The following is a 54,039-nucleotide window of genomic DNA, read 5'->3' as shown; positions in this document are numbered from 1 at the left end:
CTGCGGGCTGGTGAACAATTCCTCGGCCGATCCGGTCTCGACCACGTCGCCCTGGTTCATCACCACCACCTTGTGCGACATCGCCCGCACCACCTTCAAATCGTGGCTGATGAACAGATAGGCCAGCCCGTAGCGCGCCTGCAGATCGCGCAGCAGCTCGACGATCTGCACCTGCACCGTCATGTCCAACGCCGAGGTCGGCTCGTCCAGCACCACCAGCTTGGGGCGCAGCACCATTGCGCGGGCGATGGCAATGCGCTGGCGCTGGCCGCCGGAGAACTCATGCGGGTAGCGGTCCATTGCGGCCGGATCCAGGCCGACCTCCCGCATCACCTCGGCCACCAGTTCGCGCGGCTTGCGGTGCTGATCGACCTTATGGATTTCCAGCCCCTCGGAAATGATCTGGGCGCAGGTCATCCGCGGGCTGAGCGAGCCGAAGGGGTCCTGGAACACGATCTGCATGTCCTTGCGCAGACGGCGCAAGTCGCGGGTGGACCATTTGCGCAGATCCTGGCCCTGAAAGGTCACCGCGCCCTCGGACGCGATCAGCCGCATGATGGCCAGCGCCAGCGTGGTCTTGCCGGAGCCGCTTTCACCGACAATGCCAAGGGTTTCGCCGGCCTGCACCGAGAGAGACATCGGGTTCACCGCCTTCACATGGCCCACTGTGCGTTTCAGCAGGCCCTTCTGGATCGGGAACCAGACTTTCAGGTTCTGCGCCGTCACCAGTTCTTTGGCGCCCGCGGGCACCGGCGGCGGCGTTCCCGACGGCTCAGCCGCCAGCAGTTTCCGGGTGTAGGGGTGCTGCGGGCTGGCAAAGATCTCTGCCGCCGGGCCTTCCTCGACAATTTCGCCGTCTTTCATCACGCAGACCCGGTCGGCAATGCGGCGCACGATGCCGAGGTCATGGGTGATGAACAGCAACCCCATGCCTTCGCTTTCCTTGAGATCCGCCAGAAGGTCGAGGATCTGCGCCTGGATGGTCACATCCAGCGCCGTTGTCGGCTCATCCGCGATCAGGATGTCGGGTTTGTTGGCCAGCGCCATGGCGATCATCACCCGCTGCCGCTGCCCCCCTGACAGCTGATGCGGATAGGCGTTGAGCCGGCTTTCCGCATCGCGGATGCCGACCTTTTCCATCAGCTCCAGAATGCGCGCCCGCGCCGCGCGGCCTGCCAGCCCCTGGTGCAGGGCGATGGATTCTTCCAGCTGCCGTTCGATGGTGTGCAGCGGGTTCAGCGAGGTCATCGGCTCCTGAAAGATGAAGCTGATGTCATTACCGCGCACATTCATCAGATGCTTCTCATCGGCGCCGACCATTTCGGTGCCGTCATAGGTGACCGAGCCTTCGACCCTGGCGCTGTCGCCCAGCAGCGAGACCGTGGAAAGCGCCGAGACGGATTTGCCGGAGCCGGATTCGCCCACCAGCGCCACGGTTTCGCCGCGGTCCACCGAGAAGGAGACGCCGCGCACGGCTTCGGTGATCCTGCCGTCCTGGCGGAAGGAGACGCGGAGGTCTTTGACTTCAAGAAGAGAACTCATGAAAACGTCTTTCTCGGGTCGAAGGCATCGCGCACGCCTTCGAAGATGAAGACCAAGAGCGACAGCATGATGGCGAAGGTGAAAAAGGCGGTGAAGGCAAGCCAGGGCGCCTCCAGGTTCTGCTTGGCCTGCAGCGTCAGCTCGCCCAGGGAGGGCGCCGAGGACGGCAGGCCGAAGCCGAGAAAATCGAGCGAGGCCAGCAGGCCGATAGTGCCGGTAATGATAAAGGGCAGCATGGTCAGCGTCGCCACCATTGCATTGGGCAGCATATGGCGGAACATGATTGTCATGTTGCCGACCCCCAGCGCCTTGGCGGCACGGACGTATTCCAGATTGCGGGCGCGCAGGAATTCCGCCCGCACAACGCTGACCAGCGAGGTCCAGCCGAACAGGATCATCAAAAACACCAGCAGCCAGAAACTGCGGCCCAGGATCGCAAACATGATGATGATCACATAAAGCGAGTTAACCGAGCTCCAGACCTCGATCAGCCGCTGGAAAATCAGGTCCGTGAGGCCGCCGAAATACCCCTGCACCGCGCCGGCCAGAATGCCCAGCAGGCTGGCGGCGCCGGTCACCATCAGGGTGAACAGGATCGACAGGCGGAAACCGTAGATCACCCGCGCCAGCACGTCGCGTTTGGTGTCGTCGGTGCCAAGGAGGTTCTGGCCATTGGGCGGCAGCGGCGCCGCGCCGGGACGGTCGACGGTGGTGTTGAAGCTGTAGGGGATCGGCGGCCAGAGGGTCCAGCCCTCCTCGAACCCCTCCCCAGCATAGGTGCCTGCGGCAATCTCCTCCAGGATCATTCCGGGCTCGTCAAAGCAATTCTCGATGCCACCGGAGCGGATCAGGCATTCCACCTCCGGGTCGCTGTAGATCGCCTCGGTCTGGAAGTCGCCGCCGAACCGGGTTTCCGGGTAGAAATTGAACACCGGCATGAAGAGTTCGCCGCGGTAGCTCACCAGGATCGGCTTGTCGTTGGCAATGAACTCGGCAAACAGCGAGAGTGTAAACAGCACGCCGAAGATCCACAGCGACCAAAAGGCGCGGCGGTTCTTGCAGAAATTGTGCCAGCGGCGCTGGTTCAGGGGGGAAAGCGCCATGTCTCAGCCCTCCCTCTTGTCAAAGTCGATGCGCGGGTCGACCAGCACATACATCAGGTCCGAAACGATACCGACCACCAGGAACATCAGGCCAAAGATGTACATGGTGCCGAACATCACCGGATAATCACGCGCCACCGCGGCCTCGAACCCCAAACGCCCCAAACCATCCAGCGAGAAGATCGTCTCGATGATCAGCGATTGGCCAAAGAAGACGCTGACAAACACCGCCGGAAAACCCGCAATCACGATCAGCATCGCATTACGGAATACATGGCCGTACAGCACCTTGCGTTCGCTGAGGCCCTTGGCACGGGCGGTCATCACATATTGCTTCTTGATTTCATCAAGGAAGGAATTCTTCGTCAAAAGCGTCAGGGTCGCAAAAGAGGCAATTGTGGAAGCCACCACCGGCAGGGTGATGTGCCAGAAATAGTCGCCGATCTTGCCAAACAGGCTGAGGTTTTCCCAATTGTCCGAGGTCAGCCCCCTGAGCGGAAAAACCTGCCAGTAGGAACCGCCGGCAAACAGCACCAGCAGCATGATGGCAAACAGGAAACCCGGGATCGCATAAGCCGCAATGATCACGCCGCTGGTCCAGGTGTCGAAGGGCGAGCCGTCGCGCATCGCCTTGCGGATGCCCATCGGGATCGAGATCAGATAGGCGATCAGCGTCGACCAAAGGCCCAGAGAGATTGAAACAGGCATTTTCTCCAGCACCAGATCGGTCACGTCGATCTTGCGGAAGTAACTCTCGCCGAAATCGAATTGCAGATAGTTGCCGACCATGATCACAAACCGTTCCAAGGGCGGCTTATCCAGGCCGAACTGCTGTTCCAGTTCCTTGATCAGCTCCGGCGGCAGCCCCTGGCGGCCGGCGTAGTTCTCATTGGCGCTGACAATTTCCGTTCCGGTGTCGCCGCCGCCGCCGGCAAAGCCTTCGAACACATCGCCGCCGCCTTCCAGCTGGGCGATGATCTGTTCCACGGGGCCGCCGGGCACAAATTGCACCAGCGCAAAGTTCACCAGCAGGATGCCGAACAGCGTCGGGATCACCAACAGCAGGCGTCGAAGAATATAGGCTGCCATGTCAGGTCCTTACCGCAGCGCACCGGCGGCTTTAAGCTCCGCCTCGCGGGCGGCGTCGATCCACCACAGATCCAGCAGGCCGGTGTCATAAGGCGGCAGATTTTCCGGATGGCGGTACATGTCCCAATAGGCAATCCAGTTCACGTCCAGATACCAGGTCGGCACCATGAACCGCTTGGCCCGAAGCACCCGGTCCAAGGCGCGGGCATTGGCGCGCAGCTCGTCCTGGGTGGTGGCCTTGACGATATTGCCGATCAGCGCATCCACTGCCGGATCGGCCAGCCCCGCCGGGTTGAACACCGAATACTCATGCGCCTCGGAGCCGAAGTACTGGTACAGGCCGGTCGAAGGCTCCAGCGACATCGGGTAGGCAGAGGAAATGATATCGAATTCCTTTTCCCGGCGGCGGCTGGTGTATTGGGCGTAGTCGACCCGGTTCAGCATCGCATCGACGCCCATGGTGCGCAGGTTGGTGACATAGGGCTGCACGATGCGTTCGATGGTCGGGCTGTCGGCGAGGAATTCGACCTTCAGCACCTCGCCTCGGGCATTGCGGCGCAGCCCGTCATCGCCAACGGCCCAGCCGGCCTCGTCCAGCAGCTTCATCGCCCGGCGCAGGTTCCTGCGGTCGCCGGGGCGGGACGCATTTGAGCTATGCGCCATCACCGGTTCCGAGGTCAGGATCGACGGGTCGATCTGATCGCCGAGCGCCTCCAGCACCTCTTTCTCGCGGCCCTCGGGCAGGCCTTTCGCCTGCAGCGGCGAATCCTGCCAGAAGGAGGAACGGTGGCGGAACAGCCCGTATTGCAGGCTTTCGTTGGTCCATTCGAAATTGAACCCCAGCTGCAGCGCCTCGCGGACGCGGATGTCCTGGAACTTGGGCTTCAGCAGGTTCATCACAAATCCGTTGGCGGCGGGCACATTGCCGTCGGGGATTTCACCCTTGATCACCTGGCCCTTGTCCACCGCGGCAAAGTCATACGCCGTGGCCCAGCTTTTTGAGTTGTTCTCGGGCCGCAGGGTGTAAACGCCGGCCTTGAACCCCTCCATCGCGGCGATCGCGTCGCCGAAATATTCGACCCGGATGCGGTCGTAGTTATGGCGGCCCACGTTCACGTTCAGATCCGTGCCCCAATAATCCGGATTACGCTTGTAGGTGATGCGCTGGTTCACCTCGGCGCTGTCCAGGACATAGGGGCCGGAGCCGATGCCGGGATCCAGCCGCGGTTCGTCCAGGCGGCGGTTTTCGGGATCTGCCTCGAACCACGCCTTGGAGAACACCGGCGTGCCCCCCACCTGGCTGATCATCGCCCGGCGCGGGAAATCAGGCGAGAAGTGGAATTTGACCCGGTGCGGGTCCAGCGCTTCGGCCTTGGGAATCCGCTTGCGCACCGCCTCGGCATAGGATTTCAGCCCCTGGTCCAGCAGGATATTGTGGGAAAACACCACATCATCAGCGGTGACCGGGGTGCCGTCGGAAAACCGCGCCTCGGGGCGCAGGTTGAAAATCACCCAGTCCTGGCTTTCAGGATACTCCAGGCTTTCGGCGATCAGCCCGTAGTAGGAGCCTGGCTCATCGTAGGATGCCACCAGCAGGCTTTCGAACTGGTCCGAAGACAGCGCCCCGGCGCGCCCGTTGCGGGTATAGGGGTTCATGCTGTCAAAGGTGCCGACGGCAGAAATCGACAATTCGCCGCCTTTGGGCGCTGCAGGATTCACATAATCGAAACGGGCAAAGCCTTCCGGATACTTCAGCGCCCCGAATTCGGCAAAGCCATGCGCCTTGATGAGCGCATCCTCCGCCCGCGCCAGCGTCGCTGCGGCCACCGTCAGGATAAGCCCCAGAAACAGCGCATGGGCCAGCGCCGCAGCCGCCTGCAGCGGGGTCATCCATTCTCTTGCGCGCACGCGCGCCGCAGCTCGAGCGGTGTTCATCTGCCATGACCTCCTTTGCCCGGAACTTCGGCCCGGATTTCCGCTGCCAAGCTAATGGCCGGGGGCGGTAACATTCAAGTTGAGATTAAGTGATATCTTCCGCTGTCTGGGCGCAAAGCAGCCGAAAGGCGCGCATTTGCAAGGCGCCGCTTGCCCGCAATAAAATTGCCTGCCAGCCTCGCATCACGATTGCGTTATGTAACGAGGGAGTTTCCGATGCTGAAGTCAATGAAATTTGCCGCCCTTGCGGTTGCCGGGGCCGCCGCGCTCAGCGCCTGCGCCCAGCAGGAAGAGGAAGTGGTGTACAGCAGCCCGGAAGAGGCCTATTGCCTGCAGACCGGCGGCAGCTACGTGCTGCGCAGCGGCAAGGCCGGCACCATCGGCGTCTGCATCCTGCCGGACGGCCGGGAACGCGATGCGCGGGCCTATTACCGGGAGAACAACCCGGCCTGAACCGGACCGGCGTCTGCCCGCATCAAAAAAGCCGCTGCAGTTCTGCAGCGGCTTCTTCAATCGGATAGCTTTGACAGCGTTCCGGATCAGCCGTCCAGGCTGTCCAGATAGGCAATAAGGTTCACCCGGTCTTTTTGCTTTTTCAGGCCGGAGAACGACATGGTGGTGCCCGACGCATAGGCCGACGGCTTGGTCAGGAAGGCGTCCAGCGCCTCCGCGGTCCAGCTGCCGTCCAGGCCGGTCAGGGCGCCGGAATAACCAAAGCCGGGGGCGGCTGCGATGTCGCGGCCGACAACGCCATAGAGATACGGGCCGGTCGAGTTGGCGCCGTCTTCCAGCTTGTGGCAAGCGGAGCATTTCTTGAATACCTTGGCGCCTTTGGCAACGTCGGCAGAGGCCATCAGCTCTTCGAAGCTGACTTCCGGCTCGTCGCTGGCTGCGGCATCGGCCGAGGCGACTTCGATCACATAGGACGCCTCACCGTGGCTGTCCATGTGATACAGTGCTTCTGCGCCCCATTTGCCCAGAAGGAGAACCAGGAACGCGCCGCAGACGCCTGCGGTCGCTTTGGTGAGGGTCATCGTGTCAAACATGATCGCGAGTCCATTTAGCTGTCTGCGGGGGTGTCTAAGGCTTCCCCTTCAAAGTGGCAAGGTATAGACAGCGCGACGAAACGCCCAATTCTTGAAGTTTTGCACGGGGAACACACCCATGAGCCGCAAAATCGCCATTCAGGGGGAGCTTGGCTCCTACAGCCACGAAGCCTGCCGCAGCGCCCGGCGCGATCTGGAGGTGCTGCCGTGCCGCACCTTCGAGGACGCCATTGCAGCGGTCAAAAGCGGTGCTGCCGAACAGGCGATGCTGCCGGTGGAGAACTCAACCTATGGCCGGGTGGCCGACATCCACCGGCTCTTGCCGCACAGCGGGCTGCACATCATCGACGAGGCCTTTGTGCGGGTGCATATCAATGTGCTGGGGGTGCCGGGCGCCAGTCTGGAGGACATCCGCGAGGCGAAATCGCATCTGGTGCTGCTGCCGCAATGCGGGACTTTTCTGCGCGAACACGGCATCACCGGCCGGGTCAGCCCCGACAACGCGCGGGCGGCGCGGGATGTGGCCGAGGCCGGCGACAAACACGTGGCGGCACTGGCCAGCGAGCTGGCGGGCGAGATCTACGGGCTGGACGTGCTGGCCCGCCACATCGAGGACAATGGCGACAACACCACCCGCTTTGTGATCATGTCGCCGGAGCCGGACTACCGCCGCCGCGGCGCCCACAGCATGATCACCAGCTTCGTGTTCCAGGTCCGCAACATCCCCGCCGCGCTGTACAAGGCGATGGGCGGTTTTGCCACCAATGGCATCAACATGACCAAGCTGGAAAGCTATATGGTGGACGGATCCTTCACCGCCACGCAGTTTTACGCGGATATCGAAGGCCACCCGGAAGATCCGAATGTGCAGCTGGCAATGGATGAGCTGAGCTATTTCACCACCAATGTGGAAATCCTCGGCGTCTACCCGGCCGACAACGGCCGCTATTGAGGCGCCGGTTTCCGGCCCGGAAGAACCGGTTGTTCCGGGCCGTTTCCATTGCCTGAAAACGGCACCCTCGTTCAATCTGCGCGGGGAGTGAAGTGAGAGGCTGGACATCGACCCAAGCGGGGCTCGTTGTGGCTGCTTCCTTCCGGACCTGACCAGGTTGGCGAGGCGCCTGCCCGCGCCAACCTCTCGAATCCCGATATAAGCGCCGCCGCCGGGATTGGCAAGTGCCCCGCCTGCCCGGCCAGCCCGGTCTTCGGTGTTTTAAAGCCGCAGCTCCAGTTCCAGAAAGCCGCCGCTGCTGTGGCCGCATGGCGTCGCCAGCCCGGCAGGCAGTTCCTCGAGGTATCCGGCGGCCCCCGGCCCGGTCACCGCAACCGCGCTGGTGCCCGGCATCGGCGCCAGCTGCCAGGGATAAGGCGCCTCTGCCAGCGGATCAGCGGGCAGCCGCCCGGCGATATAATCGCGGATCGCCTCGCGGATCCGCATCGGCGGCAGCGGCAGTTCTTCGGCCTTCTGCAGCATTCCGAAGCTGCCGCCGCCGCAGACCCGGTAGCTGTTGACCGCAACCGCGAAACGCTGGCCGGGCTCCACCGGCCGGCCGTTCCAGCACAGCTTCCGGATCCGCCGGGCATCGGGGTTGATCCTGACGCCCGCGGCCGAGAACCGGGGCGGCTGCGCCGGGTCGATCTGATAGCTCAGCCCGAAGATCACATCGAAATTATGCCCAGCCCGCTGCGGGTCGGCCAGCAGCTGCCCGGAACTGCCCGGCGCGATCTGGCTGAACAGCCCTGCCGACATTTCCAGCCAGTCCAGCAGCTGGGCGCCGGTCACCGCGACCACCCGCAATTCGTTGTGGAAGATCTGCAGATCCGCAATATTGCGGACACAGAGATCCCCGGCCGCAATGTCGGTATAAAAATGCGGCCCGGACCGGCCGCCGAACTTGCTGGGTGCGACAGCCGACAGCAACGGCAGGCTTTGGGCGCCGGCGCTGTCAAGCATCGACCGCACCGCAGCGGCCTGGGCGCTGCCGACCAGCGCCAGGCCGCGGTCCGGCGCGAAGAAGGTGAAATAGGAATGCATCGCCACCGGGCTGAAGCCCGCCGGCTGGCGCATCCGCTGCAAGGTGCGGGCGTGGTCTTCTGCCAGCGCGCCTGCAAAATCAGGTTCCTCAGGCACCAGCGGCTGGGCGGCGCCGGTCTGCCGGTGGCGGCCCACCGGCTGCAGGCTGGCAGTGCCGCCGCCGGGCCGCCAGCCCCCGCAGCGATGCTCCAGCTCCAGCCGCAGAACCCCCAGATGCGAGCCATGCGCACCCGGCATCACGACGGGCTTGGCAAAGGGATGCGCGGGATCCGGCAGCGTCAGATGCGTGTGGCCGCCGACAACGGCGTCAATTTCCGGCAGAGCCGCAAGCCGCTCCAGTTCATTTTCGCCGCGGCCCGCGCCGGCCTTGCTGTCAATGCCGGTATGGGCCAGCGCCAGCACCAGGTCGCAGCCCTGCGCCTTCAGCTGGCTGGCCTGGGCCGCGGCGGTTTCCACGATGCCGCCTGCAGCCAATTGTGCCTGCAGGGCCTCGCCGCACCAGGCCAAAGTCTGCGGCGGCAGCACCGAAAACAGCCCGATCCGGACCGGCGGCAGCCCGGGCTGCCCCGGGATCTTGCGTTCCAGCACCGCCGAGGGCGCAAACGGCAGCCGCAGGTCCGGCTGCCGCGCCGTCAGGCTGGCGCAGAGCACCGGGCATGTCACGTCTTTCAGAACGCGTGCCAGCGCCTCCAGGCCGAAATCGAAGTCATGATTGCCGAGACCGACTGCATCATATTTCAAAAACCGGAATGCGCGGGCCAATGGATGCGGGCCTTTGGTGCCCGGCACGATGTCCCCCAGCGGCGAGCCCTGAAAGCCATCGCCGTTATCGACCAGAAGGCAGGCCGCGCCCAGGCGGCCGGCCTCAGCCCGGGCGCGGTTGATCAAGGTGGCCGCGCGGGACAGGCCGATGGCCCCGCCGGGGCGGTCGGCATAATAATCATGGCTCAGCAGATTGCAGTGCAGGTCCGTAGTGGCAAGCACGTGCAGCTGCCCGGTGACCGTCCGGGTTTGCGAGGCCCGCGCCCCGCTTGTCATGTGCGAAATTCCGTTGCCACTGCCTGCCGTTGCTCCTGCCCGCACCCTTTGGTGCCATTCTTGTTTTGCGGCTATTTGAATCAGCGCGTTAACGATTTGCAAGGAACCCTTTTGGCTGCATATGATTTTTTCCCGCTCCCGGTGCGTCAACGGCGCGGGCGCCGCCTGCCCTGTGGCAGAAAAGCTGCAATTCCTGCCCGGCAGGTGTGGCGGCGCAGCGACAGGCAAGCACGGATCACTGCCAATTGCTGGCAACGCCTGCGGCACACTGTCATGGATAGCAGTATCTCAGCCCTTGACCGCAGGGAAGCCGCCGCCAGCCAGAGGAGAGACGCAATGAAACACGCAGAACACGTGACCTTCGGCCGCGGCGGGCTGGAGCGGGCGGCGCATCTGCGCACCGACACCGCTGCCCTGGAAACGGCCTGGAACAGCCCGGAGGCCCAGGTGCTGCTGATGTGGCGCGGCAAGCCGCTGACCCTCCGCATCGCAGAAGACGGCCTGCCCTGCGGGCTGGGCTGGACCGCTCCGGCGCACCCGCTGGCCGCCAGCCGCCGGGACGCGGCGATTTTCCTTGGCCTGGCCCCCGGCGGCGCGCCGTGTTTTGCCTGCGATATCAGTGACTGGCAGCCCGAAGACCTGGACAGCGGGGCCCTGAGCAGTTTTGCCGATGCCAGCGAGCAGCAGCACCCTGATCTGGCCGCGTCCCATGTCTTTGCCGAGCTGCGCCGGGTCATGACCCGCCTGACGCCGCTGGAGGCGGAACTGGCCGCCACCGCCAAGGCGCTGCTGGCCTGGCACCGCAGCCACCGGTTCTGCGCAGCCTGCGGCGCGCCCAGCGGCATGGCCCAGGCGGGCTGGCAGCGGATCTGCCCCGCTTGCAAGACACCGCATTTCCCGCGCACCGACCCGGTGGTGATCATGCTGATCACCCATGGCGATGCGGTGCTGATGGGCCGCTCTCCCGGCTGGCCCGAGGGGATGTATTCGCTGCTGGCGGGATTTGTCGAACCGGGTGAGACGCTGGAGGCGGCGGTGCGCCGCGAAACCTTTGAGGAAACCGGCGTGCAGGTCGGGCCGGTCCGCTATCTGTCCAGCCAGCCCTGGGCCTTTCCGATGTCGCTGATGTTCGGCTGCGCGGGCGAGGCGCTGAGCACGGAGATCACCATCGACCCGGTTGAAATCGAAGACGCGCTGTGGGTCAGCCGCCAGGACATGATGACGGTCTTTGCCGGCGAACACCCGGTTCTGAAACCGTCGCGGCAGGGGGCAATTGCGCATTTTCTGCTTAAGAACTGGCTTGCGGACACGCTGGACTAGAGCGCATATTGCGGCAAACAGCGCGGCAGCACGGCGGCGCAACTGAGGCAGGCAAGCATGGAATTTCAGAGCAAAGAAGATATCGAAGCCCCGATTGCCGAAGTTTTTGGCGCAATCTCCGATTTTGACCTGCTGGAGCGCTCGGCCCTGCGGCGCGGCATCGACGTGCAGCGGACCGGCGATTCCGCCCATCCGGAGAACGGCCTGGCCTGGGATATCGGCTTCCGGTTCCGCGGCAAGCATCGCGACATCCGGCTGACGCTGGCGTCTTATGCGCCGGCTGCCGGGCTGGCGCTGACCGGCAGCGGCAGCGGCCTGGACGGCCGCCTGGAGGTCGAGCTGCTGGCGCTGTCGCCGCGGCGGACCCGGATGTCGGCGCAGCTGAAACTGGCCCCCACCACCCTGACCGGCCGGCTGCTGGTGCAATCCCTGAAACTGGCCCGCAGCAACCTCACCCGCCGGTTCAAGCTGCGGCTGGCCGATTATGCCCGGATCACCGAGGAACGGCTGAACCGCACCGCCTGAGCCTATCGCCTGACCCTATTGCTTGCCCCCGCCGTTATGCGGAGCGCGCGCTATTGCGGCGGCAGCAGCCGCGGCCACAGGGCGGCATTGTCGCGGGCAAAGGCGCCCAGATGGCCGATCCTCTTCACACCCATCTCCTGCGGCAACAGCACCGTCCGGCGTTGCAGCACATTGCCAAAGACGCCCCCCAGGCGCCAAACGGCCGCCGGCGGCACAACGTCATCATCCGCCATCGCAAACAGATCCACCGGCACGCCGGTGCTTGCCCATCCGGGCAGCGGCAAGGCCGCGCCGGTTTCCGGCAGGTAGCTGCCCGGCGTGGTGCACCAGCGCCGCCACTGCCAGTAAACCCCGGCGGGCAAATCGGCCCCGAACCCCACCGCACGCCCGGGCAGATAGCCCAAGGCACGGACCAATGGCGGCACATGGCCGAACCAGAAAGCCAGCGCCAGCGCGCGGTAGGGCCAGGGATGATCGTGGTGATGCACCAAGCCGCCCGCAACCACGATCATGCGGGCGACGTCCTTCAGGCCATCCTGCAGGGGCATCAGCATCGCCCCCAGAGAATGGCCGATCACCCACAACGGCACGCCCGCATAGTGCCGTTGCAGTTCGGCCCGGGCAGCTGGCTGATCTTCCAGCGCCCATTGGGCCATTGTCGCGCCGGAATGGCGCGGATGGCCCCGCGCCGAGTCTCCGAAATCCCGGTAGTCATAGGTCAGGCAGGCCACCTGCTGCCCGGCTGCCAGCCAGCGCGCGAAATGCCGGTAAAAGCGCTGCGGCACCCCGGTTGCGCCATTCAGCACCACCGCGGCCCGCGCCCGCCCCGCCGGGTGGTACAGCCGCCCGGCCAGCATCGCATCGCCTGCGGCAATGCGCAGCTCCTCCACCCGGATATCCGCGGTGTGTTCTGCATGGCTGTCCAGCATGGCACCCTCCTAGACCGATTGGTCTATTCCATCACTGGACCAATCGGTCCAATGCTGTCAACCTGCCGGTATGACTGACGTGACGACACCCTCTGCCGCCCCGGACGCCCCTGCCCCCACCCGCGAACGGCTGCTGCGGGCGGCTGCGGGCCTGTTCCGCAACAAGGGCTACAGCGGCACCGGGCTGGCGGAACTGCTGGCAGCGGCCGGAGCGCCCAAGGGTTCGCTCTACCACCATTTTCCCAATGGCAAATCCGACCTTGCCCTGGCCGCAGCGGATTGGGCGTCAGGGCAGATGCTGCTGCTGATAGAGGCGTCTTTCACGCCGGCGCCAACCTTCCGGGAGGGGGCCAAGACGGTCTGCTACAAACTGGCCAAGCTGTTTGACCAGCAAGGCAAATGGAGCGGCTGCCCGGTCTCTGCCACCCTGTTCGAAGGGCCGGAGAACGAGGCGTTCCACCAGCATGCCGCGCATCTGTTCGAGGGCTGGATAGCCGAGACCGCCCGCCACGCCCGCCGCCTCGGCCTGCCCGAACCCGAGGCCCGCGCGGCGGCCGAGAACTTCTATATCCTGCTGCAGGGCGGCTGGCAGCTGGCCCGGGTGCGGCGGCAGTCGGATGTGATCCGGGGGCTGTATTTGCAGCTGCAGAAAAACGATTGACGACTCGCGGAAGAAACCGCTACCGCTTGTGGCGATGGTTCCCGTGCCACAGAATCTTGTGTCCGGGATGAAAAGGGAACACGGTGCGGCCTGCGCATAAACAGGCCAATTCCGCGGCTGCCCCCGCAACTGTAAGCGGCGAGCGACCCCGATAGAGCCACTGGCCCGACAAGAGGCCGGGAAGGATCGGGAGAGCGACGACCCGCAAGTCAGGAGACCTGCCATCAGACGTGTAACTCGAACCCGGGCGGGGTGTCCGGACAGGGTCTGATGGCTGCGGCGGCTGTGATCCGTCTTTCATCCGAACTCTTGTCCCCATGACCCCCGTGCCACGCGCGGAGGGCGCAGATATGATGTGGACGGACCAGACGCATTTCTATGCGGCAACAGATTGCAAGTATTTGGGGCGGCCCTGCCCCGCAGCGGAGCGGATGATCGCCAAGCTGGCCGAGGCGATGACCAAGGCCAAACCGCTGACCCAGGAGGATTTCGAGATCACCGGCACCACCGCGCTGGACGGCTGCCCGCGCAACTGCCCGGCGCAGTTTGCTGCCAGCCATGACCGGATCCGGCTGTATTGCGGCGTCGGGGAAGAGGCGCCGCGCGAGGGGCTGGACCGCTTCGCCGATGCCATCCTCAGCCGTGACGGCACCGGCTTTGCCGCCTCCAAACTGGACACCCGCCCCTGCGCGCTGATGGAGGCGCTGCCGAAAACCGCTGCGGCGCGGCAGGCGGAACAGATGCTGGCGCTGTGAAACCTGAGCTTTGAGGGCAGTGCCGGACCCCGGGCGGGCGGAAGCCTATGCGGTCTAACCTGCCGCCTGCCCCGCGCAGGCCCAGTGCAGCTGCTCATCCGTTTCCACCGCGCAGGGCCGCACCGCCCGCAGCCGGGCCAGCGCCTGCGCCGGATCCTCGCCGCCTTCGATCATCAGCCGCAGCACCGCCATACCGGACCGCCCGCAGCCGCCCCGGCAATGCACCAGCACCCGGCCGCCGCCCGCCAAAGCCTGCCGTGCGGAGGCGCTGGCGGCCGGCCATTTCGCTGCCACGCCCGGCGGCGGCGCCTGAAAATCCGGCACTGGCAAATGCAGCCAGCGGCAAGCCATGCTTTGAAGATCAATCCCCAGCCGCGGCACGCCTGCGGCTGCGTGCTCGACCTCCGTGGTCATCGAGATGACCAGCCCCGGTTTCCACTGATAGATCTGAATCAGGTCATTGCGGTAATCGCCGCCGCCGCCGGGCAGCGGGCATAGCGCCAGAATACCGCCGCCTGCTGACAGCGCGTGGATGGTCAGGCCTGCCGGCGCCGCGCCGTCCTGCGCCCCAGGTCCCGGGATGTCTTCAGATCGCATACCGCCTCCTTAGCCGTTGCGTTCCTGCATTTCCCCCCGCAGTCCTATGCGTCCGCAGCCTAGCGGCTAAGCGGGCAATCCCAAAGCGCTTTTGCTGTCCCGGGACAGCCCCATCGGCGGTGGACGAACGGGCTGCGCTTCAATACCCTGCGCGGAACGCGGACGCCCCGCATCCCGAATCCGGCACGAGACATCATGAACGATACCCCCAGCGGCACCCCCGGCGCATCCGGCCACTCCCAATACCAGGTTCTGGCCCGCAAGTACCGGCCCGAAACATTTGCCGATCTGGTGGGCCAGGACGCCATGGTGCGGACGCTGAAAAACGCCTTTGCCGCTGACCGGATTGCCCAGGCCTTCATCATGACCGGCATCCGCGGCACCGGTAAGACCACCACCGCGCGGATCATCGCCAAGGGCATGAACTGCATCGGCGCCGACGGCCAGGGCGGCCCGACCACCGATCCCTGCGGCCAATGCGAGCATTGCACCGCGATCATGGAAGGCCGCCATGTCGACGTGATGGAGATGGATGCCGCCTCGCGCACCGGTGTGAACGACATCCGCGAGATCATCGACTCGGTGCAGTACCGCGCCGCTTCGGCCCGCTACAAAATCTACATCATCGACGAAGTCCACATGCTGTCGACCAGCGCCTTCAACGCGCTGTTGAAGACGCTGGAGGAACCGCCTGCGCATGTGAAATTCATCTTCGCCACAACCGAGATCCGCAAGGTGCCGGTGACGGTGCTGTCGCGCTGCCAGCGCTTCGATTTGCGCCGGATCGAGCCGGAGGTGATGATTGCCCTGCTGCGCAAGATTGCCGGGGCCGAAAACGCCCGGATCGCCGAGGATGCGCTGGCGCTGATCACCCGCGCCGCCGAAGGCTCTGCCCGCGATGCGACCTCGCTGCTGGATCAGGCGATTTCCCATGGCGCCGGCGAGACCACTGCCGATCAGGTCCGCGCCATGCTGGGCCTTGCCGACCGCGGCCGGGTGCTGGACCTGATGGACATGATCCTGCGCGGCGATGCGGCGGCGGCGCTGACCGAACTCAGCGGCCAGTACGCCGAGGGCGCCGACCCGCTGGCGGTACTGCGCGATCTGGCCGAGATCACGCATTGGGTCTCGGTTGTGAAAATCACCCCCGACGCGGCTGAAGACCCCACCGTCAGCCCCGACGAGCGCGCCCGCGGTCAGGCAATGGCCGATCAGCTGCCAATGCGGGTGCTGACCCGGATGTGGCAAATGCTGCTGAAAGCACTGGAGGAGGTGGCCGCCGCCCCGAACGCGATGATGGCCGCCGAAATGGCGGTGATCCGTCTGACCCATGTGGCCGACCTGCCCTCGCCCGAAGAACTGATCCGCAAGCTGCAGGACACCCCGCCGCCGCCGCCGCCGAATAGCCCCGGCGGCGGCGCACCGATGCAGGGCATGGGGGCGCCCGCTTTGGGGGGCGGCGGCGGCAGCGCACCGGCTGGGTACGGCGGCCAGGGCGGACCCGCTGGCGGCGCGCCGGTGGCGCAAGGCGGCTCCGGCCCGGTTGCGGCCCTGGCGCCGCAGGTCAGTTCCGCGCTGGCCCGCTATCCGTCCTTTGAACATGTGGTCGAACTGATCCGCACCAACCGCGACGTGAAACTGCTGGTCGAGGTTGAGGGCGGCGTGCGCCTGGTCTCCTACCAGCCGGGACGGATCGAATTCACCCCCTCGTCACAGGCGCCGCGCGATCTGGCGGCCCGGCTTGGCTCGGCGTTGCAGAACTGGACCGGGGCGCGCTGGGTGGTCTCCATCGCACCGGACGGTGACGCGCCGACCATTGCCGAGCTCCGCGACGCCGCCGAGAACGCCCTGCGCGAGAAAGCCGCCGCGCATCCGCTGGTGCAGGCGGTGCTGGAAAGCTTCCCCAAAGCAAAGATCAAGCGCATCCGCACAGCGCAGGAGCTGGCCGCCGAAGTCGCCGCCGAGGCCCTGCCCGAGGTGGAAGACGAATGGGACCCGTTCGAAGACGGGTGAACTCTGATGAAGCCGCGGTGCGGGACGCGCCCGGGCCTGGAACTGGGCCTGGGAAGCCACCCGGCGTGCCCGAGGAATGGCACAGCATCCGCCTGAAACGCTGCAGCCTCGTCGGCCTGAAGGCGGCAATGCGCCCTCCCGGGCGAAGGGCCGGGCGGTATGGGGAAACACGCCGGACCCTCTGCAATCCAACGCTTCCCCCTTGTTTCACGCCCCCGCCCCCCGTATCTACGCTGCAAACCGGAATCTCAGGAGATACCCCATGCTCAAAGGCCTCGGCGGCCTTGGCGATATGGCCAAGATGATGAAATCGGCACAGGAACTGCAGGGCAAGATGGCCCAGATGCAGGAAGAGCTGCACAATGTGATGGTGACGGGCGAGGCCGGCGCCGGCCTGGTCAAGGCCACGGCGTCCGCCAAGGGCGACCTCAAGGGCCTGGATATCGACCCGTCGATCTTCAATGGCGATGACAAGGAAGTGGTCGAGGACCTGATCCTGGCCGCCATCAAGGACGCCCAGGCCAAGGCCGCGGAAAAGGCGCAGGAAGAGATGGCCAAGCTGACCGAAAGCATGGGTCTGCCCAAGGACATCAAGCTGCCGTTCTGAATGCTGCCAGCGATGCCAGACCAAAGGCGGCCCGCCATGGGCCGCCTTTTTCCTTGCGGCACAGCTTCCTTTCGTGCCTCTGCGCATTTCCAGCCGGAACGTCAGGCAGCACTGACCGCTGCACAGTGCCTCGACCCCGGTCAGCCGGGCATTACGCCCCGGTGCCCGCCGGCTCAACTTACTGGCGCAGACAGCTGCCTTCCTGTTTTCAAGGCGCACGCCCTGGCAGGTCCCGCGGCAAAACAAACCCTGAACATATTGCGGCCCTGCCCTTGCGCTTTGCTGCTGCAATCAGCCTATATGGCACAGCAGACAAAGGCCCGAGGCATGATCAGAAACTCCACCAGCGACATCGAAGACCTGATTGCCCTGATGGCCAAGCTGCCGGGGCTGGGCCCGCGCTCGGCCCGCCGTGCGGTGCTGCATCTGATCCGCAAGCGGGCGCTGCTGCTGACCCCCCTGGCCGATGTGATGACCGAGGTCGCCGCCACCGCGCGCGAGTGCCTCAACTGCGGCAACATCGGCACCCGCGAGATCTGCCCGCTTTGCACCGACCCGGAGCGCGCCAATGGCGAGCTGTGCGTGGTCGAGGATGTGGCCGACCTCTGGGCGATGGAGCGGGCGTTGGTGTTCAAGGGCCGTTACCATGTGCTGGGCGGCACCTTGTCGGCGCTGGATGCGGTGGGACCGGAGGATCTGCGCATTCCCCGGCTCGTGGACCGGGTGGCAACCGAAGGTGTCAGCGAAGTGATCCTGGCGCTCAACGCCACCATCGACGGCCAGACCACCGCGCATTACATCGCCGACCAGCTGCAGGGCCAGGTCAGGCTGACCTCGCTGGCCCAGGGCGTGCCGATCGGCGGCGAGCTGGACTATCTGGACGACGGCACGATCTCCGCAGCCCTCAGGGCGCGGAAGGAAATCTGACGGCGCGTCCGGACGTCGAAAATTCTTCAAAGAATTTTGGCCGGAAAATTCGAATTTTCCGGAGCCGCGCCCGCCAAGCGCGGGCGCGGCCTTCCCCGGCATTTCAGCCGTAGAAGCTTTTCAGCCCTTGAACCGCGCAGTCCAAAGCGCCGTCATCGACGTCTTTGTGCAGCACCATGCGGATCGCGCCGGAGCTGCCGCCGCCGATCACCGCGCCCCTGGCTGCCAGATGCGCGCGCAATGCGTCATTGCGCCCGTCCCCCGGCGTGAAGAACACCATGTTGGTGGCCTGCGATACCTCGCCCGCCCCCAGGCTGCGCAGCTCCCCGGCCAGTTCCCCGGCCCGCGCGTGATCCTCTGCCAGCCGCGCCACGTTGCGGTCCAATGCATAAAGCCCGGCCGCGGCCAGCACCCCGGCCTGGCGCATACCGCCGCCCAGCATCTTGCGCCACCGCCGCGCCCTGGCGATCAGATCCCCCGGCCCCGCCAGAACCGACCCCGCAGGCGCGCCCAGCCCTTTGGACAGGCAGACCGAGATCGTATCCATCAACCCGGCCAGCTCTGTTTCGGCACAGCCCAGCGCCACCGTGGCATTAAAGAACCGCGCCCCGTCCAGATGCACCGCCAGCCCGGCGCCGCGTCCCGCATCAGCCGTTGCCGCCATATCCGCCAGCGGCACTGCCAGACCGTTGTGGGTGTTCTCCAGCGACAGCAGGCGGCTGACGGCCAGATGGCTGTCATCCGCCTTGACCGCCCCGGCGACCGCGCCGGGGTCCAACGCGCCGTCTGCGCGCACCGGCACCGGGCACAGCGAAACCCCGCCCAGAACCGAGGCGCCGGCGGCCTCGTAGGCATAAACGTGATACTCCGCGCCCAGGATGATCTCTTCGCCGCGCCGGCAATGGGCCAGCAGCCCCGCCAGGTTGCTCATGGTGCCGGTGGGCAGGAACAGCGCCGCGTCCTTGCCCAGACGTTCGGCCAGCACCGCCTCCAGCCGGTTCACCTGCGGATCTTCGCCATAGACGTCATCGCCCAGCTCCGCCGCCTGGATTGCCTGCATCATCCCCGCATCCGGCCGCGTCAGCGTATCGCTGCGCAGATCACAGATTGCGGCCCCCTTGCCCGCCCCCGCCAGCCCAGCGTACCGGCTCATGCCGTCACCTGATCATAGGCCAGCGCCGCCACGACGTGGACGCGCCGGGTCTCGCCGCCGTTCAAGGCGGTGTGATAGCCGCGGGTATCGGTGAAATAGACCGAGCCATCGGCCGGCAGATGCGTGACGTGATGATTCACGATAAACAAGGCGCCGGGATTGGTGATTACCGGAATATGCAATCGCGGTTCCGGATCGCGGTGCCAGGAGTTGCAATTGTACAGCCCCTTGGACAGCACCCGTGTGCGCCCGATCGGAAAACGCTTGGCCAGTTCTGTATGCACATGCTCTAAATAGGTGCCTTTGAACTTGGGATTGAACTCGGAAAAATCCACTTCCGGCACCAGCTCCTCGCGCGGCTCCTCGACATAGCGGCCATCGGCGCGCAGCCAGTAGCGGCCCGAAAGATCATTGGCGGTCCATTCGGTCTGCCCGGGGCGCCGGGTCAGCGGCAGAGCGGCAAAGCCCTGGTCCTGCAAGCCGCCCATGAAGGCCTCGCGCTTCAGGCACTCCTCCAGCGCCGCCTGCAGCTTTTCGATGTCAAACTGCATCTCCAGCCGCTGGATGCCCGGCCCGGGCACAAACTCCGCCACCGAAGCCGACCCCGGCATGGTGCCCATAGCGCTGGTGACAGCCTGCACATCGGCGTCGTTGATCTGTGGCTTAAAACTCATATTGCGGGCTCCCATTCTGTGTGCTGATCGCGAGGAGTGATGCTTGGAATGCGATACTGGCAGGCCAGGAGCTGCGGAAACAGCCGGTCTTTCGCAATCCGTATTGCAAAAAATGCAACATGTGGCAGGCTGCGGGCGATGCGCCGCAAGATCCCGCCCACCTCTGCCCTCCTGTGTTTCGAGGCCGCCGCCCGTTCCGGCAGCTTTGCCCAGGGCGCCCGGCAGATGAACCTGTCGCAAAGCGCTTTCAGCCGCCAGATCCAGAGCCTGGAGGCGCTGACCGGCCAAACCCTGTTCAAGCGCGAACGCCAGCGGGTGCGGCTCAGCGGTGCCGGACGGATGCTGCTGGAGGAGCTGGCACCGCAATTGGAAGCGCTGGAGGCCACCTTTTACCGCCTGCGCACCCGCGACAACCCTTACGGCGCGCTGAATATCGGCACCTATCCGACGCTGGGCAGCCGCTGGCTGATGCCGCGCCTGGCAGCGCTGGCGCAGACGCAGCCGCGGCTGACGGTCAATACCATCACCTATCTGGACAATGCCCAGGTGGATCCCAGCCTGGTGGATCTGGCCATCGTGCAGGGCGATCCGCCCTGGCCGGGCTTTCGCGCGGATCTGCTGATGCCGGAAACGCTGATTGCCGTTGCCGCCCCCGGCCTGCTGGCGCGTCCGCTGCAAGCCGCCTCCGGCCTGCTCGACCTTCCGGCGCTGCAGCACAGCACCCGCCCGCTGAGCTGGCAGATCTGGTTCGACGACCTGGGCGCGCCCCTGCAGAGCCGCCCGGCCGGGCCGCTGTTCAGCCAGTTCGAAATGCTGATCGATGCGGTGAAATACGGCCATGGCGTTGCCATCCTGCCGGAGCTTCTGGTGCGCCGCGAACTGGCCGAGGGCACGCTGATCCAGGCCCATCCCCACCGCTGCACACCCGCCAGCGCCTACTACCTGCTGACACCGCAGGCCAAGGCAGGCACCAGCCGGATCGAACGGGTCCGCGACTGGCTGCTGGGTGGCGTCAGCCCCCGCAGCGCCGGCTGACCGGCTTTCGCCCGGAGTGAAAGGCAAGGTTTCTGCCCGGCGCCCCCCGCCGCGCGCCAGTGCGGCGCCGGGCCCAAGGCTGCCAAGGGGGCCCGTCAGGGGCACCTGCAGGCGCGGGAGTCTTCCGCCGGCGCCAAAGCCCCCGGGCTCAGGTGAAAACCGCCCTGTACAGCTTTTCCTTGGTAAACGGTTTGTCCAGCACCGGAACCTCGGACAGATCCGGAAACCCCGCCGCCACGGCGCTGATGGCAAAGCCGCTCATCATCACCGCCTTCAGCCCGGGCTGGATCTTGCGCAGGCCCGCCAGGGTCTCCCAGCCGCCGCGCCCCGGCATGCTCATGTCGATCACCGCGCCATCGAACGGCCCTGCCGTCTGCAACAGCGCCAGCGCCGCGTCATAGCCATCGGCCTGCAGCACTTTGCAGCCGCGCAGCTGCAATAGCCCGGCCACAGCCCGGCGCACGGTGTCCTCGTCATCCACCACCAGAACCTGCCGCACCGCCAGGCTGCGCTCCCGCACCGGCACAGCTGCCGCGGCCGCCGGTTCCGCGGCGCAGGCTGAAAAATAAAAGCGGAAGGCACTGCCCCCGCCCTCGCGGCTTTCCACCGCCAGGCCGCCCTGATGGCGGCTGATGATCCCCAGCGCCGCGGCCATCCCAAGCCCGCGCCCGCCGGGCTTGGTGGTAAAGAACGGGTCAAAGATCCGGGTCACGGTCCCGCGGCCCATGCCGCTGCCGGTATCGCGCACCTCCAGCAGCAGGCAGGCGCCGGCCGGCATGGTCCGGCCTTTCAGCAGTTTGCGCCGTTCTGCATCGCTCAGGCTGGTCCGCCGGGTGGTGACCGTGACAGTGCCCGCGCCCGGCCCGATCGCTTCTGCCGCGTTGAACACCAGGTTCTGCACAAGCTGGCTCACCTGCGACGGATCCATCCGGGCCGTCAGCGCCCCCTGTTCCAGGTCGAGCACCACCTGTTTGCCCATCTTGCGCGCATCCGGGACCAGCGCCATGGCCTGTTGCACGATCGCGTTCAGATCACAGACCCCCTGCTCCCGGCTGTCGCCGCCCTTGGCGTAGTTCAACAGCTGCCGGACCAGCAAGCCAGAGGCCTGCAGCCCCTGTTCGAGCTCCTGCAGATGCGCCTCTGCCGGATGCGCGGCATCCAGATGCGCCAGCGCCAGTTCGGCCCGGCCCTGCATCGAGGCCAGCAGATTGTTGAAATCATGCGCGATGGTGCCCGCCAGCAATCCCAGGCTCTCAGTCTTGCGCTTGATCAGCAGCGCCTCTTCCGCCTGGCTGCGGCGCCTTTCCGCCTTGCGGCGGCGCAGCTCCAGCCCGATCCGCGCGGCAAAGGACGCGCTCAGACCGCTGTCCAGCTTGCTCCGCCTGATTTCGCGGTCGTGCTGCAGCGCAAAATGCCCGATCTCCGTGCCCTCCGCATCGGTCAGCGCGATGCCCAGGTAAGAGTGCAGGTTCCGGCTGCGGTACTGCGCCTGCTCCGGAAACGCTTCCTGCAGCCCGTCCGGCACCAGGAATTCCTTCCGCCCTTTTAACAACGCGCAAGGGGTGCCGTCATAGGGCACAACCGTGTCTTCCATGCCCTTCATCTGCTGCCCGTCACAGCAGCAAGCCAGCATCCGGAAACACTCCGGCCTGTCGCCGCGGCATTCCGCAATGAAGGCCGAGCGCACCTTGAACGCGCCCTGCAGCTGCTCGGCCAGATGCCGGAAGGCCGCGCGCGGCGAGGTGCCGCCCGGCCCTTCAGCCAGCGCCGCCAGCGTGGCCAGTGTCTGCAGTGCGGCGGCCTCCGCCCCGAGCCGGGGCGCGAAGTGCTGCATCTCGGCCACGATCTGCTGCGCCAGCGCGCCGTCGATTTCGTGGCGCCAGGCGGCCTGGATCAGGCCGATCGCCGCGCCATCGGCGTTTTTCAGGGCGACCCCGGCATAGCTTTGGATGCCGTCCTCGCTCAACATCTTGTCATCCGGGTACAGCTCCTGCACCTGGCAGAGGAATACATGCGGGTTGCCGCTCAGCACCACATCATGGCACGGCGTCCCGCGGCTTTCGTATTCGAAATCCCCCAGCTGCAGCCCGTCGAACCAGCTAGCCAGCACCATGATGCGCTCGGTCTCCTTGACCTTCAGCTCACCCACGGTAACCAGATCGGCCGCATAGGCCTGCGCCAGCTGATCGACAAATTCCTGGCAGAACTCCAGGCCGCTCAAACAGGCCAGTGTCTCCAGATCCAAGCGGCTGCCTTCCCCAAGCGCCGCGGCCCCTGCTGCGTCCATTGCTTGTACTCCTGCCATCCCTTCACGGGCAGGCCTGCAAGACCGGACCGCTGGCAATACTCATTAACTCCCCGGTCTCTGCGAATGGGAAACCCGCCCCGAAACAAAAGGCATTTCCCGCACCCCGGGCTTTGCGGACAATCTGGAACACAACAAGCCGCAACATCATGCTGCGCAAAACGGAGGCAGATAGTCAACATATTGTAACGTAGAGTGTCGATTCTAACAGAAAAAGCCGCAGATCCAGAGCACCGGATCTGCGGCTTTTTAAGTAGTTCCTGCAACCGGCCCCGCCGGGCCGGGCCGGATCAGAGGCGGGGATCTTCGTCGTCGTCCTCGTCATCCCCGCCCGAGGGCAGGTTGAAGAAGCTGTCGGCGTCCGGGATTTCCTCTTCCTTCTTCTCGTCTTCACTGTTCAAGCCGCTGCCCAGGGTAAAGGTTTCCAGCCCCTCGATCGCGCTTGGGATCTTCGGCTCGGTGCCCATCTCCAGCGACTGTTCGGTCGAAACCAGCTTGCGGCGCTCATCATCGCTCATCACGCCGCCTTCGGCGGCTTTCTTGGCTGCGGCCTTCTGCACGACGGCATCCAGTTCGGACTGCCGGCACAGGCCCAGCGCCACCGGGTCGATCGGCTGCATGCTGGAGATGTTCCAATGGGTGCGCTCGCGGATCGACTGGATGGTCGGCTTGGTGGTGCCGACCAGCTTGGCGATCTGGCCATCGCTGAGCTCGGGGTGGAACTTGACCAGCCACAGGATCGAATTCGGACGGTCCTGGCGTTTGGACAGCGGGGTATAGCGCGGGCCGCGGCGCTTTTCCTCGCCGGCCGCGGCCGGGTTGAACTTGAGCTTCAGCTTGTGCAGCGGATTGGCCTGCGCCTTGTCGATCTCATCCTGGGTCAGCTGGTTGTTGGCCATCGGGTCGAACCCTTTGACGCCCACCGCCACTTCGCCGTCAGCGATGCCTTGGATTTCCAGCTCGTGCATGCCGACGAAATCGGCGATCTGCTTGAAGCTGATTGTGGTATTGTCCACCAGCCACACGGCGGTTGCCTTGGCCATCAACGGTTTTGCCATCCGCTCATCTCCTTAAAACACATCTTCCCCGCCGCCTGGATAAAGGCTGCCCCGCTTTCGGGGTCTGGTTTCCGTTGTCGGGGAACTTCAGGTCTATATAGTCGGCTTAAATGCATAAGGAAAGAGGCCAATGCGCAAGTTGTTGCTGGGGTTTGCGGCTGTATTGACCTGTTTTGCCGCCTTTGCAGCGGCAGAGGGCGAGCCGGCCGGGGAATTCGACTATTACGTGCTGGCGCTCAGCTGGTCGCCGAACTGGTGCGAACAGGAAGGCGATGCGCGCCGCGCGGAGCAATGCGATGCCCGCCATGATTATGGCTGGACCCTGCATGGGCTGTGGCCGCAGCATCACCGCGGCTGGCCCAGTTACTGCCATACCGCCGCCGCCCCGCCCAGCCGCCGCATGAGCCGGGACATGGCGGATATCATGGGCAGCCCTGGCCTGGCCTGGCACCAGTGGAAGAAGCACGGCACCTGCTCCGGCCTGACTGCCCGCCAGTATTACAGCCTGATGCGCGAGGCCTACACCCGCGTCACCCGCCCCGCCATCTTCCGCAGGCTGGAGACCCCCGTCACCCTGCCTGCTGCAGTGGTAGAGGAGGCTTTTCTGAAGGAAAATCCGGGACTGTCCCGCGACAGCCTGACCATCACCTGCCGGGACAGCGCCATCCAGGAGGCCCGCATCTGCCTGTCCAAATCGCTTGACCCGGTGCCCTGCGGACGCGATGTGATCAAGGATTGCACGTTGAAAGACGCCCGCCTTGCACCGGTCCGCTAAGGCGGAGACAGGTAAGGGGGCGCTGCCCCTCCCGGCCTGGCGGCCAATTCACCCCGGAGTGCTCCAGACCGGAAAGATCCGGCGCCCGTGCCTTTGCCGGACCGCGTGATCCGAACGGCCGCCCCGCCCCCTGTCCCCGTGCCGGCAACAGACCTGCCCCGCTGCGCGCGGCAATAAATGGCCTGTGACGCACACTTCGCGCGGTTTTGTGCTAGTATACAAATATGTGCCGCTCCCGGCCCTGCCTGAACGGCACTTCCGTTATCGTCAGCGAGGAGGAGTACGCGCATGGCAAAAACAATTGGGAACCCGCTCAGCTGGCTTCTGCAAGGGGCGGAGACAACCGGGCACCATATCGGCCAGACGGTCGAAGAGATGGGCAGCAGCGGCATCAAGGAACTGCCCAAGGCACGCAAGCTTACCATGGATGACATTATTCATTCGCTGGCTGCCGGCCTGGAGGATTTTGCCGCCTGCCGCAGCGATGCCATGTTCCTGGTGCTGTTTTATCCGCTGATCGGCATCACGCTGATCGTGATGAGCCTGTCGATGAATCTGTTGCCCCTGATCGTGCCGATGATCATGGGCTTTGCGATCCTTGGCCCGGTGGCCGCGGTTGGGCTTTATGAAATGTCTTCGCGCCGTGAAGCCGGGTTCGAGCCGCGCTGGATGGATGCCTTTGGCGTCATCCGTTCCCCCGCGTTTGGCGGTATTCTGGTGCTGGGTCTGTATCTGGCGGCGCTGTTCATTGTTTGGCTGGTGGCCGCTGACATGATCTACAGCCGCACCCTGGGGCCGGAACCGCCGGCCTCGCTGCTGGCCTTTGCCACGGAAGTGGTGACCACCCGCTCGGGCTGGATCATGGCCATAGCCGGCGGCATCGTGGGCGCGGTCTTTGCCTTTGCCGCGCTGGCGATGAGCCTGGTGTCCTTTCCGCTGCTGCTGGACCGCCATGTCGGCCTGCCGGTGGCGGTGGCCACCTCGATCAAGGTGCTGCGCAAGAACCCGGTGATCTGCATGACCTGGGGTATCATCGTCGGCTCCGCGCTGGTGATCGGTGCGATCCCGTTCCTGGCCGGGCTGATCATTGTGGTGCCGGTGCTGGGGCATGCGACCTGGCATCTGTACCGCCGCGCCGTGCAGTAACGTGCAGTAAAAGGAACCGCTTGGCAAAAAGGGCCGGCAGATCTGCCGGCCCTTTGGTGTGACACCGGTGAGTGTGTCAGCCCACCTTCAATACAATCTTGCCGATATGGCCGGAGCTTTCCATCCGCGCGTGCGCCGCGGCGGCCTCGCCCAGCGCAAACTCGCTGTCCATCACCGGTGCGACCTTGCCTGCCTCGATCAAGGGCCAGACCGCCTCGCGCAGGTCCTGGGCAATCTGCGCCTTGGCCAGATCGCTTTGCGGCCGCAGAGTCGAGCCGGTCAGGGTCAGCCGTTTGACCATCATCAGGGCGAAATTCAGCTCCACCTTCGGTCCCTGCAGAAAGGCGATCTGCACCAGGCGGCCGTCCTCGGCCATTGCCTTGACGTTGCGCGGAATGTAGTCGCCGCCGACCATGTCGAGCACCAGATCGGCGCCGCCCTCCTCCCGCAGCACCTTGACGAAATCCTCGTCGCGGTAGTTGATCGCGCGTTCGGCGCCCAGATCGAGGCAGGCCTGGCATTTCGCGTCCGACCCGGCCGTGGCAAACACCCGGGCCCCAAAGGCCTTGGCCAGCTGGATTGCGGTGGTGCCGATGCCGGACGAGCCGCCATGCACCAGGAACCGCTCCCCCGCCTTCAGCCCGCCGCGGGTGAAGACATTGGACCAGACGGTGAAGAAGGTTTCCGGCAGGCAGGCCGCCTGTTTCAGATCCAGGCCTTCGGGAACCGGAAGGCAATGCGCCGCAGGGGTTGCCACGTATTCCGCATAGCCGCCGCCGGGCAGCAGCGCGCAGACCTGATCGCCCACCGCGATGCCGCTGACGCCTGCACCCGCAGCCACCACTTCGCCCGAGGCTTCCAGCCCCGGCAGGTCGCTGGCGCCCTTGGGCGGGTCATAGGCACCGGCGCGCTGCAGCGCGTCGGGACGGTTCACGCCCGCATAAGCCACCTTGATCACCACCTCGCCATGGCCAGGCTGCGGCACCGGGCGCTGCGTCAGCTGCAGAACCTCCGGCCCGCCGGGTTTGCTGATTTCAACCGCGCGCATCATCTCTGTCATGGCAATTCGTCCTCCTGATCCTTGCCCCTTGCCTACCACCCGTCCGGGTGAGCGCAAACAGCAAAGGCGCCGCAGTCCGGCGCCTTTGCGGAGCACACCCGCCCAAAAGCTGGGTCCGGATCTGTTTCAGCGGCGCGGGTTCAGCGACCCAGGCAGATCATCACGGTCTTTCGGCGGCTTGATTTGCCCGGCCAGCCAGTTCGGCCCCGCCAGGAATGGTTTCAACAAGGGATTTTTCTGCAAACCCGCCTTCAGCTTCTCAAAATCCATCACATTGCCGATCCGGCGGTCGAGAAACTCCCAGGTCGCCTGATGCTCAAGACTGTCATCGCCCAGCCAGAACAGCACCGTGGCGGAATAGACCCCGGCGAGCGAGGCGCGCTTGGTGTACCAGTTCAGATCATCCGAGCCGTCGCCCAGCGTCTCCCAGATCAGATCGCAGGTGCCCCAGATCGCCTTGACCCCGTCGCCGGCATATTGCGGCAGTGTCAGCAGCGTGGTGCCGCGGCGCACCGCTTCCTTGTCCTCCACGGCTTCCAGCCGGAACCGCACCGCCGCTGCCACCTTGTCGCGGAACCTGAGGCCGGACAGATCCTCGGCCTCGAGCCGCGCCAGCATCCGCGAATCGCCGCGGGCGTGATAGGCCAGCGCCAGGTCCACCCCGCCGCGCGGGCAGACCGCATGGGCCAGCACCTCAGGCACATCCGCCTCCTGGCAGGCGGCACGGAATGTCACCTCGGACCAGCCGTCAAACGGCACGTGATTCAACGCTGCATCCAGCAGCTTTGCCTTGATATCGCCCTGCGCCTGATCCTGATTTCCAGTCATGCCGCTCTCCCGCTTTCAACGTCCCAATACCCTACTAGACAAAATAACCTGCCTTTGCTATACGGCCAGCTCCTGCAATTTCCTTGCAACTCAAACTTAGAAAGGTGGTGAAAACCACATGCAGGTTAGTGTTCGCGACAACAATGTCGATCAGGCGCTTCGTGCCCTGAAGAAAAAGCTGCAGCGTGAAGGCGTATTCCGCGAAATGAAGCTCAAGCAACATTTCGAGAAGCCGTCCGAGAAAAAAGCGCGCGAGAAAGCTGAAGCGATCCGCCGTGCCCGGAAACTGGCACGTAAGAAGCTCCAGCGCGAAGGTTTGCTGTAAGCGGCAGGCCGTCCAGCTTTGGACAGCACTTGGCCGGTCTTGCGACCAGCCGGAACTTAAGTTCAGACGACCCCCGCGGCCCCGCCCCGGGGGTTTGTCATTTTTGCCCCCATGAGAAAAACACCGCGTCTCGAGGGGAAGCACAAAAATACCTCAATTTTGCCCGAATTACATCTTTAAGGTGTATTTCCCTAAATTCTTCTGCTATACGAGTAGTACGGCAGGGCAAATCTGATGCGTTTCCCTAAACACTGCCCCGCCGGCCGGGATTGGAACACCCGGTTCATTGAAACCCGGAGCAGGCCGCGCCCCCCCCAAAAAAGACACGACACCGGCGCCTGTCTTGATCCCTGCAAACAAGGCATAGCCTCTGCGGGTTTTCAATATTGCCGGGCGCCGGCAGCTTCCCCCGACGGCGCCCGGCCCACCCTTTTCTGTGGCTGTTTCCGCGGCAAGCCCCCGCGTCCTGACGGCAGCCGCTTCCCCCCCCCGAATCCTGCACCGCCCTGCCCGATGCCCCGCAGCGGGATTGCGCCGGTGCCGCGCAGCCAGCTGCACAGGACAGCCCAAGGCGGCCGGGCGCGCAGGAATCCGCGTATCCGCCCCCCACGCTACGGCAGAGCCTTGCCGCATTTCCGCTGCTGCACCGTCCGGCCCTTCCGGCGCCTTAATTTTCCGTTAACCGAAGGCAGCACCGCCGCCCAGCCGGCACACTCACGGAGCAGTTACTGATGTCACAGGCAAGCCAACCCGAGCGGCAGATGCTCGACCTGATCAATGCCGAGCGCACGTCGCGCGGGCTTAACCCGGTCCAGCTCGAGCTGCGCCTGAACGATTCGGCAGAAGACCACAGCGAATGGATGCTGCAGCAGGATCTCTTCTCCCATACCGGCTCCGGCGGCTCCAGCGCCGGCGACCGGATGATGGATGCCGGCTTTCAGTTCTCGGGCGGCTGGACCTGGGCCGAGAATATTGCCTGGCAGAGCGAACGCGGCGCCGCCGGGCTGGCCGATGACGTCGTCAACCTGCACGAATCGCTGATGAACAGCCCTGGCCACCGCGCCAACATCCTCAGCGCCAGTGTCGAAGTGGTCGGCATCGGCATCGAGCAGGGCAATTTCAACGGCTGGGATGCGGTGATGGTCACCCAGAACTTCGCCAAGACCAGCGCAGAACTGCAACTGGACTCCGGATCAGGAGGCAGCGATGGCGGCGGCACAGGCACCGGTGCCACATCGGGAAATGATAACCTGACCCTTGGCAGCGCAGGCAGCCTGGACGGCCTCGGCGGCAATGACACGCTGACCGGCAGCAACGGCCGGGACCGCCTCGACGGCAGCGAAGGCCGGGATAAACTGAACGGCAAGTCAAGCGGCGACGAACTGAACGGCGGCTCCGGCAATGACACGCTGCGCGGCAACAACGGCGCGGATGAGCTGAACGGCGGCTCCGGCAGCGACAAGCTGTTCGGCGGCAGCGGCAAAGACACTCTGGATGGCGGCAGCGGCAACGACAAGCTGGCCGGCAAGGGCGGCGGCGACCTCTTCATCTTCAGCGGCGGCGACGACACCGTGACGGATTTCAACCCGGATGCCAGCGGTGAACGCATCGATCTGAGCGCCGCCACAGGCATCACCGGCTTCAGCGATCTGGTGAACAATCACACCAGCCAGACCAATGCCGGCCTGCTGATCAGCGACAGCGATGGCGACAGCCTGCTGCTCAGCGGCGTAACAGAGCAGGAGCTTCAGCAAAGCGACTTCCTGTTCTGATCCCGGCCGGGCAAACCTGGAACGGGCGCGCCGCGGCACGCCCGTCCGCTCGCCTAGTGTCTAAGACGGAACCTCAGTAGACTTTGGGCACATACAATTCGTCCGGCAGCACCTGGCGTTCATAGTCCGGGTTGTATTTGCGGTCCGGCAGCTCGACCTTCTCGCTCGGCACCTCTTCATAGGGGATCTTGGTCAGCAGATGCTCGATGCAGTTCAGCCGCTCGCGCTTCTTGTCGTTGCCCTCGACGATATACCATGGCGCTTCGGGGATGTTGGTGCGTTTGAACATCTCCTCCTTGGCCTTGGTGTACTGTTCCCAGCGGATCCGGCTTTCCAGATCCATCGGCGACAGTTTCCACTGCTTCATCGGATCGTGAATGCGCATCATGAACCGCAGCTGCTGTTCCTCGTCAGTGATCGAGAACCAGTATTTCAGCAGGATGATCCCCGACCGCACCAGCATCCGTTCAAATTCCGGAACGTCCTGGAAGAACTGGTCGACCTGGTCGTCGCTGGCAAAGCCCATCACCCGCTCGACGCCTGCACGGTTGTACCAGGACCGGTCAAACAGGACGATCTCGCCGCCCGCCGGCAGATGCGGCACATAACGCTGAAAATACCACTGGCTTTGCTCGCGGCGGTTCGGCGCCGGCAGCGCCACCACCCGCGCCACCCGCGGATCCAGCCGCTGGGTGATCCGCTTGATCACCCCGCCCTTGCCCGCTGCATCGCGGCCTTCAAACAGGATGCAAACCTTGGCGCCGGAGTTCTGCACCCAGTCCTGCACCTTGATCAGCTCTGCCTGCAGCCGCAAAAGATTGCGGAAGTAAATCTGCCGGTCGAGCATTTCCGGGTGTTGTTCGCGGTAAATCTTGCGGATTTCCTGGCTCAGCATCGGCTCCGAGAATTCAATCTCGATATCCTCGTCCAGCGTGTCCTGCAGCTCCGCTTCCAGCCAATCCAGGGATGCGCTTTCAAATTCGCGGGTCACGGGCAGGGTTCCTTCCTTGTCAGGTCGTGCAAACGCCGCCTTATACGGACGGCAAGTGACTGTTTGATGTCACTCCGCCGGGGCAGCAGACAGCAGCCGCCGCAGCAAAGGATCCGTCATGCGGCCCTGGCTGCACCTTCCCCCAAGGCAACCGGAATTTCCACCGGGGTTCAAGCGCAAAAGCCCCCGGTCCGGCTATAAGCATCAGCGCCGCATCAAACCGGCAGCGCCGTGGTCTTGAACACGGTGCGCAGTGCAAAACTCGACTGCATCTGCGCCACCCCCGGCAGCCGTGCCAGATGCTGGCGATGGATGCGGGCAAAATCCTCGGTGTTTTCCGCCACCACCTTGAGGATATAGTCCGCCGTGCCCGCCATCAGGTGGCACTCCAGCACATCCGGGATCCGCGACACCGCCTTTTCAAACGCGTCCAGCACCTCATCCGCCTGGGCCTGCAGGGTGATCTCGACAAACACCGTGGTCGGCACGTTCAGCTTACGCGCATCCAGCAGCGCAACATAATCGCGGATATACCCGTCCGCCTCCAGCCGCTGCACCCGCCGGTGGCAGGCGGAGGCCGACAGGTTCACCCGCTCCGACAGGTCGGCATTGGAAATCCGCCCCTGCTTTTGCAGCACCGATAGAATGCGACGATCTGTTTCGTCCAACGACATTTTTCGAAGATCCTTGCTGATTCTCGCCTGAATAGACGAAGATTATTCGAAAGCCCTATTTCATTTCCGCCTCAAAAAGCAGCACATATTGCGGCATCTGCGGCAAAATGACCGTATTGAATTTGGAGGAGAAACACACATGAAAATCGGCTGCCCCACCGAGATTAAACCGCAGGAATTCCGCGTCGGCATGACCCCGGACGCTGTCCGTGAAGCCGTCAGCAACGGCCACGATGTTGTCATCCAGAAAGGCGCCGGCACCGGGGCCGGCTTCACCGACGAGGATTATGCCGCCGCCGGTGCTGTCATCCTCGGCACCGCCGAGGAAATCTTTGCCACCGCCGACATGATCGTCAAGGTGAAGGAACCCCAGGCGGCCGAACGCAAGATGCTGCGGGAAGGCCAGCTGCTGTTCACCTATCTGCACCTGGCGCCCGACCCGGAGCAGACCCATGACCTGCTGGAATCGGGCTGCACCGCGATTGCCTATGAGACCGTGACCGACGACCGCGGCGGCCTGCCGCTGCTGGCGCCGATGTCCGAAGTGGCCGGCCGTCTGGCTCCGCAAGTGGGCGCCTACACCCTGCAGAAAGCCAACGGCGGCCGCGGCGTGCTGATGGGCGGCGTCCCCGGCGTGGCTCCGGCCAGGGTGGTGGTGATCGGCGGCGGCGTTGTCGGCACCCACGCCGCCAAGATCGCCGCGGGCATGGGCGCGGATGTCACCATCCTCGACCGCTCGCTGACCCGTCTGAAGTATCTCGATGACGTGTTCGGCCGCACCTTCAAAAACCAGTACTCCACCGCCGGCGCCACCGCCGAGCTGGTGCGCGAGGCCGACATGGTGATCGGCGCGGTGCTGATCCCGGGCGCCGCGGCACCCAAGCTGATCTCGCGCGCACAGCTCAGCGAAATGAAGCCCGGCGCGGTGCTGGTGGATGTTGCCATCGACCAGGGCGGCTGCTTCGAGACCTCCAAGGCAACCACCCACGCCGATCCGATCTATGAGGTCGACGGCATCATGCATTACTGTGTCGCCAACATGCCGGGCGCCGTGGCGCGCACCTCGACCCAGGCTCTGGGCAATGCCACCCTGCCCTTCCTGCTGAACCTGGCAAACAAGGGCTGGCGCCAGGCCTGCGAGGACGACCCGCACCTGCTGAACGGCCTGAACGTGCATGCAGGCCAGCTGACTTACTACGCGGTGGGCGAGGCCCTGGGCATCGACGTGCTGTCGCCGAAACTGGCGCTGAAGCAGTAACGGCCCCAGCCCGCAAAAAAATGCACCAAAGCCCCGCCAGACCCGGCGGGGCTTTTCCTTTTGCGCGGCCACTCCTGCCCCGCTGCTGGTGCCGGTGGAAGCAAGCGACGGCACCAGGCGCCGCTTGGCGCCGCCTGCAGCGCGATACCCTTGCAACAATCTTGCGCTGCCGGACGGCACCGGGCCGGCCTTCGGGGATTTACCTGTCCTACTGCCTCTCGGACGAGGCCATTCAGGACAGCGGTCAGCCGGAGGTTTCCGAGGACGCCGTGTCGCTGGACGCGGAAGCGTTCGATCTGATCTCCGGCAAGACGCGCCGTTTCCGGCCCCGCACTGACGCCGGGGCCGGAACATTCCCCGTTTACAGGCCGCAAGGCCGCTCCTAGCCTGATCCTGCGATCATAACGGCTGGGACGGAGAGGGAACGGATATGCTGGACGAATTCAAGGCCTTCATTGCCAAGGGCAATGTGATGGATATGGCGGTAGGGATCATCATCGGCGCCGCCTTTACTGCCATTGTGAAATCCATGGTCGATGACCTGATCAACCCGATCATAGGGCTGTTCACCGGCGGCGTGAATTTCACCAACAACTTTGTTGTGCTGGGCGGAGACGGCGCAGACTACGGCTCGCTGGAGGCCGCGCGCGAGGCCGGGGCTTCGGTTTTTGCCTATGGTTCCTTCCTGATGGCGGTGCTGAATTTCCTGATCATCGCCTGGGTGGTGTTCCTGCTGGTGAAATCGGTGAACCGCGTCCGCGACGCGATGGAGCACGAAGAAGACACCCCGGCAGAGGAAACGCCCGCCGGGCCGACCGAGCTTGACGTGCTGCTCGAAATCCGCGATTCGCTTAAAAAATAGCGCCGCAACAGCGGAATGCGACATTAGCAAAGGGGCGGGCTTCCGCTCCTTTCGCACGTTTTCAAAGGACTGATATTGATGGAACAACTGATTGAACAGGCCGGCGCCTACTGGCCGCTGCTGGTCAGCGGCACCAAGGCGCTGCTGGTTCTGATCCTTGGCTGGATCGCCACCGGCTGGATCAGCAGCGCGGTGCGCAACCGTATCAACCGGACCCCGCGGATCGATCCGACGCTGGGCAATTTCGCCGCCAGCCTGGTCCGCTGGGCACTGCTGGCGGTGGTTCTGGTGGCGGTTCTCAACATCTTCGGGATCGAGGCCACCAGCCTGGTCGCGATGCTGGGTGCCGCCACGCTGGCCATCGGCCTGGCGCTGCAGGGCACGCTCAGCGATCTGGCCGCGGGCTTCATGCTGATCCTGTTCCGTCCCTATAAAATCGGCCAGTATGTGGACATCGGCGGCACCTCCGGCACGGTGAAAGATCTGAACCTGTTCATCACCGAGCTGGCCACCCCGGACAATGTGCAGATCATCGTGCCCAACGGCCAGGCCTGGGGCTCGATCATCACCAATTTCTCGCATCATCCCACCCGCCGCGCCGACATGGTGTTCGGCATTGACTACGGCGATAGCGCTGAAGCCGCCAAGGCGATCATTCTCGAACAGGCCGGCGCCGATGCGCGGGTGCTGCAGGATCCGCCGCCCTGGGTCCGGGTGACCAATCTGGGAGACAGCTCGGTCGATTTGACAGTCCGGGTCTGGTGCAAGGCCGAGGATTACTGGGAAGTGAAATTTGCCCTGACGCAAGGCGTGAAAGAGGCTTTCGACGCCAAGGGCATTTCAATCCCCTATCCGCATTCTGTGGAAATCAGGAAAGAGGGCTGACACCCTCCCGCCCGTTTCCGGCCCTGACGGGCCTCCCCCCGTTGGGCCGGGCGCCCCGCCTCTGGCGGGGCGTGTCTGCGCTGCTGCCTAAGAGACCTGGCCCGCCGGTGCCGTCGGCGCGGCCTTTGCTGCGGCCAGTTGGGACCGCGCGGCCCCGGAGCGGTCCTGCAGCCTGTTCTCCGGCCCGGCAGGCGGCCAGCCGCTCAGAACAGTATCCCCTTCTGCACCGGCAAAGGCCCATTGCGCGGCCAGCAGCTGATAGCTCTTGACCTCCCAGCCGGAGGCATCGCGCTCGAAACGCAGCCGCCAGGTGCCCCGCACCTGGACTGGCAGGCGCAGATTCCGGGGATAGCTCATCGCCTCATCGCCGTTCATCGCGCTTCGCACCCCCTGCGCCCGCAGCTTCTTCATTTGCTCTATCAGCCCTGCCGCTTCGCGCTTCCGGCGTCCGGCAAACACCACCTCGATCTCGGAGCCGGGACTGACGATCCCCTTGACCACAAGATCGCCGCGGTTGTTGCCCGTGACCACCGGCACCAATTGCACCGGCACATTGCGCACTTCGCTCTTGAACAGGCCCGCGTCCTCGATCTGCGGTGTGACTTGCGTAGCTTTTCTGCGGCGGTTTGTCATGAGCATGTCCAGGCGCCGGCCCGGAGCCAGCGCAAAGCCTTGTTTTTGGAGGTCTTGCCTTGACTGATAGATTAGCCTGCAGCGCGTTAAGGAAGCGTTGAACGGCTGCATACCTTTGAAATCAAATCAAAAAAACCGGCCGGTCTGGGCTTTTCACTGGCAGCGGCGCGCAAAACGCGGCGCCGGGCCCACGCCTGCTATGCGCTGCCGGCGGCAACGTTTGCAGGCGCGGGAGGCGCCGGTCACTCCCTGCGGATGGACCGCTTCATCACCAGCGCCGGATTTCCCTTATAGGCAGACTCGCCCGCAGTCTCGTATCCCAGCTTGCGCGCAATCTTCTGCGACACCGCATGGGACGGGTCGAAAATGCAGGCGGTTTCCGGCCACGCCGTGGCCTCTTCCGCCCATTGATGAATCCGGCGCACCGCCTCGGTTGCGATGCCTTGGCCATGCATCTGCGGCGCCAGCGCCCAGCCCGCTTCAGGCACGCCGGCCAGCGGCGGCTGCATGGCGCGCTGAAAGTCGGCAAAGCCCGCCTCGCCGATGAACCGGCCGCTGCCGCGCAGGGTCACCGCCCAGTATCCGTAGCCCAGCGCCTGCCAGTGGCCGATGTAACGCAGCAGCCGCGCCCAGCTTTCCTCCGCCGTGGCCGGGGTGCCGGAAATGAAACGCACCACTTCCGGTTCCGCCCAAAGTGCGGCCACCGCGTCAAAATCCTGCGCCTGATGCGGGCGCAGGATCAGCCGGTCTGTTTCCAGAACCGGCGGCGTCATGCAGGCAGCTTGCCGGTCAGAACATAGGTCAGGATCCCGGCCACCTGGTGCGGCTCTTCCGCCACCGCCAGTGCAGCCGCATGCACCTCTTTCAGCGCGTGCTGATGCTCCGGCGGGCTGAGAACGATGATCGACTTGCCCAGCGCCGCGGCGTAGCCCGCGTCAAAGGCAGCATTCCACTGCTTGTATTTGTCGCCGAAGCGCACCACCACCACATCGGCATCCTCGATGCCCTTGCGGGTGCGGATCGCGTTGACCATCGCGCCTTTGTGGTCGTGCCAGTATTTATTCTCCTCAGCCCCCAGGATCGCCACCCCGCAATCATCGCTGGCGCCGTGATCAGTCACCGGCGCGCTGAAGCTGACCTCCAGCCCCTTGGCGCCTTCAATGATCTGCTCCCGCCAATCGGTGTGGATCTCGCCCGAGAGATAAACCTTCAATGCCACGTTCTTTCCTTTCCTGCGCCAGCCTGCGGGGCCGCGGCCAGGGCGGCCGTGACCTCTGCGTCGCTGGTTTGCGTAAAATCCCTGTAATGCGCGCCGACCGCCCAGAACTCGCTGGGGCTCAGCAGGCAGACCAGAGTATCTACCAGCCGGCGCAATTCGTCCACCGCTTCCGGCGGCGCCACCGGCACTGCCAGGATCACGTCTGCAGGCTTGCGCTCCTTGAGCCAGAAATGCGCCGCCATGAATGTGGCGCCGGTGGCGATGCCGTCATCCACCACGACGGCGGTGCGCCCTTCCAGCGCCACTGGCGGATGCCCTTGCAGGTAACGCGCCCGGCGGGCGGCGTTTTCCTCCCGCGCCTGGGCCACTTGCAGCGCAAAATCCTCGGGCTTCAGGCCTGCGGCCTGCAGCAGGGCACCGTTGAAGATGGGATTGCTGCCCTCGGCCAGGGCACCGGCTGCCAGTTCCGGGTTGGAGGGCATGCCGATCTTGCGGATCAGGATCAGGTCCAGCGGGGCCTGCAGTTTCTGCGCAACCGGCAGCGCAACAGGCACCCCGCCCCGCGGCAGCGCCAGCACCACGGGGTCCGTCATCGGCAGTTCAGCCAGTTGCACGGCCAGCTGAAGCCCGGCAGTCATCCGGTCCTCGAACATATCGGCCTCCGCCCTGTAACCTAGGGCTGCCGGGCGAAAGGCAAAGGCTCAGCGCCGCCGTGCCACCAAATAGCGGCCCGGAGTGTCCGCCGGGTAATTGCCGGTCTCAATGATGTCGAACCCGGTCCGCTGCACCGCCGCTTCCAGCGTGGGGATGTCGATGAACCCCACATAGCCGGGCGCATAGCCCGCCAGCCGCATCAGCGGGATCGCGGCCTGGAACATCCGGTACTTCCAGCTGCCCCGCATCTCTCCCAGACAGGGGGTTTTCGAGATGAACAGCCCACCGGGCGCCAGCCGCGCCGCCGCACCGTGCAGAACGGCCTCCAGATCCGGCAGCAGATGCAGCAGGTTATGCGCCAGGACCGCATCAAACGGGCCTTCCGGTGCCTGGCTGGCGCTGCAGCATTGAAAGTCCACATTGCTGGCGCCGGCGCCCCGCGCCCGCTCGCGGCCGACCTCCAGCATCGCCTCGGACAGATCGGTTGCGGTGATTCTGGACACGCTGCGGGCCAGTTCAATCGCGGTGGAGCCGGTGCCGCAGCCGAGTTCAAGCACGCTGTCTCCGGCTGTCAGATAGGAACGGGTCCGCTCCAAAGCATAGCGGTAGGCGTCTTCGTCCCGGATTGCTGACTTGGCGTATTTCGGGGCGATTTTGTTCCAAAACCGGGCGTCGGCTGTCATCGCGGATCTCCTTGGTTGGGAAGACCTTATTCATGCGCAGACCACAGATAAATTGCCGAAATCCGCAGGGTTGATATACGTATTTGCATGATTAGCCCTGATTGGAACCATATCCGCGCCTTCCTGGCCACGGCTGAGACCGGCTCGCTTTCCGCAGCGGCGCGCCGGCTGGGGCTGACCCAGCCAACCCTGTCACGCCAGGTTGCAGCCCTTGAAGGGGACCTGGGCGTTTTGCTGTTTGAGCGTCTGGGCCGCACCCTGGCCCTGACCGAGGCGGGGCATGAGCTGCTCTCCCACAGCCGCAAGATGGGCGCAGCCGCCGATGGTCTGTGCCTCGCCGCCACCGGCCAGGCGCAATCCATCGACGGCACGGTGCGGATCACCGCCTCGGATGTGATGTCCGCCCATGTGCTGCCGCCGGTGCTGCACCAGCTGCGCCAGCGCGCGCCGCGGCTCACCATTGACGTGGTGGCCGCCAATGACATCCGCGACCTGATGCGCCGCGAGGCCGATATCGCCATCCGCCATGTCCGCCCCGAGCAGCCCGAGCTGATCGCCCGGCTGGTGCAGGAGGCAACCGCCCATTTCTACGCCGCTGCCAGCTATCTGGCGCGGCGCGGCCGCCCTGTGTCGCCAGCAGATCTGGCGAACCATGATTTCGTGGGCTTTGCCGATGTGGAACGTTCCATCGCCTTCATGGCGCCGCTGGGCATTGCCCTGACGCCTGACAATTTCCGCATCAGGTCCACCAGCGGACTGGCCTCGTGGGAGCTGGTGAAACAGGGGTTCGGTATCTGCCCGATGATGGACGACGTGGCCGCAATCACCCCGGGGATCGAGCGGCTGGTGCCGGGGATGGATCCGATAGTCTTTCCTGTCTGGCTCACCACTCACCGCGAGCTGCACACCAGCCGCCGGATCCGGCTGGTGTTCGACCTGCTGGCGGAGTTTTTTGCTGCCAGATGACATTCAAAAGGCAGCGCCCCGCCGGGAGCGCTGCCTGATAGTTTTCCCAAAACTTCTGCCAAGACTTTTCAAAAGCCCTGGTCCAGCCTTAGCCCCGCAGGGTGCCGCCGGTTGCCTTGGTGACCTTGGCAATGATCTTCTCGCTCACCGCCTCGATATCCTTTTCCTTCAGCGTCTTGTCGCTAGGCTGCAGCCGTACGGTGATGGCCAGCGACTTCTTGCCCTCGCCCAGGGAACCGCCGATGAACTGGTCAAAGACGCGCACATCTTCGATCAGCGCCTTGTCGGCCCCGGCGGCGGCATTGACCAGGGTCAGCGCCTCAACCTCGGCATCGACAACAAAGGCAAAATCCCGCTCCACCGCTTGCAGGTCGCTGATGTCCAGCGCCGGGCGGCTTGCACCGGATTTGCGCGGCATCGGAATCTCCTCCGGCCAGATGGTAAAGGCCACAGCGGCGCCCTTGATCCCCATCTCTTTCAGCACCTTCGGGTGCAGCTCGCCGAACACGCCCAGGGTCTTTTTCGGGCCCAGGCAGATGCGACCATGGCGGCCCGGGTGCCACCAGCCGGCGCCGCCGCGCAGGATCTGCACCTTGGCGGGCGCGCCGATGGCAGCCAGCACCGCCTCGGCATCCGCCTTGGAATCATAAAGGTCCACCGCGCGCGAGGCGCCATGCACGTCCTTGGGCCCGGTGCGGCCCACCAAGAGACCCGCAATCTGGGTGACCTGCTCGCCCGGCTCGCTGCCGGTGAACGCGGGGCCCGCCTCGAACAGCGCCAGATCCAAAAGCCCGCGCGCCTGATTGCGCGCCGCGGCCAGCAACAGGCCCGGCAGCAGATCCGGGCGCATGTGCGACATCTCGGAGGAGATCGGGTTGGCCAGCATCGTGGCATCCTCGCCGCCGCCGAACAGCGCGGCGGAGGATTTGTCGATAAAGCTGTAGCTGACCACCTCGTTATAGCCGAGGCTGGCGCAGGTGCGGCGCGCCATCTGCTGGCGGCGCTGCTGCGGTGTCATCACCGGTTTCGGGATGCCATCGGTCAGCCGCGGCAGCGGCTTGCCCTTGAGCTTGGTCAGCGAGGCAATCCGCGCCACTTCTTCCACCAGATCAGCCTCGCCCTGCACATCCGGGCGCCAGCTGGGCACATGCGCCAGGTTGCCCTCCAGGCGGAAGCCCAGGCGGGTCAGGGTCTGGCGCTGGTCGCTTTCCGGGATCTCCATCCCCACCAGCGACTGCACCCGGCCGGAGTCCAGCTTGTAAGCGCGGGAATGATCCGGCACATCGCCTGCGATCACCACCTCTGACGGCTCGCCGCCGCAGATATCCAGAATCATCTGAGTGGCCCGGTGCAGCCCTTCAATGGTGTATTCCGGATCCACGCCGCGCTCAAACCGGTAGCGCGCGTCGGAGTTGATCTTGAGCGCCCGGCCCGTCATCGCGATCTGCACATGATCCCAGAAGGCGCTTTCCACGAACACATCCACGGTGTCCCCGGTGCAGCCGGTTTCTTCGCCGCCCATGATGCCGCCGATGCTTTCGGGGCCATTGGCGTCCGAGATCACCATCTGGCCTGCGCTGAAGGTGTATTCCTTTTCGTCCAATGCCTTCAGCGTCTCGCCGCCAGCCGCGCGGTGGACGCGCAGGTCGCCCTGCACCTTGGCCGCATCAAACACATGCAGCGGGCGGTTCTGGTCGAAGGTGAAGAAGTTGGTCACATCCACCAGCGCCGAAATCGGCCGCAGCCCGATCGCCGTCAGCCGGTCCTGCAGCCATTGCGGGCTGGGGCCGTTCTTCACGCCCTTGATCAGGCGGCCGGCAAACAACGGGCAGCCGTCCAGCGTATCTTTGTCGATGGTGACCTTGACCGGGCTTGCGAAATCGCCCGGCACCGCCTCGAACGCGCGGGTTTTCAGGGTGCCAAGGCCGCGCGCCGCCAGGTCGCGGGCAATGCCGTAGACCCCCAGCGCATCGGGGCGGTTCGGGGTGATCGCAATCTCGATGACCGGATCGACCTTGGCCGGGTCATTCTCGGCCAGCCAATCGACAAAGCTGTCGCCCACATTGCCCGAGGGCAGCTCGATAATGCCGTCATGCTCTTCCGACAGCTCCAGCTCGCGCTCCGACGCCATCATGCCAAAGCTTTCGACACCGCGGATCTTGCCGACACCGATGGTGATGTCGAGGCCGGGGATATACATGCCCGGCTTGCAGACCACCACGGTGATGCCTTCGCGGGCATTCGGCGCGCCGCAGATGATCTGCAATTCGCCCTCGTCGGTATCGACCTTGCAGACCCGCAGCTTGTCGGCATCGGGATGCTTTTCGGCATGGGTCACATAGCCAAGCTTGAAATCCTTCAGCGCGTCGGCCGGGTTGACGACGCCTTCAACCTCAAGACCCAGATCGGTCAGAGCCTCGGTGATCTCGTCCACCGAAGCATCGGTGTCGAGGTGGTCTTTCAGCCAGGAAAGCGTGAATTTCATCGGTCGGGGACCCCTTGGCAGACATGCAGTTTGCCCGAGGCAATGACAAAGATTGCGGCAAGGTTCAAGGGCGCGGGCGCAGCCGGCGTCAAGGATAGCAGGGAGTGAGGTGCAAAAGCCCGGATTGTGTCAAGTAGCAAGCCGCGCCATCGCCTGACCGCGGGCTGGCAAGCGAGCGCTGCAGTTGCGATCAATCACCGAGCATCGCGCCGGACCCGAGGGTGGGCGCAATCGCGCCCGCCCTGGGGGGCGGGTCGGGCGCGATGCGGGGCTGCGCCCCGCGGAACAGTGACTGGAAATACTCAGTTAGCCCTTAAGCCAGAATTTATGAGAAGCCAGGCAGTGGCCGCGGAAACCAAAATCGATGTGAGCAATCTAGGAACATTATCGACAAGCCAAGCGCCCCAACGATGCATTAATGGCCGGCCATGTGTTTCAACAAATCCCCAACCTTCTTGTGTCAAGCGCAGGGTTTCATCTTCGACTTGATAGCTTGACTTATTCAGTCCGGATTTCCATTCAACTTCCTTGTATTTTGATCTCTCAACCAGACCAAACCTCCAAGCAAGTATCATGTAGTCTTCGAACTCCTGTCCGGAAAACAGGTGAGAAGGAAATGGGGAAACTCGAAACCTTTTCGACTGAAAACTATGGATACTCCCCATAGCGGAGAGCAATCCATTGTACTTCATACCGTGAATGCCGGCCTCACCAACAATCGCCAAGGCTTCCGCCATAAAGCGAGTGTTGTAGCTAAAACTCACCTGCTCAAACCGCCATGCAGCGCCGGCATGTCGAGGCTCTGGAAGCCGTAGTGGCGCAGCCAGCGCAGGTCGCTGTCGAAGAAGGCGCGCAGATCCGGGATGCCGTATTTCAGCATCGCCAGACGGTCGATGCCGATGCCGAAGGCAAAGCCCTGATAGATCTCCGGGTCGATGCCGCCGGCCGCGATCACCTTGGGGTGGACCATGCCGGACCCGAGGATCTCCATCCAGTCGTCGCCCTCGCCGATCTTCAGCTGGCCGTTATCCCAGGAGCAGCGGATGTCGACCTCGGCCGAGGGTTCGGTGAAGGGGAAATGCGAGGCGCGGAAGCGCAGCTCGACGTCGTCCACCTCAAAGAAGGATTTGACGAATTCCTCCAGCACCCACTTGAGGTTCGCCATCGAAATGTCCTTGTCCAGTGCCAGGCCTTCGACCTGGTGGAACATCGGCGTGTGGGTCTGGTCGTAATCGGCACGGTAGACGCCGCCAGGGCAGATGATGCGCAGCGGCGCGCCCATCTTCTCCATCGAGCGGATCTGCACCGGCGAGGTATGGGTGCGCAGCACATGCGGCGGGCGGTCGTCGCCTTCCGCACGGTGCATATAAAACGTGTCCATCTCGGCCCGCGCGGGATGGTGGCCGGGGATGTTCAGCGCGTCGAAATTGTACCAGTCGGTGTCGATCCGCGGCCCTTCGGCAACGGAAAAGCCGAGTTCGGCAAAAATCGCGGTGATCTCTTCCTGGACCTGGCTGATCGGATGCAGGCTGCCCTGGCGCGCCGGGCGCGACGGCAGGGTGACGTCCAGCCACTCGGTGCGCAGGCGCTCATCCAGGGCGGCATCTTCCAGGCCGGATTTCTTGGCCGTCAGGGCCGAGTTGATCTCATCCTTCAGCGCATTCAGCGCCGGGCCCGCGGTCTGGCGCTCTTCCGGGGTCATCTTGCCCAGCTCGCGCATCTTCAGCGCCACTTCGCCCTTCTTGCCAACGGCGGCCAGGCGGATTGCCTCCAGCGCGGCCTCGTCCGCGGCGTCTGCAATCTGACCCAGATATTTGGCTTTAAGATCGTCCATCACGGCCCCTCGAATTCTGCTTGTGCCCTGCTACCACAAGAGCCGCTGAAAGCAAGAGGGCCAGGGCGGAAGCCGCAGGGCTGTGTCACCCCGCTGCGCCGCTCCGGATCGCCGCCCCTGAAATCATGCCGGTTTCATGGTATACTCCGCCTGCATCTTCACATCAGCAGAACCGGAGGGCAGCCATGGCACATGTGGATTGGTATATCGAGGGCCGCAGCTTCGGCAATTGCAACTGCAACTACGGCTGCCCCTGCCAGTTCGAGGATCTGCCCACCCACGGCAATTGCACCGGCTTCGAGGTGATCCATATCTACAACGGCCATTTCGGCGAAACCGACCTGACCGGCACCCGCGCTGCCCTTCTTTATGCCTGGCCCGGCCCGATTTTCGAGGGCAAAGGCGCCTTGCAGGCGATTATCGACGACCGCGCCACGGATGCCCAGCGCAAGGCGCTTTCAACTGTGCTATTGGGCGGCGAAACGGATGAGGAAGCCACCCACTGGTGGGTGTTCCGCGCGATGTGCGACACCGTGCATGAGACGCTGTTCCAGCGGATCGGCTATGAGGCCGACATCGAAAACCGCACCGCCAAGGTGGATATCCCAGGCCTGCTGCATGCCACCGGCCGCCCGATTCAGGCCCCGCATGGCGGCGGCGCGCACCGGGTGCAGATCGGCATCCCCGGCGGCATCGAGTTCACCCTGGCGGAAATCGGCAGCGGCTCCAGCAAATCCACGGCCGCCATCCCGCTGGATCTGGACGACACATACGGCCAATGGGCCGTCATCCGCCACGGCCCGCACGGGATTGCCGCCTAGCGCTCAATCCGCTTTTCCGGGCACACCTGCGGCCGCTTTTTCCAGCGCTTCCGGCCGCACGGCTGCAGGAACTGCTGCGATTTCGGGCAGCGGCTCTCTAAACTCTGCATCAATGCAGCGGCATCCAGACGTTGCCGCCAGGCCGTCAGTAGCTCAACTTCACCGCAGTGCCGCTGGCGGCCCGGCAGCCCCAGCTGAGCGGGCAGATGACGACGTCGCCGATTTCTGTTTCGATCACCGCGTCTGCCCCCAGCTTTGCCGCCTCAATACGCAGTTTCTGCTCCGCGTCCGCAACAGTCGGCGCCGGGTGGAAGGCGGTTGGCTTGCCCACTGACGTTTTCAGCGGGCCAAGCACCTGAAAATTTCCGCCATTGATGCTTGCACCACGCGCAAGCGTGATCTGGTCAACCGGGGTGGATGCGGCCTGCGCGGCCGCCTGCGACTGCCGTTCCAGCTGCGACGGATAACTGAATTCGTCGCCGCATGCAGCCAAGGCCAGCAAGGGCAACAAAAGGACAGTCTTGTTCATGGTGTAACTCCGAAGATTTCAAGCCCGGCAGCCTGGATCCGGAACCCGGCCTGTAAAAGCCAGTATGCGCAAGGATCGCACCAGCGCACGCACAGGAAAAGCCGCCCGCGCCCGTATCCCGCAAAAGCTGTGCGAATGCAATGGCCGGTTTGGCCTTACACCCGCCGCCGCATCATCGCCTGCAGCGCATAGCGGCTGGCATAGCCAAGATCGCGTGCAACCTGCTCCATCGCCGCGCCCCGCGCTTGCGCCCGCAAGGCAATCTGGCAGCGCAGCCGCTCCCGCCACTGGCCGAAGCTGCGGCCGGTCTGCCGCTGAAACGCCCGGGTGAAGGAACGGCGGCTCATCCCTGCCAGCGCCGCCCAATGGTCAATTGTCCGCGCACTTCCCGGATCCGCCATCAGCGCATCGCACACCCGGCGCAGCCGCGCGTCCGGCGGGTACGGCAGCGCCAGCGGCGTGTCTGGCGCCGCCCCCAGTTCGATCAGGATCAGCTGGCTCAGGTGATGCGCCCGGGGCGGCAGCGGCCAGGGATTGCCCATTGCGCACAGCGCCGCAATCAGCCCCGCCAGCAGCCCGGAGACCGTTACCGCACGGCAAGCCGCCATCGCCCCGGCGCCGGTTTCCGCCGGATCGATATACAAGGATTGCAGCTGCACCTCTCCCACCATCCGGATCTCGTGCAGCATGGCCGCAGGCACGATCAGACCTGTGCCCGCAGGCACCGCCCAGCTGGTGCCATCGGCCTTGGCCATCATCAGCCCGGCAACGGCATAGACCAGCTGATGGCGCGGGTGGTCATGCCAGGCGGAGACATAGCCATCCCGGTACGTCCGGGCATAAGATGCCACCCCATGCGGCAGCGTTTGCACCGCATCGGACGAGGACCAGCCCCGCCTCCGGATATCATCTGTTTGGCCCATTTGAGCAAAAACTGGCCCCAATGCGCCAAAAGGGCAAGCTACATTGCCTGCAAAAGGAGGCCCGGGCATGCAGAAAATCACCAGCACTGAAACCCTTGAACAGATCTACGGCGCCGCCGCGCCGCGGTCCCTGACCAAGGTCGCCACCCGGCTGACACCGCTGTACCGGGAGTGGATAGCTGCCTCCCGCTTTCTGGTGCTGTCCACCGTCGGCGCTGAGGGCACCGATGCCAGCCCGCGCGGCGATGACGGCCCGGTGGTGCATATCGCGGATCAGCGGACCCTCTGGCTGCCGGACTGGCGCGGCAACAACCGGCTCGATTCGCTGCGCAACATCGTGCGCGACAGCCGTGTCAGCCTGATGTTCATGGTGCATGGCAGCACCAATGTGGTGCGGGTCAATGGCTCCGCCTTCCTGACAGCGGACAGCTCCGCCCGCGCTGCGTTTGAGCGCAAGACCCTGCGGCCCGCGACGGTGGCGGTGATCACCCTCGAAGAACTGTACTTTCAATGCGCCAAGGCAATCCTGCGCTCCCGCCTGTGGGATGCGGACGCCGGGCGCCCTGCGCTGCCCACCGCGGGGCAGTTCCTGCAGGAGCAGGAGGCGGAGCTCGAGGCCGAAGCCTATGATGCGGGATACGCGGAATACGCCAAGTCCCGGATGTGGTGAGGGGCGGTTTTCCGCAGGTCAGCCCGGCCTTCCGCGCCGCGGCGGCGGGCATCCTCCGCCGATGCAGCCTGCGCTAGCCGCTGCGCCCCGGTTCCTTCGGGTTGCAGGAGAAAAGCGCGATCTTATTGCCTTGAGGGTCGCGCAGGTAGCCCACATAAAAGCGGGGGCCGTAAGAGGCGCGGAAACCAGGGCGACCCTCGTCGGAACCGCCTGCGGCAAGCGCGGCGGCATGAAGGTCGCGAACCTGCTTTTGATTGCGTGCCTCAAAGGCGACCATGGACCCGTTGCCGGCCGATGCCGGACGCCCATCGAAGGCTGGCTTGACGTAAAAATCCGGCAGAACGGGTGACTGGCCCGGCTCAGCAGGCAAGGCGTAGCTGAGCCCCTCAGGCCCCTCTTTCAATGCGTAGCCAAGGGCCGGCAGCAGCGCGGAGTAAAACCGCTTTGCACGCGCGATGTCATCTGCACCAACGGTGACATAGGCAATCATGCTTGGCGTCTCTTTCCAGACATTTGACCATTCAGCCGGGATTACTGCATGCCTGGGACGCCGGCACAAGATGCGCGCCCCTGCCAGCCGCCAGGGGCAAACCCCAGGCCCGCCCCGGCGCAGCAAAAAAGGCCGCCCCCGATGGAGCGGCCTTTCCTGAATTCCGATCGTCTGGCGGCTTAGGCGGCCAGCGCGTCCTGTGCCTGGCGCACGATGGCACCAAAGGCTTCGGGCTCATGCACGGCCAGGTCGGCCAGAACCTTACGGTCCACTTCGATGCCGGCCAGGGTCAGGCCGTTGATGAAGCGGGAATAGGTCAGCGCTTCGTCATGCGAACGGACAGCAGCGTTGATCCGCTGGATCCACAGCGCGCGGAAGTTGCGCTTGCGGTTCTTGCGGTCGCGGGTTGCATACTGGTTCGCCTTGTCGACGGCCTGACGGGCGACCTTGAAGGTATTCTTGCGGCGGCCGTAGTAACCTTTGGCTGCCTTGATGACCTTCTTGTGACGGGCGTGAGTGACGGTACCACCTTTAACGCGGGACATATCTCAATCTCCTCTTAGCGGTCGTAGGGCATGAAGCCCTTGACGATCTTTGCGTCGGGTGCCGACAGGGTGGTGGTGCCGCGGGCGTCGCGGATGAACTTGCGGGTCCGTTTGATCATGCCGTGGCGCTTGCCGGCCTGACCTGCCAGGACCTTGCCGGTCGCGGTCACCTTAAAGCGCTTTTTGGCGCTCGACTTTGTCTTCATCTTGGGCATTTCCGTCTCCTTCAATGCGGGTTCGCTAGACGCGCGACTCGGCATGCCTAAGAAAGGCCGGCCACGCGGAACAGAGCTGCCCAATACGCAATGCCTGCCGGATGGGCAAGCCGATTCTCTACAGAAGACGTCCCAGTACCCGGAAAAACGCATCCGGGATCTCGTCCACGCGGTAGCCGCCGGGCTTCATCAGCACCGCATAGGTGATCAGGCCGATGGCAATCAGAATGGCCGCCGCGGAGGCCCGCGGCGGCCGCTGTTCGCTGAAGGCCGACAGAACCGACGGCACCGAAAACCCGGCAATCGCCAGCCCCGCAATCAGCGGCAGATCAGTTCCCATAAACCCCGTCCCCCGTCACAACCTGACACAGGGAAATGGTAGGCCTAGGGGCGGCGCTTTCAAATCGGGCTGCCGCCCGGCAGGCAAGCAGCCTGCCGTTATTCCGGATCGGTGCTGTAAATCAATCGCTCATCGCAGGGGGCAATGCGCAGGATGTTGGTGGTGCCCGGCACGTTGAAGGGCACCCCGGCAGTGACCACGATCTGGTCCGTGTCGCCGGCGTAGCCGCCGGCGCGCGCCGCCCGCGCCGCGTTCACCACAGCGCCTTTGAAGCGGTCCAGCTCCGGCGTCATCACGCATTTGCACCCCCAGCTGAGGCACAGCCGCCGCGCCGTGGCGCTGACCGGAGTCATGGCGATGATCGGCACGCCGGGGCGTTCGCGCGCGGTCAGCAGCGCGGTGGTGCCGGACTGGGTGAAACAGCAGATCGCCTTGATCTCGGTCTTCTCGGCAATCTCGCGCGCCGCCGCCACAATGCCATCGGCCACGGTGGTGCCCTTGGCCGAACGCGAGGCGGCGATGATCTGGGTATAGGTGGGGTCTGCCTCGACCTCGATCGCGACCTTGTTCATGGTCTGCACGGCTTCGATCGGATACTGGCCGGCCGCGCTTTCGGCACTCAGCATGATCGCGTCGGTGCCTTCATAGATGGCGGTCGCCACGTCCGAGACTTCGGCGCGGGTCGGCATCGGGCTTTCGATCATGCTTTCCAGCATCTGGGTCGCCACGATCACCGGCTTGGCCGCTGCCCGGCACTTGCGCACCAGCCGCTTCTGGATCGGCGGCACCGCCGCCACCGGCAGCTCCACCCCAAGGTCGCCGCGCGCCACCATGATCCCGTCCGAGGCATCCAGGATGGCCTCGAAATCCTCCACCGCCTGCGGTTTTTCGATCTTTGACAGCACCGCGGCGCGGCCGTCGGCCAGCTGGCGGGCCTCAAACACGTCCTTGGCGCGCTGCACGAAGGACAGCGCCAGCCAGTCAACGCCAAGATCGCAGACAAACTCCAGATCCGCGCGGTCCTTCTCCGACAGCGCCGCCAGCGGCAGCACCACGTCGGGCACGTTCACGCCCTTGCGGTTCGAAATGGTGCCGCCGGTCTCCACCACGCAATCGGCGAAATCCGGACCGCAGTCCGCGACCGCCAGACGGATCTTGCCGTCATTGACCAAGAGATGCGCGCCCGGCTCCAGCGCCTGGAAAATCTCGGGATGCGGCAGGCACACCCGGTTCACGTCGCCCTCGGCCTCGTCCAGATCAAGACGGAACCTGGCGCCTTCCACCAGATCTTCGGCACCATTGGCAAAGACACCCACCCGCAGTTTCGGCCCCTGAAGGTCAGCCAGGATCGCGATCGGGCTGTCCAGATCCTGCTCCACCTGGCGGATGATCCGGTGCTTTTCGGCAATCTCCGGGTGGCTGCCGTGCGACATGTTCAGCCGGAACACGTCGGCGCCGGCTTCATGCAGGGCGCGGATGGTTTCATAGGTTTCCGAAGCCGGCCCCAGGGTGGCGACAATCTTCACATTGCGCGAGCGTTTCATAGGGGTCTTCTCCTCCGGACCTGAAATATGTTACCGCAAACAGCGTTCAGGGTGCTTATCCCCCAATTCCCATTCTGCCGCAACTCCCGTAAACAGCTTGCGGCAAAACATATCAGGCTCATGACATACACACCCTATTTTGTTCACGGTGCAGACCGCCCCGCCCGCTGGCTGATCACCTGCGACCATGCAACCAATCATGTGCCGGAGTTTGCCGGCGGCGGCGATCTGGGCCTGCCGCGTGCGGATATGGAGCGCCACATCGCATATGACGTCGGCGCCTACGAGGTGGCCAAGCTGCTGGGCGGGATGCTGGACGCGCCGGTGGTGGCCTCGAATTTCTCCCGCCTGGTGATCGACCCCAACCGCGGCGAGGATGACCCGACGCTTCTGATGAAGCTTTACGACGGCACCATCATCCCGGCCAACCGCCACGCCGGCGCGGCCGAGCTGACCGAGCGGCTGGAGAAGTGCTACCGCCCGTACCACCGCGCCCTGGCCCGGCTGGCCGAACGCCCCGGCACGGTGATCGTTTCGATCCACAGCTTCACCCGCCAGCTGCGCGGGCGGGAACCGCGTCCTTGGGAGATCGGCATCCTGTTTCCCGAAGGCGAGCGGTTTTCACCCTTCGTGATCGAAGAACTGAAGCGCGAGGATGCGTTCTGCACCGGCGTCAATCAGCCCTACACCGGCCACCTGCCCGGCGACGCGATCGAGACCCACGCCACCAAACCCGGACGCCCCAACACGCTGGTTGAGCTTAGAAACGACCTGATCGCCGAACACAGCGGCCAGCACGCCTGGGCCGGGCATCTGGCCCGCATCCTGCCCAGGGCGCTGGACGCCTCCGGCCTCTGATCCGGCCGGATAATCGATTTTTCCTGGCCGTTTCCGGCACCGGCAAACGGCTGCCGCCATTGCGCGCGCAGCCGCGCCTCCCCATATCTGTTAGGGAAACGCGGGCGATACCGGGAAAGGATCCCTCATGACACAGGACACCCTCTCTGCCTTCTTCGGCTGGCTGACCGTTCTGCATCTCGGCCTGTTCACGCTCTCTGCCGTTCTGATGCTGCTGATGCAGGACTGGGCGGCCAGTCTGCACGCCCGCATGTTCGGACTGGCGCCTGCGGATGTCAGCCTAACCATCTACCGCTGGCTTGGGACCTATAAGATCCTGATCCTGACAACGGCACTGGGGCCTTGGGCCGCGCTGCAGCTGATCTGATCCCCTGCCCGGTGCCATTGCCCGCCTCCGCCCCGGCTGCTAGGCCTTGCCGCAGACCCGCAGAACGAACCGAAGGAGTCCAGCCATGGACAAGCAAACCGAGATTGAAATCCAGGCCGCCGCCTTCCGCCGCTTGCAAAAGCACCTGATGGAAGACCGCACCGATGTGCAGAACATCGACCTGATGAACATGGCCGGTTTCTGCCGCAACTGCCTGGCGCGCTGGTACCAGGAGGCGGCCAACGAGCGCGGCATCGACATGGACAAGACCGCCGCGCGCGAGGCCTATTACGGCATGACCATGGCCGAGTGGAAAGCCGGCTACCAGACCGAGGCCGGTCCGGAGAAACAGGCGGAATTCGAGGTCTCGTTCAAGGAAAACGTGGCGGGCAAGCAATAGGCTGGTCAGCAGGCCTGTTCCGGCGCCTGCGGGCGGGGATGCGGTTTTGCAGCCGAAGAACGGCGGTGAATACCGCCGCCCCGCCCAACACACGGCTTACAGCCTTCGGAGTACCGGCTGCCGCCCCGGCAGAGCAGTGAAACCTAGCCGCGGAACCGGCCAAGCAACCGGGCCGCAAGCGAGCTTTTGATTGCACGCTCCGACGCCTGGCCATTGCCCGCGAACCAGCCGCGCTTGGCCGCCGCCTGCGCGATCTCCGGGTCAATCGACACTTCGGTTGTCAGGATCCTGCGCACGGATGCCAGGATCTCGGCCTCGCCGCCCGCGGCTGACGGGCCTTCCGCAACTGCTGCAAACTCCGGCTGAAAGGTCTGGTCCATGGGGCAACTCCCTAACGTGAAACTCTGGCAAACACCCGGTCATCCGGGCTCGCGTCCTATGTCTTCACCCTATCCTATTTCGTCCGGAACCGGCCCATTTTGTGTAAAATTAGTTAAAATCCTGCCGTGAAAGACCCTATGCGGGGACATTCCTGCGCCTCACGCGCAACTGTTGACTGACAGGCGTCAATGACGGCCAATTCTCATCGAAACATCGCGTAGTGACGGCCTCACGATGCTGCCGCGAAGCAGAAAGGCCGCCCCAACGGGACGGCCTTCATCATCAATCCGGGCATCATCAGCCCCGGCATCATCAATCGGGGCTGTGCGCCTCAAACCGCTTTCTTGCGGCTTTCCTCCAGGTAGATCTCGCGCAGGCGCTTGGCGATCGGGCCGGGGGTGCCATCGCCCAGGGCCACACCGTCGATCTCCACCACCGGCATCACAAAGGCGCTGGCAGAAGTGGTAAAGGCCTCATCCGCCGCCTTCGCCTCGTCGATGGTGAACAGGCGCTCCTCGATTTCCATCTGCGCTTCTTCCGCCAGGCGCAGAACAGCGGCGCGGGTGATCCCGTGCAGGATGTCATTGGACAGCGGCCGGGTCACGATCTTGCCGTTCTTCACATAGTAGGCGTTGTTCGAGGTGCCTTCGGTCACATAGCCGTCCTCGATCAGCCAGGCATCGTCGCAGCCCGCCTTCTTGGCCATCATCTTGCCCATCGACGGATACAGCAATTGCACCGTCTTGATGTCGCGGCGGCCCCAGCGGATGTCCTCGATCGAGATGATCTTGGCGCCCTTCGCGGCAGCCGGGCTGTCGGCCAGGCCGGGCTTGTTCTGGGTGAACAGCACCAGGCTCGGCGGGGTGTCTTCGGACGGGAACACGAAATCCCGGTCGCCGTCGGAGCCGCGGGAAACCTGCAGATACACCAGGCCTTCCTCAATGCCGTTCAGCTCCACCAGTTTGCGGTGGATTTCCAGCAGCTCCTCCTTGGAGCAGGGCGAGGCCATGTCCAGCTCTTTCAGCGAGCGGTCGAGACGCACGGCGTGGCCTTCAAAATCGATCAGCTTGCCATCCAGAACCGAAGTCACCTCATAAACCGCATCGGCAAACAGGAAGCCGCGGTCGAAGATCGAAACCTTGGCCTCACCCTCGGGCAGGTATTCGCCATTCACATAAACGGTACGGGTCATGTTATCTTCCTTATGTCTCCGGGCTCCGCCCGTTCCTCATTGAAAACGATCCCCCGGATCGTTTCCCAGGCTTTCGTCACCCCCACAGGGCAGCTTTCGGGGGGTGGACCCCTTCGGCATCAAACAACAATGGTTCCTCGCGGTCTTCGGCCAGAAGCAGCGGCCCGTCAAGATCCGTAACCGCCGCACCCTGCGCCACAAGCGTCGCCGGCGCCATCGCCAGCGAGGAACCGACCATGCAGCCGACCATCACCTGATAGCCCTCGGCCAAAGCCTGTTCACGCAATTTCAGCGCCTCGGTCAGACCGCCGGTCTTGTCCAGCTTGATGTTGACCACGTCGTATTTACCCTTGAGCTTCGGCAGGCTGGTGCGGTCATGGCAGCTCTCGTCGGCGCAGACCGGCACCGGGCGGTCCATGCCGATCAACGCGGCGTCTTCACCCGCAGGCAGCGGCTGTTCCACCAGTTCCACGCCCAGCCGCAGCAGATGCGGTGCCAGCTCGGCGTAAACTCCGGCCGACCAGCCCTCGTTGGCGTCAATGATGATCCTGGCATCGGGGGCGCCGGCGCGCACCGCTTCCAGCCGGGGCATGTCATCGGGGGTGCCCAGCTTGATCTTCAGCAGCGGGCGGAACGCATTTTCAGCCGCCTGCGCCTGCATCTTTTCAGGCGTGTCGAGCGACAGCGTATAGGCGGTGATTTCCGGCCCCGGCGCGTCCAGACCCGCCAGTTCCCAGACCCGTTTTCCGGCCTGCTTGGCCTCCAGATCCCACAACGCGCAGTCCACCGCGTTGCGGGCGGCGCCGGCGGGCAGCAGCGACTGCAGCTCTTCTCGGGTGAAATCAGCGGGCAGCCCCTCGATCTCGGCGGTCACGCTGTCCAGCGTTTCATTATAGCGGGCATAAGGCACGCATTCGCCCCAGCCGGTGGCGCCGTCCTTCTGCACCCGCACGGTCAGCACCTTGGCCTCGGTGCGCGAGCCGCGCGAGATAGTGAAGACCTGCGCCAGTTTGAAGACGTCCGGGGTGACGGTGATGTTCATGAAACTGCCCTTTCCACCGGTTCCCCGCAGCGCGCGGCGAACCTCAGCCGGATGCCCGGAAAACCCGGCTCCGGCGCTTTCATCTGTTCAAAAATACTCCCGCCGGAGGCAGCTGCTTACGCAGCAGGCACCTCCGGCGGGGCTGTTAGATCAGACCGCGGCCAGCGCATCCACCAGGCGGCCTGCACCGTGGCGGTACGGGTCGACGGCGGGCAGGCCCATCCGTTCTTCAACTTCTGCCAGATACTTGACCGCCTCGTCCTCGGTCAGGTGCTGGGTGTTCACCGAGATGCCGACAACCTTGCAGGCCGGGTTGGCGCGCTGT

General features: G+C 64.6%; 59 protein-coding genes, 1 other RNA gene and 1 riboswitch (2 of these 61 cut by a window edge). Of the genes, 24 read left to right on the top strand and 36 right to left on the bottom strand.

The window, feature by feature from the left end:
* The 4 genes in view from METH_RS02575 to METH_RS02560 are tightly spaced (at most 9 nt apart) and all read right to left on the bottom strand, a layout consistent with a single transcriptional unit that may run on beyond the window.
* Positions 1-1,542, bottom strand: the 5' portion of a protein-coding gene (locus METH_RS02575; protein ID WP_024088840.1) for an ABC transporter ATP-binding protein. It extends 39 nt beyond the left edge of the window; 1,542 of the gene's 1,581 nt are visible here — the first part of the coding sequence; its start codon is at positions 1,540-1,542; its stop codon lies off the left edge, out of view.
* Positions 1,539-2,645, bottom strand: coding sequence for an ABC transporter permease (locus tag METH_RS02570; RefSeq protein ID WP_024088839.1), 1,107 nt, complete (start codon positions 2,643-2,645; stop codon positions 1,539-1,541). Before METH_RS02570 ends, METH_RS02575 begins: the two co-directional genes overlap by 4 nt.
* Before the next feature lie 3 nt (positions 2,646-2,648).
* A complete protein-coding gene (locus tag METH_RS02565; RefSeq protein ID WP_024088838.1) occupies positions 2,649-3,734 on the bottom strand; it encodes a microcin C ABC transporter permease YejB in 1,086 nt (361 codons plus the stop codon).
* Between the two features lie 9 nt (positions 3,735-3,743).
* The gene (locus METH_RS02560; RefSeq protein WP_024088837.1) at positions 3,744-5,669 is read right to left on the bottom strand and encodes an extracellular solute-binding protein; all 1,926 of its coding nucleotides are present in this window, start codon (positions 5,667-5,669) and stop codon (positions 3,744-3,746) included.
* A gap of 216 nt (positions 5,670-5,885) precedes the next feature.
* On the opposite strand from METH_RS02560, the gene METH_RS02555 reads away from it, so the two are divergent.
* Positions 5,886-6,122, top strand: a complete 237-nt coding sequence (locus METH_RS02555; RefSeq protein WP_044008308.1) for a putative hemolysin — start codon at positions 5,886-5,888, stop codon at positions 6,120-6,122.
* 86 nt (positions 6,123-6,208) lie between these two features.
* Here METH_RS02555 and METH_RS02550 read toward each other — a convergent pair whose 3' ends face one another.
* The gene (locus tag METH_RS02550) at positions 6,209-6,715 is read right to left on the bottom strand and encodes a c-type cytochrome (RefSeq protein WP_024088835.1); all 507 of its coding nucleotides are present in this window, start codon (positions 6,713-6,715) and stop codon (positions 6,209-6,211) included.
* Between the two features lie 118 nt (positions 6,716-6,833).
* On the opposite strand from METH_RS02550, the gene METH_RS02545 reads away from it, so the two are divergent.
* Positions 6,834-7,667: a prephenate dehydratase gene (locus tag METH_RS02545; protein ID WP_024088834.1), complete on the top strand. Its 834-nt coding sequence runs from the start codon at positions 6,834-6,836 to the stop codon at positions 7,665-7,667.
* 90 nt (positions 7,668-7,757) lie between these two features.
* Here METH_RS02545 and ffs read toward each other — a convergent pair.
* Both ffs and METH_RS02540 read right to left on the bottom strand, forming a co-directional pair.
* Positions 7,758-7,856, bottom strand: an RNA gene (gene ffs, locus METH_RS22925) — signal recognition particle sRNA small type.
* A 72-nt stretch (positions 7,857-7,928) separates the two neighbouring features.
* Positions 7,929-9,788 carry a 5'-nucleotidase C-terminal domain-containing protein gene (locus tag METH_RS02540; protein WP_024088833.1) on the bottom strand — a complete coding sequence of 620 codons (1,860 nt, stop codon included), beginning with the start codon at positions 9,786-9,788 and terminating at the stop codon, positions 7,929-7,931.
* Between the two features lie 336 nt (positions 9,789-10,124).
* On the opposite strand from METH_RS02540, the gene nudC reads away from it, so the two are divergent.
* Both nudC and METH_RS02530 read left to right on the top strand, forming a co-directional pair.
* Entirely contained in the window at positions 10,125-11,108 is a 984-nt protein-coding gene (nudC, locus tag METH_RS02535; RefSeq protein ID WP_024088832.1) for an NAD(+) diphosphatase, read from the top strand.
* 57 nt (positions 11,109-11,165) lie between these two features.
* Positions 11,166-11,633, top strand: coding sequence for an SRPBCC family protein (locus METH_RS02530; protein WP_024088831.1), 468 nt, complete (start codon positions 11,166-11,168; stop codon positions 11,631-11,633).
* 50 nt (positions 11,634-11,683) lie between these two features.
* Here METH_RS02530 and METH_RS02525 read toward each other — a convergent pair whose 3' ends face one another.
* Positions 11,684-12,562, bottom strand: a complete 879-nt coding sequence (locus METH_RS02525) for an alpha/beta hydrolase family protein (RefSeq protein WP_024088830.1) — start codon at positions 12,560-12,562, stop codon at positions 11,684-11,686.
* 70 nt (positions 12,563-12,632) lie between these two features.
* Here METH_RS02525 and METH_RS02520 point away from each other — a divergent pair, with 70 nt between their 5' ends.
* The gene (locus tag METH_RS02520) at positions 12,633-13,223 is read left to right on the top strand and encodes a TetR/AcrR family transcriptional regulator (protein WP_024088829.1); all 591 of its coding nucleotides are present in this window, start codon (positions 12,633-12,635) and stop codon (positions 13,221-13,223) included.
* A 19-nt stretch (positions 13,224-13,242) separates the two neighbouring features.
* A riboswitch (cobalamin riboswitch) is annotated at positions 13,243-13,463 on the top strand.
* A 110-nt stretch (positions 13,464-13,573) separates the two neighbouring features.
* The gene (locus METH_RS02515; protein ID WP_052348753.1) at positions 13,574-13,978 is read left to right on the top strand and encodes a hypothetical protein; all 405 of its coding nucleotides are present in this window, start codon (positions 13,574-13,576) and stop codon (positions 13,976-13,978) included.
* A 54-nt stretch (positions 13,979-14,032) separates the two neighbouring features.
* Here METH_RS02515 and METH_RS02510 read toward each other — a convergent pair whose 3' ends face one another.
* Complete coding sequence (locus METH_RS02510) at positions 14,033-14,575, bottom strand: protein-tyrosine phosphatase family protein (RefSeq protein ID WP_024088827.1); 543 nt, start codon at positions 14,573-14,575, stop codon at positions 14,033-14,035.
* A 195-nt stretch (positions 14,576-14,770) separates the two neighbouring features.
* Here METH_RS02510 and METH_RS02505 point away from each other — a divergent pair, with 195 nt between their 5' ends.
* From METH_RS02505 to recR, 3 genes are all read left to right on the top strand, one after another.
* Positions 14,771-16,588 (top strand): DNA polymerase III subunit gamma/tau, encoded by a 1,818-nt coding sequence (locus METH_RS02505; protein ID WP_024088826.1) that lies wholly within the window; start codon positions 14,771-14,773, stop codon positions 16,586-16,588.
* A gap of 262 nt (positions 16,589-16,850) precedes the next feature.
* Positions 16,851-17,195: a YbaB/EbfC family nucleoid-associated protein gene (locus METH_RS02500; RefSeq protein WP_024088825.1), complete on the top strand. Its 345-nt coding sequence runs from the start codon at positions 16,851-16,853 to the stop codon at positions 17,193-17,195.
* Positions 17,196-17,522: 327 nt separating this feature from the next.
* Complete coding sequence (recR, locus tag METH_RS02495; protein ID WP_024088824.1) at positions 17,523-18,122, top strand: recombination mediator RecR; 600 nt, start codon at positions 17,523-17,525, stop codon at positions 18,120-18,122.
* A gap of 103 nt (positions 18,123-18,225) precedes the next feature.
* On the opposite strand, the gene ltaE is transcribed toward recR, so the two are convergent.
* Both ltaE and METH_RS02485 read right to left on the bottom strand, forming a co-directional pair.
* Positions 18,226-19,275, bottom strand: a complete 1,050-nt coding sequence (gene ltaE, locus METH_RS02490; protein ID WP_024088823.1) for a low-specificity L-threonine aldolase — start codon at positions 19,273-19,275, stop codon at positions 18,226-18,228.
* Positions 19,272-19,949, bottom strand: coding sequence for a peptide-aspartate beta-dioxygenase (locus METH_RS02485; protein WP_024088822.1), 678 nt, complete (start codon positions 19,947-19,949; stop codon positions 19,272-19,274). The genes ltaE and METH_RS02485 overlap by 4 nt, the downstream gene beginning before the upstream one ends.
* Before the next feature lie 138 nt (positions 19,950-20,087).
* On the opposite strand from METH_RS02485, the gene METH_RS02480 reads away from it, so the two are divergent.
* A complete protein-coding gene (locus METH_RS02480) occupies positions 20,088-20,984 on the top strand; it encodes a LysR substrate-binding domain-containing protein (RefSeq protein ID WP_024088821.1) in 897 nt (298 codons plus the stop codon).
* A 148-nt stretch (positions 20,985-21,132) separates the two neighbouring features.
* Here the strand turns inward: METH_RS02480 and METH_RS02475 are convergent, their stop codons facing one another.
* Together METH_RS02475 and METH_RS02470 are read right to left on the bottom strand one after the other, a co-directional pair.
* Positions 21,133-23,271, bottom strand: coding sequence for a hybrid sensor histidine kinase/response regulator (locus METH_RS02475; protein ID WP_024088820.1), 2,139 nt, complete (start codon positions 23,269-23,271; stop codon positions 21,133-21,135).
* Positions 23,272-23,579: 308 nt separating this feature from the next.
* Positions 23,580-24,347 (bottom strand): DUF1013 domain-containing protein, encoded by a 768-nt coding sequence (locus METH_RS02470; protein WP_024088819.1) that lies wholly within the window; start codon positions 24,345-24,347, stop codon positions 23,580-23,582.
* A 130-nt stretch (positions 24,348-24,477) separates the two neighbouring features.
* On the opposite strand from METH_RS02470, the gene METH_RS02465 reads away from it, so the two are divergent.
* Together METH_RS02465 and METH_RS02460 are read left to right on the top strand one after the other, a co-directional pair.
* Positions 24,478-25,122: a ribonuclease T2 family protein gene (locus METH_RS02465; protein WP_024088818.1), complete on the top strand. Its 645-nt coding sequence runs from the start codon at positions 24,478-24,480 to the stop codon at positions 25,120-25,122.
* Between the two features lie 288 nt (positions 25,123-25,410).
* Positions 25,411-26,268: a DUF2189 domain-containing protein gene (locus tag METH_RS02460; protein ID WP_024088817.1), complete on the top strand. Its 858-nt coding sequence runs from the start codon at positions 25,411-25,413 to the stop codon at positions 26,266-26,268.
* 76 nt (positions 26,269-26,344) lie between these two features.
* Here METH_RS02460 and METH_RS02455 read toward each other — a convergent pair whose 3' ends face one another.
* Entirely contained in the window at positions 26,345-27,328 is a 984-nt protein-coding gene (locus METH_RS02455) for an NAD(P)H-quinone oxidoreductase (RefSeq protein WP_024088816.1), read from the bottom strand.
* 126 nt (positions 27,329-27,454) lie between these two features.
* A complete protein-coding gene (locus tag METH_RS02450; protein WP_024088815.1) occupies positions 27,455-28,156 on the bottom strand; it encodes a COQ9 family protein in 702 nt (233 codons plus the stop codon).
* Positions 28,157-28,274: 118 nt separating this feature from the next.
* Here METH_RS02450 and rpsU point away from each other — a divergent pair, with 118 nt between their 5' ends.
* Positions 28,275-28,481, top strand: a complete 207-nt coding sequence (gene rpsU / locus METH_RS02445; RefSeq protein ID WP_024088814.1) for a 30S ribosomal protein S21 — start codon at positions 28,275-28,277, stop codon at positions 28,479-28,481.
* 731 nt (positions 28,482-29,212) lie between these two features.
* Positions 29,213-30,253: a CAP domain-containing protein gene (locus tag METH_RS02440; RefSeq protein WP_044008307.1), complete on the top strand. Its 1,041-nt coding sequence runs from the start codon at positions 29,213-29,215 to the stop codon at positions 30,251-30,253.
* Between the two features lie 73 nt (positions 30,254-30,326).
* On the opposite strand, the gene ppk2 is transcribed toward METH_RS02440, so the two are convergent.
* Positions 30,327-31,244, bottom strand: coding sequence for a polyphosphate kinase 2 (ppk2, locus tag METH_RS02435; RefSeq protein ID WP_024088813.1), 918 nt, complete (start codon positions 31,242-31,244; stop codon positions 30,327-30,329).
* 215 nt (positions 31,245-31,459) lie between these two features.
* Complete coding sequence (locus METH_RS02430) at positions 31,460-31,918, bottom strand: Lrp/AsnC family transcriptional regulator (protein ID WP_024088812.1); 459 nt, start codon at positions 31,916-31,918, stop codon at positions 31,460-31,462.
* A 139-nt stretch (positions 31,919-32,057) separates the two neighbouring features.
* Between METH_RS02430 and ald the strand changes: the two genes are divergently transcribed.
* The 4 genes from ald to METH_RS02410 all read left to right on the top strand — a co-directional run bounded on the left by ald (position 32,058) and on the right by METH_RS02410 (position 34,923).
* Positions 32,058-33,176, top strand: a complete 1,119-nt coding sequence (ald, locus tag METH_RS02425) for an alanine dehydrogenase (protein ID WP_024088811.1) — start codon at positions 32,058-32,060, stop codon at positions 33,174-33,176.
* Positions 33,177-33,337: 161 nt separating this feature from the next.
* A complete protein-coding gene (locus METH_RS02420; protein ID WP_024088810.1) occupies positions 33,338-33,562 on the top strand; it encodes a hypothetical protein in 225 nt (74 codons plus the stop codon).
* A 44-nt stretch (positions 33,563-33,606) separates the two neighbouring features.
* Positions 33,607-34,038 (top strand): large conductance mechanosensitive channel protein MscL, encoded by a 432-nt coding sequence (gene mscL / locus METH_RS02415; protein WP_024088809.1) that lies wholly within the window; start codon positions 33,607-33,609, stop codon positions 34,036-34,038.
* A gap of 78 nt (positions 34,039-34,116) precedes the next feature.
* Positions 34,117-34,923: a mechanosensitive ion channel family protein gene (locus METH_RS02410; protein WP_024088808.1), complete on the top strand. Its 807-nt coding sequence runs from the start codon at positions 34,117-34,119 to the stop codon at positions 34,921-34,923.
* Between the two features lie 87 nt (positions 34,924-35,010).
* On the opposite strand, the gene METH_RS02405 is transcribed toward METH_RS02410, so the two are convergent.
* The 5 genes from METH_RS02405 to METH_RS02385 form a co-directional block, all read right to left on the bottom strand.
* Complete coding sequence (locus tag METH_RS02405) at positions 35,011-35,556, bottom strand: hypothetical protein (RefSeq protein WP_024088807.1); 546 nt, start codon at positions 35,554-35,556, stop codon at positions 35,011-35,013.
* Positions 35,557-35,798: 242 nt separating this feature from the next.
* Positions 35,799-36,329: a GNAT family N-acetyltransferase gene (locus METH_RS02400; protein WP_024088806.1), complete on the bottom strand. Its 531-nt coding sequence runs from the start codon at positions 36,327-36,329 to the stop codon at positions 35,799-35,801.
* The gene (locus METH_RS02395; protein ID WP_024088805.1) at positions 36,326-36,775 is read right to left on the bottom strand and encodes a YtoQ family protein; all 450 of its coding nucleotides are present in this window, start codon (positions 36,773-36,775) and stop codon (positions 36,326-36,328) included. The genes METH_RS02400 and METH_RS02395 overlap by 4 nt, the downstream gene beginning before the upstream one ends.
* Positions 36,766-37,428, bottom strand: coding sequence for a phosphoribosyltransferase (locus METH_RS02390; protein WP_024088804.1), 663 nt, complete (start codon positions 37,426-37,428; stop codon positions 36,766-36,768). The genes METH_RS02395 and METH_RS02390 overlap by 10 nt, the downstream gene beginning before the upstream one ends.
* A gap of 48 nt (positions 37,429-37,476) precedes the next feature.
* On the bottom strand, positions 37,477-38,112 hold the full coding sequence (locus METH_RS02385; RefSeq protein WP_024088803.1) for a class I SAM-dependent methyltransferase: 636 nt from the start codon (positions 38,110-38,112) through the stop codon (positions 37,477-37,479).
* An 87-nt stretch (positions 38,113-38,199) separates the two neighbouring features.
* On the opposite strand from METH_RS02385, the gene METH_RS02380 reads away from it, so the two are divergent.
* A complete protein-coding gene (locus METH_RS02380) occupies positions 38,200-39,078 on the top strand; it encodes a LysR family transcriptional regulator (RefSeq protein ID WP_024088802.1) in 879 nt (292 codons plus the stop codon).
* 88 nt (positions 39,079-39,166) lie between these two features.
* Here METH_RS02380 and pheT read toward each other — a convergent pair whose 3' ends face one another.
* The 3 genes from pheT to pheS all read right to left on the bottom strand — a co-directional run bounded on the left by pheT (position 39,167) and on the right by pheS (position 43,397).
* Entirely contained in the window at positions 39,167-41,563 is a 2,397-nt protein-coding gene (gene pheT, locus METH_RS02375; protein ID WP_024088801.1) for a phenylalanine--tRNA ligase subunit beta, read from the bottom strand.
* 302 nt (positions 41,564-41,865) lie between these two features.
* Complete coding sequence (locus tag METH_RS23725; protein WP_156927430.1) at positions 41,866-42,300, bottom strand: hypothetical protein; 435 nt, start codon at positions 42,298-42,300, stop codon at positions 41,866-41,868.
* Positions 42,301-42,323: 23 nt separating this feature from the next.
* The gene (gene pheS, locus METH_RS02370) at positions 42,324-43,397 is read right to left on the bottom strand and encodes a phenylalanine--tRNA ligase subunit alpha (RefSeq protein WP_024088800.1); all 1,074 of its coding nucleotides are present in this window, start codon (positions 43,395-43,397) and stop codon (positions 42,324-42,326) included.
* Between the two features lie 185 nt (positions 43,398-43,582).
* Between pheS and METH_RS02365 the strand changes: the two genes are divergently transcribed.
* Positions 43,583-44,218: a DUF1326 domain-containing protein gene (locus METH_RS02365; protein WP_024088799.1), complete on the top strand. Its 636-nt coding sequence runs from the start codon at positions 43,583-43,585 to the stop codon at positions 44,216-44,218.
* 145 nt (positions 44,219-44,363) lie between these two features.
* Here the strand turns inward: METH_RS02365 and METH_RS22500 are convergent, their stop codons facing one another.
* Together METH_RS22500 and METH_RS02355 are read right to left on the bottom strand one after the other, a co-directional pair.
* A complete protein-coding gene (locus tag METH_RS22500) occupies positions 44,364-44,747 on the bottom strand; it encodes a YbjQ family protein (RefSeq protein ID WP_024088798.1) in 384 nt (127 codons plus the stop codon).
* A 155-nt stretch (positions 44,748-44,902) separates the two neighbouring features.
* Positions 44,903-45,670, bottom strand: a complete 768-nt coding sequence (locus METH_RS02355) for an AraC family transcriptional regulator (RefSeq protein WP_052348654.1) — start codon at positions 45,668-45,670, stop codon at positions 44,903-44,905.
* 67 nt (positions 45,671-45,737) lie between these two features.
* Between METH_RS02355 and METH_RS02350 the strand changes: the two genes are divergently transcribed.
* Entirely contained in the window at positions 45,738-46,340 is a 603-nt protein-coding gene (locus METH_RS02350) for an MSMEG_1061 family FMN-dependent PPOX-type flavoprotein (protein WP_024088796.1), read from the top strand.
* 73 nt (positions 46,341-46,413) lie between these two features.
* On the opposite strand, the gene METH_RS02345 is transcribed toward METH_RS02350, so the two are convergent.
* The 5 genes from METH_RS02345 to pyk all read right to left on the bottom strand — a co-directional run bounded on the left by METH_RS02345 (position 46,414) and on the right by pyk (position 49,474).
* On the bottom strand, positions 46,414-46,830 hold the full coding sequence (locus tag METH_RS02345; RefSeq protein WP_024088795.1) for a VOC family protein: 417 nt from the start codon (positions 46,828-46,830) through the stop codon (positions 46,414-46,416).
* A gap of 179 nt (positions 46,831-47,009) precedes the next feature.
* Entirely contained in the window at positions 47,010-47,375 is a 366-nt protein-coding gene (rplT, locus tag METH_RS02340) for a 50S ribosomal protein L20 (protein ID WP_024088794.1), read from the bottom strand.
* 14 nt (positions 47,376-47,389) lie between these two features.
* Positions 47,390-47,590, bottom strand: coding sequence for a 50S ribosomal protein L35 (rpmI, locus tag METH_RS02335; protein WP_014873788.1), 201 nt, complete (start codon positions 47,588-47,590; stop codon positions 47,390-47,392).
* 118 nt (positions 47,591-47,708) lie between these two features.
* Entirely contained in the window at positions 47,709-47,930 is a 222-nt protein-coding gene (locus METH_RS02330) for a hypothetical protein (RefSeq protein WP_024088793.1), read from the bottom strand.
* Between the two features lie 98 nt (positions 47,931-48,028).
* Positions 48,029-49,474: a pyruvate kinase gene (pyk, locus tag METH_RS02325; RefSeq protein ID WP_024088792.1), complete on the bottom strand. Its 1,446-nt coding sequence runs from the start codon at positions 49,472-49,474 to the stop codon at positions 48,029-48,031.
* Between the two features lie 120 nt (positions 49,475-49,594).
* On the opposite strand from pyk, the gene METH_RS02320 reads away from it, so the two are divergent.
* The 3 genes from METH_RS02320 (at position 49,595) to METH_RS02310 (ending at position 51,099) form a co-directional block, all read left to right on the top strand.
* Positions 49,595-50,332, top strand: coding sequence for an N-formylglutamate amidohydrolase (locus METH_RS02320; protein WP_024088791.1), 738 nt, complete (start codon positions 49,595-49,597; stop codon positions 50,330-50,332).
* Positions 50,333-50,459: 127 nt separating this feature from the next.
* Entirely contained in the window at positions 50,460-50,699 is a 240-nt protein-coding gene (locus METH_RS02315) for a DUF6868 family protein (RefSeq protein WP_024088790.1), read from the top strand.
* Between the two features lie 85 nt (positions 50,700-50,784).
* A complete protein-coding gene (locus METH_RS02310) occupies positions 50,785-51,099 on the top strand; it encodes a DUF1244 domain-containing protein (protein WP_024088789.1) in 315 nt (104 codons plus the stop codon).
* 143 nt (positions 51,100-51,242) lie between these two features.
* On the opposite strand, the gene METH_RS02305 is transcribed toward METH_RS02310, so the two are convergent.
* The 4 genes from METH_RS02305 to dgcN form a co-directional block, all read right to left on the bottom strand.
* Positions 51,243-51,479: a hypothetical protein gene (locus METH_RS02305; RefSeq protein ID WP_024088788.1), complete on the bottom strand. Its 237-nt coding sequence runs from the start codon at positions 51,477-51,479 to the stop codon at positions 51,243-51,245.
* Between the two features lie 332 nt (positions 51,480-51,811).
* Positions 51,812-52,672, bottom strand: coding sequence for a D-amino-acid transaminase (locus METH_RS02300; protein ID WP_024088787.1), 861 nt, complete (start codon positions 52,670-52,672; stop codon positions 51,812-51,814).
* A gap of 76 nt (positions 52,673-52,748) precedes the next feature.
* Complete coding sequence (gene dgcA / locus METH_RS02295; protein ID WP_024088786.1) at positions 52,749-53,714, bottom strand: N-acetyl-D-Glu racemase DgcA; 966 nt, start codon at positions 53,712-53,714, stop codon at positions 52,749-52,751.
* A gap of 150 nt (positions 53,715-53,864) precedes the next feature.
* Positions 53,865-54,039, bottom strand: the 3' portion of a protein-coding gene (dgcN, locus tag METH_RS02290; RefSeq protein WP_024088785.1) for an N-acetyltransferase DgcN. Its footprint extends 827 nt past the window's final position; only the last 175 of its 1,002 coding nucleotides appear in the window; the start codon falls outside the window, past its right edge — the gene reads right to left on this strand; the stop codon is at positions 53,865-53,867.

The sequence above is a fragment of the Leisingera methylohalidivorans DSM 14336 genome (genome assembly GCF_000511355.1).
GTDB lineage: Bacteria > Pseudomonadota > Alphaproteobacteria > Rhodobacterales > Rhodobacteraceae > Leisingera > Leisingera methylohalidivorans.
Note: the sequence above shows the minus strand (reverse complement) of the source record. Positions and strands in the feature narration are given on the sequence as shown.

Coding starts and splice junctions, on each gene's coding strand:
- METH_RS02570 (WP_024088839.1), bottom strand. CDS start 2,645: ATGGCGCTTTCCCCCCTGAACCAGCGCCGCTGGCACAATTTCTGCAAG.
- METH_RS02565 (WP_024088838.1), bottom strand. CDS start 3,734: ATGGCAGCCTATATTCTTCGACGCCTGCTGTTGGTGATCCCGACGCTG.
- METH_RS02560 (WP_024088837.1), bottom strand. CDS start 5,669: ATGAACACCGCTCGAGCTGCGGCGCGCGTGCGCGCAAGAGAATGGATG.
- METH_RS02555 (WP_044008308.1), top strand. CDS start 5,886: ATGCTGAAGTCAATGAAATTTGCCGCCCTTGCGGTTGCCGGGGCCGCC.
- METH_RS02550 (WP_024088835.1), bottom strand. CDS start 6,715: ATGTTTGACACGATGACCCTCACCAAAGCGACCGCAGGCGTCTGCGGC.
- METH_RS02545 (WP_024088834.1), top strand. CDS start 6,834: ATGAGCCGCAAAATCGCCATTCAGGGGGAGCTTGGCTCCTACAGCCAC.
- METH_RS02540 (WP_024088833.1), bottom strand. CDS start 9,788: ATGACAAGCGGGGCGCGGGCCTCGCAAACCCGGACGGTCACCGGGCAG.
- nudC (WP_024088832.1), top strand. CDS start 10,125: ATGAAACACGCAGAACACGTGACCTTCGGCCGCGGCGGGCTGGAGCGG.
- METH_RS02530 (WP_024088831.1), top strand. CDS start 11,166: ATGGAATTTCAGAGCAAAGAAGATATCGAAGCCCCGATTGCCGAAGTT.
- METH_RS02525 (WP_024088830.1), bottom strand. CDS start 12,562: ATGCTGGACAGCCATGCAGAACACACCGCGGATATCCGGGTGGAGGAG.
- METH_RS02520 (WP_024088829.1), top strand. CDS start 12,633: ATGACTGACGTGACGACACCCTCTGCCGCCCCGGACGCCCCTGCCCCC.
- METH_RS02515 (WP_052348753.1), top strand. CDS start 13,574: ATGATGTGGACGGACCAGACGCATTTCTATGCGGCAACAGATTGCAAG.
- METH_RS02510 (WP_024088827.1), bottom strand. CDS start 14,575: ATGCGATCTGAAGACATCCCGGGACCTGGGGCGCAGGACGGCGCGGCG.
- METH_RS02505 (WP_024088826.1), top strand. CDS start 14,771: ATGAACGATACCCCCAGCGGCACCCCCGGCGCATCCGGCCACTCCCAA.
- METH_RS02500 (WP_024088825.1), top strand. CDS start 16,851: ATGCTCAAAGGCCTCGGCGGCCTTGGCGATATGGCCAAGATGATGAAA.
- recR (WP_024088824.1), top strand. CDS start 17,523: ATGATCAGAAACTCCACCAGCGACATCGAAGACCTGATTGCCCTGATG.
- ltaE (WP_024088823.1), bottom strand. CDS start 19,275: ATGAGCCGGTACGCTGGGCTGGCGGGGGCGGGCAAGGGGGCCGCAATC.
- METH_RS02485 (WP_024088822.1), bottom strand. CDS start 19,949: ATGAGTTTTAAGCCACAGATCAACGACGCCGATGTGCAGGCTGTCACC.
- METH_RS02480 (WP_024088821.1), top strand. CDS start 20,088: ATGCGCCGCAAGATCCCGCCCACCTCTGCCCTCCTGTGTTTCGAGGCC.
- METH_RS02475 (WP_024088820.1), bottom strand. CDS start 23,271: ATGGACGCAGCAGGGGCCGCGGCGCTTGGGGAAGGCAGCCGCTTGGAT.
- METH_RS02470 (WP_024088819.1), bottom strand. CDS start 24,347: ATGGCAAAACCGTTGATGGCCAAGGCAACCGCCGTGTGGCTGGTGGAC.
- METH_RS02465 (WP_024088818.1), top strand. CDS start 24,478: ATGCGCAAGTTGTTGCTGGGGTTTGCGGCTGTATTGACCTGTTTTGCC.
- METH_RS02460 (WP_024088817.1), top strand. CDS start 25,411: ATGGCAAAAACAATTGGGAACCCGCTCAGCTGGCTTCTGCAAGGGGCG.
- METH_RS02455 (WP_024088816.1), bottom strand. CDS start 27,328: ATGACAGAGATGATGCGCGCGGTTGAAATCAGCAAACCCGGCGGGCCG.
- METH_RS02450 (WP_024088815.1), bottom strand. CDS start 28,156: ATGACTGGAAATCAGGATCAGGCGCAGGGCGATATCAAGGCAAAGCTG.
- rpsU (WP_024088814.1), top strand. CDS start 28,275: ATGCAGGTTAGTGTTCGCGACAACAATGTCGATCAGGCGCTTCGTGCC.
- METH_RS02440 (WP_044008307.1), top strand. CDS start 29,213: ATGTCACAGGCAAGCCAACCCGAGCGGCAGATGCTCGACCTGATCAAT.
- METH_RS02430 (WP_024088812.1), bottom strand. CDS start 31,918: ATGTCGTTGGACGAAACAGATCGTCGCATTCTATCGGTGCTGCAAAAG.
- ald (WP_024088811.1), top strand. CDS start 32,058: ATGAAAATCGGCTGCCCCACCGAGATTAAACCGCAGGAATTCCGCGTC.
- mscL (WP_024088809.1), top strand. CDS start 33,607: ATGCTGGACGAATTCAAGGCCTTCATTGCCAAGGGCAATGTGATGGAT.
- METH_RS02410 (WP_024088808.1), top strand. CDS start 34,117: ATGGAACAACTGATTGAACAGGCCGGCGCCTACTGGCCGCTGCTGGTC.
- METH_RS02405 (WP_024088807.1), bottom strand. CDS start 35,556: ATGACAAACCGCCGCAGAAAAGCTACGCAAGTCACACCGCAGATCGAG.
- METH_RS02400 (WP_024088806.1), bottom strand. CDS start 36,329: ATGACGCCGCCGGTTCTGGAAACAGACCGGCTGATCCTGCGCCCGCAT.
- METH_RS02390 (WP_024088804.1), bottom strand. CDS start 37,428: ATGTTCGAGGACCGGATGACTGCCGGGCTTCAGCTGGCCGTGCAACTG.
- METH_RS02385 (WP_024088803.1), bottom strand. CDS start 38,112: ATGACAGCCGACGCCCGGTTTTGGAACAAAATCGCCCCGAAATACGCC.
- METH_RS02380 (WP_024088802.1), top strand. CDS start 38,200: ATGATTAGCCCTGATTGGAACCATATCCGCGCCTTCCTGGCCACGGCT.
- pheT (WP_024088801.1), bottom strand. CDS start 41,563: ATGAAATTCACGCTTTCCTGGCTGAAAGACCACCTCGACACCGATGCT.
- METH_RS23725 (WP_156927430.1), bottom strand. CDS start 42,300: ATGGCGGAAGCCTTGGCGATTGTTGGTGAGGCCGGCATTCACGGTATG.
- pheS (WP_024088800.1), bottom strand. CDS start 43,397: ATGGACGATCTTAAAGCCAAATATCTGGGTCAGATTGCAGACGCCGCG.
- METH_RS02365 (WP_024088799.1), top strand. CDS start 43,583: ATGGCACATGTGGATTGGTATATCGAGGGCCGCAGCTTCGGCAATTGC.
- METH_RS22500 (WP_024088798.1), bottom strand. CDS start 44,747: ATGAACAAGACTGTCCTTTTGTTGCCCTTGCTGGCCTTGGCTGCATGC.
- METH_RS02355 (WP_052348654.1), bottom strand. CDS start 45,670: ATGGGCCAAACAGATGATATCCGGAGGCGGGGCTGGTCCTCGTCCGAT.
- METH_RS02350 (WP_024088796.1), top strand. CDS start 45,738: ATGCAGAAAATCACCAGCACTGAAACCCTTGAACAGATCTACGGCGCC.
- METH_RS02345 (WP_024088795.1), bottom strand. CDS start 46,830: ATGATTGCCTATGTCACCGTTGGTGCAGATGACATCGCGCGTGCAAAG.
- rplT (WP_024088794.1), bottom strand. CDS start 47,375: ATGTCCCGCGTTAAAGGTGGTACCGTCACTCACGCCCGTCACAAGAAG.
- rpmI (WP_014873788.1), bottom strand. CDS start 47,590: ATGCCCAAGATGAAGACAAAGTCGAGCGCCAAAAAGCGCTTTAAGGTG.
- METH_RS02330 (WP_024088793.1), bottom strand. CDS start 47,930: ATGGGAACTGATCTGCCGCTGATTGCGGGGCTGGCGATTGCCGGGTTT.
- pyk (WP_024088792.1), bottom strand. CDS start 49,474: ATGAAACGCTCGCGCAATGTGAAGATTGTCGCCACCCTGGGGCCGGCT.
- METH_RS02320 (WP_024088791.1), top strand. CDS start 49,595: ATGACATACACACCCTATTTTGTTCACGGTGCAGACCGCCCCGCCCGC.
- METH_RS02315 (WP_024088790.1), top strand. CDS start 50,460: ATGACACAGGACACCCTCTCTGCCTTCTTCGGCTGGCTGACCGTTCTG.
- METH_RS02310 (WP_024088789.1), top strand. CDS start 50,785: ATGGACAAGCAAACCGAGATTGAAATCCAGGCCGCCGCCTTCCGCCGC.
- METH_RS02305 (WP_024088788.1), bottom strand. CDS start 51,479: ATGGACCAGACCTTTCAGCCGGAGTTTGCAGCAGTTGCGGAAGGCCCG.
- METH_RS02300 (WP_024088787.1), bottom strand. CDS start 52,672: ATGACCCGTACCGTTTATGTGAATGGCGAATACCTGCCCGAGGGTGAG.
- dgcA (WP_024088786.1), bottom strand. CDS start 53,714: ATGAACATCACCGTCACCCCGGACGTCTTCAAACTGGCGCAGGTCTTC.